Annotated in this window: 45 protein-coding genes and 4 pseudogenes; 29 read left to right on the top strand and 20 right to left on the bottom strand. The window is 58.1% G+C overall.

The genetic code is table 11. From position 1 onward, the window contains the following. Positions 1–18 precede the first annotated feature (18 nt). The 4 genes from AC2YI2_RS33580 to AC2YI2_RS33565 all read left to right on the top strand — a co-directional run bounded on the left by AC2YI2_RS33580 (position 19) and on the right by AC2YI2_RS33565 (position 3473). Positions 19–858 (top strand): CheR family methyltransferase, encoded by an 840-nt coding sequence (locus tag AC2YI2_RS33580; RefSeq protein WP_487390874.1) that lies wholly within the window; start codon positions 19–21, stop codon positions 856–858. Further along, positions 858–1943 (top strand): protein-glutamate methylesterase/protein-glutamine glutaminase, encoded by a 1086-nt coding sequence (locus AC2YI2_RS33575; RefSeq protein WP_487390873.1) that lies wholly within the window; start codon positions 858–860, stop codon positions 1941–1943. Before AC2YI2_RS33580 ends, AC2YI2_RS33575 begins: the two co-directional genes overlap by 1 nt. Positions 1944–1962: 19 nt before the next feature. Continuing rightward, the gene (locus tag AC2YI2_RS33570; RefSeq protein ID WP_487390872.1) at positions 1963–2301 is read left to right on the top strand and encodes a hypothetical protein; all 339 of its coding nucleotides are present in this window, start codon (positions 1963–1965) and stop codon (positions 2299–2301) included. A gap of 863 nt (positions 2302–3164) precedes the next feature. Further along, entirely contained in the window at positions 3165–3473 is a 309-nt protein-coding gene (locus tag AC2YI2_RS33565) for a hypothetical protein (protein ID WP_487390871.1), read from the top strand. A gap of 291 nt (positions 3474–3764) precedes the next feature. On the opposite strand, the gene AC2YI2_RS33560 is transcribed toward AC2YI2_RS33565, so the two are convergent. The 9 genes and pseudogenes from AC2YI2_RS33560 to AC2YI2_RS33520 form a co-directional block, all read right to left on the bottom strand. Then, entirely contained in the window at positions 3765–4244 is a 480-nt protein-coding gene (locus AC2YI2_RS33560) for a hypothetical protein (protein WP_487390870.1), read from the bottom strand. 387 nt (positions 4245–4631) lie between these two features. Further along, positions 4632–5012, bottom strand: a complete 381-nt coding sequence (locus tag AC2YI2_RS33555) for a GFA family protein (protein WP_487390869.1) — start codon at positions 5010–5012, stop codon at positions 4632–4634. Continuing rightward, complete coding sequence (locus tag AC2YI2_RS33550; protein WP_487390877.1) at positions 4898–5158, bottom strand: hypothetical protein; 261 nt, start codon at positions 5156–5158, stop codon at positions 4898–4900. Before AC2YI2_RS33550 ends, AC2YI2_RS33555 begins: the two co-directional genes overlap by 115 nt. A 109-nt stretch (positions 5159–5267) precedes the next feature. After that, positions 5268–5444: pseudogene (locus tag AC2YI2_RS33545) on the bottom strand (IS6 family transposase); the annotation flags it as partial. Continuing rightward, a pseudogene (locus tag AC2YI2_RS33540) lies at positions 5430–6132 on the bottom strand (transposase); the annotation flags it as partial. The pseudogenes AC2YI2_RS33540 and AC2YI2_RS33545, both read right to left, overlap by 15 nt. Next, positions 6099–6383: an IS66 family insertion sequence element accessory protein TnpB gene (gene tnpB / locus AC2YI2_RS33535; RefSeq protein WP_487390868.1), complete on the bottom strand. Its 285-nt coding sequence runs from the start codon at positions 6381–6383 to the stop codon at positions 6099–6101. The pseudogene AC2YI2_RS33540 and the gene tnpB, both read right to left, overlap by 34 nt. A 90-nt stretch (positions 6384–6473) precedes the next feature. Further along, positions 6474–6854: a transposase gene (locus tag AC2YI2_RS33530; RefSeq protein WP_487390867.1), complete on the bottom strand. Its 381-nt coding sequence runs from the start codon at positions 6852–6854 to the stop codon at positions 6474–6476. 395 nt (positions 6855–7249) lie between these two features. After that, a pseudogene (locus tag AC2YI2_RS33525) lies at positions 7250–7894 on the bottom strand (ABC transporter substrate-binding protein); the annotation flags it as partial. Between the two features lie 347 nt (positions 7895–8241). After that, positions 8242–8718, bottom strand: coding sequence for an Lrp/AsnC family transcriptional regulator (locus AC2YI2_RS33520; RefSeq protein ID WP_487390866.1), 477 nt, complete (start codon positions 8716–8718; stop codon positions 8242–8244). A 132-nt stretch (positions 8719–8850) separates the two neighbouring features. Between AC2YI2_RS33520 and AC2YI2_RS33515 the strand changes: the two genes are divergently transcribed. The 11 genes from AC2YI2_RS33515 to AC2YI2_RS33465 all read left to right on the top strand — a co-directional run bounded on the left by AC2YI2_RS33515 (position 8851) and on the right by AC2YI2_RS33465 (position 19062). Further along, positions 8851–9078 carry an aldehyde dehydrogenase family protein gene (locus AC2YI2_RS33515; protein ID WP_487390865.1) on the top strand — a complete coding sequence of 76 codons (228 nt, stop codon included), beginning with the start codon at positions 8851–8853 and terminating at the stop codon, positions 9076–9078. A 10-nt stretch (positions 9079–9088) separates the two neighbouring features. Then, positions 9089–10489: an aminotransferase gene (locus tag AC2YI2_RS33510; RefSeq protein WP_487390864.1), complete on the top strand. Its 1401-nt coding sequence runs from the start codon at positions 9089–9091 to the stop codon at positions 10487–10489. A 29-nt stretch (positions 10490–10518) separates the two neighbouring features. Next, on the top strand, positions 10519–11298 hold the full coding sequence (locus AC2YI2_RS33505; RefSeq protein ID WP_487390863.1) for an amino acid ABC transporter ATP-binding protein: 780 nt from the start codon (positions 10519–10521) through the stop codon (positions 11296–11298). A gap of 42 nt (positions 11299–11340) precedes the next feature. Continuing rightward, positions 11341–12156, top strand: a complete 816-nt coding sequence (locus AC2YI2_RS33500) for a transporter substrate-binding domain-containing protein (protein WP_487390862.1) — start codon at positions 11341–11343, stop codon at positions 12154–12156. Between the two features lie 58 nt (positions 12157–12214). Then, the gene (locus tag AC2YI2_RS33495; protein ID WP_487390861.1) at positions 12215–12928 is read left to right on the top strand and encodes an ABC transporter permease subunit; all 714 of its coding nucleotides are present in this window, start codon (positions 12215–12217) and stop codon (positions 12926–12928) included. Between the two features lies 1 nt (position 12929). Then, complete coding sequence (locus AC2YI2_RS33490; protein ID WP_487390860.1) at positions 12930–13610, top strand: ABC transporter permease; 681 nt, start codon at positions 12930–12932, stop codon at positions 13608–13610. A gap of 22 nt (positions 13611–13632) precedes the next feature. After that, entirely contained in the window at positions 13633–13986 is a 354-nt protein-coding gene (locus tag AC2YI2_RS33485; RefSeq protein WP_487390859.1) for a cupin domain-containing protein, read from the top strand. Between the two features lie 42 nt (positions 13987–14028). After that, positions 14029–15348 carry an NAD(P)/FAD-dependent oxidoreductase gene (locus AC2YI2_RS33480; RefSeq protein WP_487390858.1) on the top strand — a complete coding sequence of 440 codons (1320 nt, stop codon included), beginning with the start codon at positions 14029–14031 and terminating at the stop codon, positions 15346–15348. Positions 15349–15497: 149 nt separating this feature from the next. After that, positions 15498–16481: a hydroxyectoine utilization dehydratase EutB gene (eutB, locus tag AC2YI2_RS33475; RefSeq protein ID WP_487390876.1), complete on the top strand. Its 984-nt coding sequence runs from the start codon at positions 15498–15500 to the stop codon at positions 16479–16481. Continuing rightward, on the top strand, positions 16481–17476 hold the full coding sequence (gene eutC / locus AC2YI2_RS33470) for an ectoine utilization protein EutC (protein ID WP_487390857.1): 996 nt from the start codon (positions 16481–16483) through the stop codon (positions 17474–17476). Before eutB ends, eutC begins: the two co-directional genes overlap by 1 nt. A 158-nt stretch (positions 17477–17634) precedes the next feature. Continuing rightward, a complete protein-coding gene (locus AC2YI2_RS33465) occupies positions 17635–19062 on the top strand; it encodes an aldehyde dehydrogenase family protein (RefSeq protein ID WP_487390856.1) in 1428 nt (475 codons plus the stop codon). Here AC2YI2_RS33465 and AC2YI2_RS33460 read toward each other — a convergent pair. Further along, positions 19056–19985, bottom strand: coding sequence for a LysR family transcriptional regulator (locus AC2YI2_RS33460; RefSeq protein ID WP_487390855.1), 930 nt, complete (start codon positions 19983–19985; stop codon positions 19056–19058). The genes AC2YI2_RS33465 and AC2YI2_RS33460 overlap by 7 nt on opposite strands. 91 nt (positions 19986–20076) lie before the next feature. Between AC2YI2_RS33460 and AC2YI2_RS33455 the strand changes: the two genes are divergently transcribed. The 7 genes from AC2YI2_RS33455 (at position 20077) to AC2YI2_RS33425 (ending at position 25659) form a co-directional block, all read left to right on the top strand. Next, the gene (locus AC2YI2_RS33455) at positions 20077–21255 is read left to right on the top strand and encodes an alanine racemase (RefSeq protein ID WP_487390854.1); all 1179 of its coding nucleotides are present in this window, start codon (positions 20077–20079) and stop codon (positions 21253–21255) included. Next, positions 21255–21665, top strand: a complete 411-nt coding sequence (locus AC2YI2_RS33450) for a RidA family protein (protein ID WP_487390853.1) — start codon at positions 21255–21257, stop codon at positions 21663–21665. Before AC2YI2_RS33455 ends, AC2YI2_RS33450 begins: the two co-directional genes overlap by 1 nt. Positions 21666–21761: 96 nt before the next feature. Next, positions 21762–22886: an acetylornithine deacetylase gene (argE, locus tag AC2YI2_RS33445; RefSeq protein ID WP_487390852.1), complete on the top strand. Its 1125-nt coding sequence runs from the start codon at positions 21762–21764 to the stop codon at positions 22884–22886. A gap of 9 nt (positions 22887–22895) precedes the next feature. After that, on the top strand, positions 22896–23819 hold the full coding sequence (locus AC2YI2_RS33440) for a 2-hydroxyacid dehydrogenase (protein ID WP_487390851.1): 924 nt from the start codon (positions 22896–22898) through the stop codon (positions 23817–23819). Between the two features lie 26 nt (positions 23820–23845). After that, positions 23846–24199, top strand: coding sequence for a cupin domain-containing protein (locus AC2YI2_RS33435; RefSeq protein WP_487390850.1), 354 nt, complete (start codon positions 23846–23848; stop codon positions 24197–24199). A gap of 213 nt (positions 24200–24412) precedes the next feature. Further along, complete coding sequence (locus AC2YI2_RS33430) at positions 24413–25219, top strand: phosphotransferase (protein ID WP_487390849.1); 807 nt, start codon at positions 24413–24415, stop codon at positions 25217–25219. Next, complete coding sequence (locus AC2YI2_RS33425; RefSeq protein WP_487390848.1) at positions 25216–25659, top strand: Lrp/AsnC family transcriptional regulator; 444 nt, start codon at positions 25216–25218, stop codon at positions 25657–25659. Before AC2YI2_RS33430 ends, AC2YI2_RS33425 begins: the two co-directional genes overlap by 4 nt. A gap of 177 nt (positions 25660–25836) precedes the next feature. Here AC2YI2_RS33425 and dapA read toward each other — a convergent pair whose 3' ends face one another. From dapA to AC2YI2_RS33395, 6 genes are all read right to left on the bottom strand, one after another. Further along, complete coding sequence (dapA, locus tag AC2YI2_RS33420; protein ID WP_487390847.1) at positions 25837–26715, bottom strand: 4-hydroxy-tetrahydrodipicolinate synthase; 879 nt, start codon at positions 26713–26715, stop codon at positions 25837–25839. 45 nt (positions 26716–26760) lie between these two features. Then, on the bottom strand, positions 26761–28176 hold the full coding sequence (locus tag AC2YI2_RS33415; protein ID WP_487390846.1) for an aldehyde dehydrogenase family protein: 1416 nt from the start codon (positions 28174–28176) through the stop codon (positions 26761–26763). Beyond that, the gene (locus tag AC2YI2_RS33410) at positions 28176–29237 is read right to left on the bottom strand and encodes a homoserine dehydrogenase (RefSeq protein WP_487390845.1); all 1062 of its coding nucleotides are present in this window, start codon (positions 29235–29237) and stop codon (positions 28176–28178) included. Before AC2YI2_RS33410 ends, AC2YI2_RS33415 begins: the two co-directional genes overlap by 1 nt. 593 nt (positions 29238–29830) lie before the next feature. Next, positions 29831–30997, bottom strand: a complete 1167-nt coding sequence (locus AC2YI2_RS33405) for an NAD(P)/FAD-dependent oxidoreductase (RefSeq protein ID WP_487390844.1) — start codon at positions 30995–30997, stop codon at positions 29831–29833. After that, complete coding sequence (locus AC2YI2_RS33400) at positions 30990–32381, bottom strand: FAD/NAD(P)-dependent oxidoreductase (protein WP_487390843.1); 1392 nt, start codon at positions 32379–32381, stop codon at positions 30990–30992. Before AC2YI2_RS33400 ends, AC2YI2_RS33405 begins: the two co-directional genes overlap by 8 nt. Continuing rightward, positions 32363–32680, bottom strand: a complete 318-nt coding sequence (locus AC2YI2_RS33395; RefSeq protein ID WP_487390842.1) for a (2Fe-2S)-binding protein — start codon at positions 32678–32680, stop codon at positions 32363–32365. The genes AC2YI2_RS33400 and AC2YI2_RS33395 overlap by 19 nt, the downstream gene beginning before the upstream one ends. A 229-nt stretch (positions 32681–32909) precedes the next feature. Here AC2YI2_RS33395 and AC2YI2_RS33390 point away from each other — a divergent pair, with 229 nt between their 5' ends. The 3 genes from AC2YI2_RS33390 to AC2YI2_RS33380 all read left to right on the top strand — a co-directional run bounded on the left by AC2YI2_RS33390 (position 32910) and on the right by AC2YI2_RS33380 (position 35990). Then, positions 32910–34409, top strand: coding sequence for an NAD-dependent succinate-semialdehyde dehydrogenase (locus tag AC2YI2_RS33390; protein WP_487390841.1), 1500 nt, complete (start codon positions 32910–32912; stop codon positions 34407–34409). Positions 34410–34539: 130 nt separating this feature from the next. After that, positions 34540–34893 (top strand): cupin domain-containing protein, encoded by a 354-nt coding sequence (locus AC2YI2_RS33385; RefSeq protein WP_487390840.1) that lies wholly within the window; start codon positions 34540–34542, stop codon positions 34891–34893. A gap of 260 nt (positions 34894–35153) precedes the next feature. After that, entirely contained in the window at positions 35154–35990 is an 837-nt protein-coding gene (locus AC2YI2_RS33380; protein ID WP_487390839.1) for a GNAT family N-acetyltransferase, read from the top strand. A gap of 97 nt (positions 35991–36087) precedes the next feature. Here AC2YI2_RS33380 and AC2YI2_RS33375 read toward each other — a convergent pair whose 3' ends face one another. The 4 genes from AC2YI2_RS33375 to AC2YI2_RS33360 all read right to left on the bottom strand — a co-directional run bounded on the left by AC2YI2_RS33375 (position 36088) and on the right by AC2YI2_RS33360 (position 40666). Then, the gene (locus AC2YI2_RS33375; RefSeq protein ID WP_487390838.1) at positions 36088–37410 is read right to left on the bottom strand and encodes an NAD(P)/FAD-dependent oxidoreductase; all 1323 of its coding nucleotides are present in this window, start codon (positions 37408–37410) and stop codon (positions 36088–36090) included. Positions 37411–37695: 285 nt separating this feature from the next. Then, positions 37696–38448, bottom strand: a complete 753-nt coding sequence (locus AC2YI2_RS33370; RefSeq protein ID WP_487390837.1) for a nitronate monooxygenase family protein — start codon at positions 38446–38448, stop codon at positions 37696–37698. 11 nt (positions 38449–38459) lie between these two features. Beyond that, on the bottom strand, positions 38460–39434 hold the full coding sequence (pdxA, locus tag AC2YI2_RS33365; protein ID WP_487390836.1) for a 4-hydroxythreonine-4-phosphate dehydrogenase PdxA: 975 nt from the start codon (positions 39432–39434) through the stop codon (positions 38460–38462). Further along, on the bottom strand, positions 39431–40666 hold the full coding sequence (locus tag AC2YI2_RS33360) for a four-carbon acid sugar kinase family protein (RefSeq protein WP_487390835.1): 1236 nt from the start codon (positions 40664–40666) through the stop codon (positions 39431–39433). The genes pdxA and AC2YI2_RS33360 overlap by 4 nt, the downstream gene beginning before the upstream one ends. Before the next feature lie 83 nt (positions 40667–40749). On the opposite strand from AC2YI2_RS33360, the gene AC2YI2_RS33355 reads away from it, so the two are divergent. The 4 genes and pseudogenes from AC2YI2_RS33355 to AC2YI2_RS33340 form a co-directional block, all read left to right on the top strand. Next, positions 40750–41619, top strand: a complete 870-nt coding sequence (locus AC2YI2_RS33355; protein ID WP_487390834.1) for a LysR substrate-binding domain-containing protein — start codon at positions 40750–40752, stop codon at positions 41617–41619. A gap of 282 nt (positions 41620–41901) precedes the next feature. Then, the gene (locus AC2YI2_RS33350) at positions 41902–43566 is read left to right on the top strand and encodes an ABC transporter ATP-binding protein (protein ID WP_487390833.1); all 1665 of its coding nucleotides are present in this window, start codon (positions 41902–41904) and stop codon (positions 43564–43566) included. Positions 43567–43604: 38 nt separating this feature from the next. Continuing rightward, positions 43605–45275: a peptide ABC transporter substrate-binding protein gene (locus AC2YI2_RS33345; protein ID WP_487390875.1), complete on the top strand. Its 1671-nt coding sequence runs from the start codon at positions 43605–43607 to the stop codon at positions 45273–45275. Positions 45276–45341: 66 nt separating this feature from the next. Then, a pseudogene (locus AC2YI2_RS33340) lies at positions 45342–45581 on the top strand (diguanylate cyclase); the annotation flags it as partial.

Here is a 45581-nt window from a genome sequence, read left to right as displayed (position 1 = left end):
TAGGCCATGTCGGCAGCCATGAAGGCACCGTCATTCGACGACCGTTTAAGCAAGCGCAACTTCGAGGCCCTGTCGCGCTATATCTATGACTATAGCGGCATCAAGATGCCGATCACCAAGATCACGATGCTGGAAGGCCGCCTGCGACGGCGGCTCCGCGCCACCGGCATCTCAACGCTCGACGCCTATTGCGAGTTTCTGTTCATGCAGAATGGGCTTGCGACCGAGTCGACCTATCTCATCGATGCGGTCACGACCAACAAAACAGACTTCTTCCGCGAGCCCAAGCACTTCGAATATATGGCGCAGGTAGGGTTGCCTGAGATGCTTGCGGCGGGACACAAGCAGCTTCGCCTCTGGAGTTCGGCTTGCTCGACGGGCGCTGAGCCCTATACGATGGCGATGGTTCTACAGGAATTCGCGAGCACCAATCGCGAGGTCGACTACCGAATTCTGGCGACGGACCTCTCGACCGACGTGTTGCAGGCGGCGCAGCGCGGGGTCTATCCGCGCGACATGGTCGCACCCGTGCCGAAGAGCATCCAGCAGAAATATGTGATGGTGGCTCGCGAGAGGGGCCGTACCGATGTTCGCATCAGTGCTCGCCTGCGTGCCAAGGTCGGGTTCGCCCGGCTCAATCTGATGGACGACAGCTATCCGGTTGGCGATCCCATGCACATGATCTTTTGCCGCAATGTGCTGATCTACTTCGACAAGGTGACGCAGGCCAAGGTCCTTACCCGGCTATGCGATTGTCTCATGCCCGGCGGCTATCTCTTCGTCGGCCATTCAGAAAGCGTTACCGGCATACCTCTTCCGGTGAAGCAGGTTGCCAACACCGTGTTCCGGAAGATTTGATGGCTTTGACTCCAAAGAAGATCCGCGTCCTCATCATCGACGACTCGGCGAGCGTCCGGCAGGCACTGACCAAGGTGCTGGAAGAAGATCCCGAGATCGAAGTGATGGGCTCGGCCTCCGACCCGTTCATGGCTGCGCGGAAGATCCAGGAGGACCTTCCCGATGTCATAACGCTCGACGTCGAGATGCCGCGCATGGATGGCATTACCTTCCTGCGCAAGATCATGTCGCAACGGCCGATACCTGTTGTGATGTGCTCGTCGCTCACGGAGGAGGGATCGGCAACCCTGATGCAGGCGCTGGAAGCCGGCGCCGTCGACATCATTCTCAAGCCGAAGATCGGTGCCGCGGACTATCTCGCGGAATCAGGCATGCGCATCCGTGACGCCGTCAAAGGTGCGGCGATCGCACGGATTGGTGCCGGACGGCGCAGCATGGGTTCTGCAACGCAAGCCAAACTCACCGCCGACGCGGTGCTGCCGCCGCCGAGCGGTCGGGCCATGGCCAAGACGACCGAAATGGTGGTCTGTGTCGGCGCCTCGACCGGGGGTACCGAAGCGTTGAGAGAGATGCTCGAGCAACTGCCGGCCAACTCTCCCGGCATCGTCATCGTCCAGCATATGCCGGAGAAGTTCACGGCCGCCTTCGCGCAGCGCCTCAACACGCTGTGCGAGGTGGAGATCAAGGAAGCGGAGAACGGCGATCCCGTGTTGCGCGGCCACGTGCTGATCGCGCCGGGCGACCGCCACACGCTGCTCGAGCGGCAGGGCGCGCGCTATGTCGTCTCCGTCCGGACCGGTCCGCTCGTCTCCCGTCATCGGCCTTCGGTCGACGTGCTCTTCCGTTCGGCGGCGCGTTCCGCCGGCGGTAATGCGATGGGCGTCATCATGACCGGCATGGGCGACGATGGGGCGCGCGGAATGGCCGAAATGCACACGGCCGGCGCCTATACGATCGCGCAGGACGAGGCGAGTTCGGTGGTCTTCGGCATGCCGAAGGAAGCCATCGCGCATGGCGGTGTCGACCGGGTCGTATCCCTTGATCAGATCGCTCGCGAAATCCTCGCGACGGACCGCCGCAGGTGAGAGATGGAGAGGATCCTCTATGATTGACAAGGACAAGGCAGTCGACGCGGCAGAGTGTATCTTACTGGCGTTCGCCAAAGATGCATCTGCTGGACAGGAAGTGTCGTATATCCTGGTCGAGGATTACTTCGTACGCCACAATTGTTCACTGAAGAACACCACCATTGGACTGCGTTACGCACAACAGATGGGCTGGATCAAGGTTAAGTCATTTCGTTCGATAATCCTTCTCGAACCGGGCCTCCTATATCTCACTGAGCTGAGAGCAATAGGCGCTGAGCGTGGACGAAACGACTACATCGGGTTGCGCGCGGGAACTGAAACCAAAATTGCTCGCGCACTGCAAAGCCAACTCTAGCACCGCGCAACAAATTGTGATCAACGGTGCGCGCATGAGGGTGAGGTACTCTTTCGCCGGGCGTCGGCGGCTGCCCAGGCCCGAAAAGGCGATCCGCTCCGGTTGAGAGGCGTCGTCCCTGTTCAGTCCTGCACCCCGGGCTGAGGCGATTTCGTCCCAGGCACGAAAAAGCCGACCGTCCAGACAGGATCGGCCGGCGAAAAGTCCGCGGCGTGGCCCAGGGAACGAGCGTCGCGCGCAAGCGGACAACCAACCATCGTCGAGTTTGCTGTGCGAAGTCAAGCCTGAACAGAATTCTAAGAGTCGAGCCAGCGACCCCTCTCTGCTCGTGCCTCCATAAAGCGAAGGATCGGACACCGCCATTGCCAAGGCAAAGCAGGCGGCACCTGCGGCAGTTCCCACGAAAGATGGAAGCGGCACTCGCGAGGCGATTTTCGACAGTGAACATCTGATCGGCGTTGATGCACGGACCAAATTTGAACAGTTCCCGGTTATGTAGCTGCGATTGAAAACAGTTCGATTGATCGCCCATTCTGCCCTTCAGCTCTCCAACCCACGCTCTGGAGCATCGAACGATACCTCGCTCGATGGGCCTCGGGAAAGTACAAGTCCCTGCGTGGGCACAAGCGGCGATCCCGGCATTGGCTCTTGCGCATCGCGCAGCGCCAACCTCGGTTGGTCGCCCATTGGCCTCTGCTTCATGGATACGGTCGAACAATGGGAGCCGGATGATGCGAGAGTATCGCGTCCGGTTCTGAGAGAGCGTGGGGGAGAAACTCCCCCACGCCACTCGCCTGGGTCTGTTGGCCGCTGCTCAATGCCATTCGAACGTTGTCGATACAACACCATTCGAGGAGATCACGATGGCGGACAACAGCACCACCACCATTCGCGCCACATTCGAAACGCGGGAGGCAGCCGATCTAGCCGTCGAGTACCTCGTTCAGCAACATGGCGTTTCCAGGCCGGATATATTCATCCAAGCTGCAGGCAACGACAACACCACGGGCTCGGAGCCATCGGGCGGAGACGCATCTCACGAATTAGGATCGCGCAGAGACGCGCCGCTCAATGGCGAGATCGAGGTTTCTGCTGACATTCCGTTGAGTCAAATTGCGGCCGTCCAGCGCAGCTTCGGAGATGCGGGGGCGACATGGGTCTCAGGAAAATAGGTTCGCCTCGATTAAGCCGACGATTGGCAGGGTGATAGTTCGACACGTCCGACATGCCGTGAGTATGGAGCGCGTCACCTGGTCAGAACCGTGATGATCTGAGCGCGATCGTCGATCAGAAGATTGCGTCGCTGATTTCTGAGTTTGAGGACGCGGATTAGCGAGACCACGACACTAGCAATTGGTCGCACTTGGCACGTCGCCTGCCGATTGCGGCGCGTCTGGCATGGGGGCGAGAAATGTGTCCACAAGCCTTTTCGTCAACTGAGAAGCGTCGGACAGAGCATCCGCCTATTGGCCGAAGTCCAACGCCGTCTTTGCGGGGTCGATTGGATAGATGCCGGCGTCCATCAACGGCGCAATCACGTTCTCCGCGAAGTCTCGCTGATAAAACGGTTCAAGATTAGTGAGTGTCTTGCAAAACTCTGCATCCGAAACGTCCTGCCGCTGAAATCTCAGGTATTCGATGCACCTTGTGATATGCGGCGCAGTGGTGTCGGCAAATACGATTTTTCCTCCGTTCAATCTGAATGGGCAGTCGACCTCGACAGCGCGTCCGTCATTGCCCGCGAACATTATGGCTACGGTTGCTCCTGTCATCGACCAAGCCTGTCGCGAGAATCCAATCTCCGCTGCAGTTCGGCCGTCGAAGCGACTGCGTTCGCAGACCTCGACCGCCGGGTCCTCCGGGTTTGCCTGTTGCGCATGGGAGCCAGAGGGGAGAAGCGTGGTGCTAATGATTAGCAAAGAGAGAAGACGAGACATGATCATGAGTTTACCTTCTTGTGTTCAGGTCGCCTACCTAGGGCGACATCGCCCCTCAGTTCCCTCAGGCACAGGGGGACACATTTGAAACCTCTTCGCTGGGGGCGGCATTTGCTTGAAACGTTAGTCAAATTCGTAAAGCGGAAACCGCTGAAACAGGATCTAAAGTGCAGATTATCATTCGATCGCTCCTTATCGCTTCCATGCTTGTAACCACGACCCAGCAAGCTCTTGCGGGATGGTATCGCGTCGACATTTACAGAGGCCACTTCCGGAAGGCGCGCCCATTCCTGCCGTTCAAGCATGCCGGGGGAGTTCCTAAGAGCTGCCGTTCCACCAGATTGGTCGTCAAGAATCACGAGCATCAGCAAAACAACCGTCTGAAGGTGCGTTTCAGGTTTTGTCTTCCATGAACTGCGGGATATCGAGTTGATGGAGCCAAGGTTCCCGGCGCTTCACCCAAATTTCCGCAGCGGGCCCGATAGCGTTGGGTGCATCATCCAAGGTGCCGAGATAGATTTCGACCTGATGAGGCGAGACGTTGAAGACACGCGATCCACAGACCGGGCAGAAAGAGCGCCCGTCATAAGTCCGAACCTCGCCCGAGCTCTCAAATTGGTCCGGGCGCCAGTCGGCAAAGGACAAGAAAGATGTTCCGGTCACTTTTCGACAGTCGCCGCAATGGCAGAGACCAGACTGGAAGGGTTCATCTCTGACGGTGTAGCGAATAGCGCCGCAAAGGCAGCCACCACGACGAATGATCGTTTCTGGCAAGGTCCAACTCCATAATGGGTGATCGCAAGATAGCGCACGTTGCCGTCGCTGTCATTGTGGACGATCGGCACGCTCTGTGTCGGCGCGATGTTATAGCGCGGCAGCATGTCGTTACGGACTTCCGTCGTGATCCGATTGCCCCACATGATCGCGTGGCCATTCTCTTCTGCCCATGCCGCGATCGGGCCATCGATATAGTCGGGCGTGTCGCAAAGCGGTCGGCCAAACGCGTTGAGCCGAAATACGCCCTGCTCTTCATGCCTTGTTAACCTTTTGAAGTCCGAAGAGACGCGCGAGCAAGTCGTTCTGATCGTTGACGGTCCAATCGCCAGTGAAGCCGAAGCCCTTCTTCAGCCAGAGCATCGCTTCGAAACCCGCAATCGTTCGGCGCGCGGTTTTGAAGGATTGGAATCCGCCGATCTTCGGCAAATGCAGCTCGCTCGCTCGGATCACCCAGTTTGCGATCGCACCGCGGCTGACGGACACATTGGCGTGGTCGAGCGCCTGCGACAGACGATAGAGCGGAGTGCAATCGACATATTTGTTGGCCAGCACCAGCGCCAAGTGTCGCCGGCGTCGCCACGCTGCCCGGCAAAGGCTGGGCCGGCATGGGGGCGAGCACCATCGGCGTCTTGATGCCGGTGCGGTCGCAATGCCTGCAGGCGTATTCGAACCGGACATTCTGCAGCACTTTCGCCTTGATCTCGATATGCAGCTGTTCGCTCATCGCCTCACCCATCCGGTGAAGCGGGTTTTTGCAGCAAGGGCAGAGCTTCTGGTCCTCAGGCAGGTCGTATTCCACGCGCTCACGCGGCAGATCGGCCGGCAGGGGCTTGCGGCCCTCGGGTGTTCCCAGCTGGGGTAAACCTGTGTCGGGAAGATCGACGGTGTCGAGGCCCGCAATGTCGGCGTCAAGGTCACCATCAACATCAGCGGCGGAGCCGGCATCCTGTTCGGCCTCGTTGAACAGGCGGTCCATATGCTTTTCGCTTCTGGGCGCAAAGCGGTGCGCGCGCGCCAGCCGCAACTCTTCCTCCAGCGCGCTGACTCGCGCAGACAAGGCCTCCTTATCGGCCTTCAACGCGGCTATTTCGGCCGCGTTTGCCGCAAGCTGCGCCACCGCTTCCCGGCGGTTTGGCCAGCAAACCGGTCTTCCTCAAGGCGCTTCAAAATTAATACGAAGCCTGACCGATCAAAAAATAAAAGCTTCACCCGATCCTTGCGACGGTTGCAGAACCCAAATACAGCCCGCGCAAAAGGATCAAGTGACATCGATTGTTCAACCAGAATGGCGAGGCTGTCGATGCCGGCGCGGAAGTCGACCGGATCCTGGTGCAGATAGACCTCAACATCAGCTGACAGACGGAACATTGCCCAAAGCTCCGATCATGGCGGCTATCATCGACGCGTCGTCCAGTTCCACCGAAAGCGTGACGCCGTTCGGCAAAGATACCTGCGCTCTCAGCCCTGATGTCCACCTTCACCGCTCGCAAGAACCGATCGCTCACGCCGTTCCACTGATCGTCCCATCAATCCGCCCTGTCTGCGATCGCCATCGGCTGCGCGTTCAGCCCGAGCCTCTACGACCGGAAGGAACATCGACGCCTCCACTCGTGGCGAAAGCGTCTGCAGGCCCGGCGTTTTCGACTTGCGCTGCTTGCGGATCCAGGTCCGTAGCAGGTTCGCATTAATACCATTCTCAAGCGCGAGTTTCGATATCGAAACCCCGGGCGTCAGGCACGCTTCCACCAATCTGGCTTTTGAGGCCACGTCAAACGCCCGTTTCCCACCGCGACCAGCATGCAATACTTGCAAGAGCCGCGTCTCGTTCACATCATCCATCGCATTGTGTCCGCTACGTTGCTTGTGGACACAACCTGCCTAAACACCATCCCGATTCATAGGTGACCCAAAAATCGCGGTTACCGCGCTTTGGCATGCTATTTCTGAATGATGGCTGCGAGGCTGGAAACCAAGTCGTTCCGAGGTCATGGGTCAAAGAGGCCATCACGGCATATTCGCGAACCGACCGCGGGCAACTGGGATATGGTTATCTTTGGTGGACTGCACCACCCGGCAGTCGGTTCGGCGCGGGTGCTTACTTCGCACTAGGGGCAGGAGGCCAAGGGTTGGGCGAGTTCTAGGAGCTTGGACGAAAGTCGTTGGGCAGTTCTCAAACATCACTGACAAATTTGGACACTCCGACCAACCATGATGATCGACTTCTGCGTCGGTGAGGAGAGCTTTTTGCCATCCTCGGGCGCGTCGGCGCGAAGAGCAGCCTCACGCTTCTTCAGGTCCTGGATCAACGCTTGTCCGCGGTCGCTCACGTTAAAGATCTGCGAAAGCTCTTCGATCTCCTGGTAAAGTGTCGCCATATTCCAAAGCTGGTTCCGGTTGCCATAACCAAACTTATCCTTGGCAACACCTTCCGCAACGCAAGCGCTCGGCGACAGATAGGCTGGAATGCCAAGGTTTTCGAAATCTTCCCGTTTGGCGACCTTGCTTGACGGCCCCATCAGGCTCGGGAGGGCTGCTGCCACGAAGTCGGGCTGCTGGGAGAGGACGGACTCGAAGGTCGGAAACTCGATGGATAGAAGCTTGACCTGGGCATACGCCTCCGCGAGTTGGGGCAGGGGTTTGTTCGGCCAGAAGGCGGTTCCCACCATCTTGTCTTCCAGGCCGAGCATCAGCATGATCTCAGCGCTGCCCTGGCCAAGGCCAACAGCGCGCTCCGGCGCCTTTGCAAACGTCACCTTTACGCCGCAGTTTTCGACAATCAGCGGATAGGAAGTGGACGCTGCGGATGCGGAGTTGGTTGTTAAGCCGAGCAAAGTGCATAGACCCGCGATTGCCAGTAGTGTTTTCATTGCTGTTGCCATCTTTTTTGTCAAAGCTGACTGTTGAGCGCGTATTCTGTCCGTTGTCGTCTAACTTTGTTCAGGTCCTAAAACAAGAGGCGCGTTCTCATGTTTGTGGGTACAAAAAAAGCGATCGGATTGCACGGCACGATACGGGAATGCGGATCGGAGGGGCGATCCGGCTCAAACGTTCGGATGTAGATCTTCAAGAAAGGCCTCCGCCAGGCAGCCGCCTTTCAAGCTGCGCCAGCTTACTAGACCGCCTTCGAAGGCATCCCACACGCGTCTTGGGGACGACAAGCAGCACATTGCGAAACGCGACCGATTTCCGAAGGCGACTTATCAAAGCTGAATTCCGTCATGCGGCCTTAGGAAAAGTCATCGAAGTTGATGGGAACGGAGAAGCCGGCTTTCACTCTGTCCATTATGACCATTGTCTTGAAGCCTTTGATGTCGGGATTTTCATAGAAGAACTTCCGTGTAAAACCTTCGTAATCCTCCATGCTTTGCGCGGTCACGATGAGTACAAAATCTGACTCTCCCGTGACATAGTACCCGTTCATCACCTCCGGCGTGTGGCGGATCGACTGTTTGAAGCGGTCGACAATGTCGGCCCTTTCGCGCTCAAGCGACACGAGAACCAGCATTGCGATGGGCCGTCCGACGGCTTTCGGTGTCACGATCGACACATCTGCTTCTATTACTCCCTTTTCGCGCATTCGCTTGAGGCGACGCTGGACTGCAGTGGCCGATAGACCAACCATCGCACCGAGCTCTTCGCTGCCGTGGCGGTTGTGGCTTTGCATAATGCTGAGCAGGCGAGCATCAATGCGATCTAGGTTCATCGGAAAATCCGCACAATTTCTTCGTCTGGGACGGATAGAAAGCAGGTTTTCTGCGGCTCTGCAACAAATCAAACGAAATACTGCGGCGATATGAACTAAGCTTTGCCTAACAAACGCGGAGCACGAACAGACATGCTTGAGATATCGATGATGGCGGGCCGCGCGCTCGGACATCTCAACGATCCGGACCTGCTGCATTCTCAGCCGTTTATTGATGGCCAGGGGCAACACTCCAGCAGTGGAACCCAGGTTACTGACCCGGCCAGAGGTGATGAAATCGCCAGGGTTGGCGATTGCAATGTGGCGATGATTGATCAGGCGATCAACGCGGCCGACAGTGCTTTCAAGGTCTGGCGATAAGGAAATGACGATGACGAGTATTGCTGAAATCGCAGAGATGGACCGCAGAACGGTTCTCCATCCTTTCACTTACCTGAAGGACTATGCGTCCGGCGACACCGATCCGACCATCATGGAAACAGGCAAGGGCGTTCGTATCAAGGACGCGACCGGCAGGGAGTATCTTGACGGGTTCGCGGGTCTCTATTGTGTGAACATCGGCTACGGTCGCACCGAAGTCGCCGAAGCGATCGCGCGGCAGGCTTACAAGCTTGCCTACTACCATTCCTATGCCGCTCACACGACCGAAGAATTGGCGCGTCTGTCTGATCGGCTCGTCAGAATGGCGCCGGGAAATATGTCGAAAGTCTTCTACGGCCTGTCAGGCTCCGACGCGAACGAGACCCAGGCAAAAATCGTTTGGTACTACAATAATCTTCGCGGAATGCCGCAGAAGAAGAAGATCGTCGCGCGTGAGCGCGGATATCACGGGTGCTCCGTTGTCGCCGGCTCCATGACCGGGCTCAGTTTTTACCACGACCATATGGATCTGCCGGTTTCAGGTATCCTCCGGACCGGCGTTCCGCATTTCTACCGTGGTGGACTGCCCGGAGAGACAGAAGAAGCGTTTTCTCAGCGCCGCGCCGACGAACTGGAGGCACTTATTATCGCTGAAGGTCCGGAAACCGTTGGCGCGTTCATTGCCGAGCCGGTGCTTGGAACCGGCGGCATCACGCCACCGCCGGCCGGATACTGGCGCAAGATACAGGCCGTTCTCCAGAGATATGACGTGCTGCTAATCGCCGACGAAGTTATCTGCGGGTTCGGTCGCACCGGCGCCATGTTCGGCTCGGATCTTTATGGGATGAAGCCGGATCTCGTGACGGTCGCCAAGGGTCTGACCTCCGGCTATGTGCCCCTGTCGGCCTCGATTGTGTCGCAGAAGGTTTACGACGTCATGGCGGAAGCGACGCCACGTGTGGGGTCTTTCTCCCATGGATACACCTATTCGGGCCATCCCATCGGCGCTGCGGCGGCAAACGCAGTGCTCGATATCGTCGAGCGGGAGGATCTGGCGGGCCAGTCCGCGACGAAAGGCGCATACCTGTTGAAGCGCCTAAAGGCCGAGTTCGAGCAAAACCCGATCGTCGGCGAAGTTCGCGGTGTCGGGATGCTGGCAGCAGTCGAGTTTGTGTCCAACCGAGGCACCAAGGCTTCGTTCGATCCGGGTCTGAAGGTTGGAGCGCGTATTTCCCAAGCGGCCCGCAATCGCAATCTGATTGCCCGAGCGATGCCACACGGAGACATCCTGGGTTTCGCTCCGCCGCTGGTCATGACGGAATCGGAAATCGACGAAATGATCGCGATCGCGAAAGCCGCGGTCGACGAGGTGCTCAAGGAACTGGACGCTGAAGCCGCTGTGACCGGCTAAAGGATGTCAATCATGAAGAGGTGTCATGCATGAGCGAGATCCTAAAAGTCCACGAACTGACCAAGGCGTTCGGCGCCACGAAGGTACTGAACGGGGTCAGCTTCCGCATGAGCGAAGGTGAGGTCATTTCTCTGATCGGATCGTCTGGATGCGGAAAGAGCACCGCCCTTCGCTGCATCAATTTCCTGGAGACGCCGACGTCCGGAGAGATCGAGTTCATGGGTCGGGCGGTCTCTGTCAATTGCAACACGAGGGGCGAGAGCAAGATCGCCAACCCTTCCCATATCACAGCGTTTCGTCAGCGGATCGGCATGGTATTTCAGAACTTCAACCTCTGGCCTCATCGCACCGTCCTGGGCAACGTGACAGAGGCCTTGGTCTACGTGCTGAGCATGAGCAAAAAGGACGCCGAAGAGGTTGCGCTGTCTGCCTTGTCGAAAGTGGGCATGGCGAACTTCCGCGACCGCTATCCGCATCAACTATCGGGCGGTCAACAGCAACGGGTCGCCTTCGCACGCGTGCTGGCAATGCGACCAAAGTTAATGTTGTGCGACGAACCGACATCGGCACTCGACCCGGAACTTGTCGGAGAGGTGCTGAAGGTTATCCGCACGCTGGCTGAAGAGGGCGCCACGATCCTCCTCGTCACGCATGAAATGCGGTTCGCACGCGATGTGTCGAACCGGATGATATTTCTGCAAGAGGGCCGCCTTGAGCAGGATGACACGCCGACAGAATTGCTTCGAAATCCCGCGACAGAAGGGGTGAAGAAATTTCTGTCAGGCGTAATGCCGGCCTGCGCAGCCTAGAGCGCGCCAGGCCACAACAACAACCATAAGAGGGTAACAGACATGATCACCAACATCATCAAGTCAGCATTGGCAACCAGCCTGCTCGTCGCCATTTTGGCCACTGCGGCGTCGGCCAAGGACGGAGTGCTGCGCATCGGCACGGAAGGCGATGCGCCGAAATTCAGCATGGCCGATCCAAGCGGTAATGTGACCGGTTTTGACGCCGATATCGCAAATGGCATCTGCGCCGAACTCAAGTTGAAATGCGAGTTCGTGGTGCAGACATTCAGTTCGCTGGTACCGTCCATGGATAGCGATCGGTTCGACGTCATCATATCCGGCCTTGGCATCACTGCCGAGCGCCAGAAAAAGATCGACTATTCAATCCCTTATGCAACTACACCGCTCTACTTCGCGGTCGCCAAGGACTCGCCGCTGGCAGGGCTCAAGAGCGTCGACGAGATCAAGAAGGCGATTGTCGGCAAGACTGTCGGCGTCGTCACGGGTACCACATACGCACGATTCATCGAAAAAGAGATGACGGGTGCGGATCTGAAGACCTACGACGCTGTCACTCAGCTAACCGCCGATCTCGCCAACGGCCGCATCGATGCCGCCTTCGACGGTTCACCGACCTGGGTGGACTTTTTGGCGACACCGGACGGCGCCAATTTCACGAAGATCGACGTCAAGATCATGGCCATGGATGCTCCGGATGTCCTGGGGCATGGCATGGGCGTCGGAATACGGAAGGGCAACACCGAGCTCAAGGCCAAACTCGACGCTGCGCTTTGCAAGATGGTCAATGATGGCAAAGTGAAGGAAGCCTCGATGCACTGGTTCCAGGACGACTATACCATTTCCTGCAACAAGTGATCTTTGAAGATGGGACCTGTCTTGGCTTGGTCCAAGGCAGGTCCTTGGGATGGTGGCAATGCTGGCTGATTTCTGGAAATTGATGGTGGAGCAAGGCTGGGCGCTTGCTCTGCTGCGGGGAAGTGCCGTCACGATCGCGATCGGCCTGCTCGGCATGTTTTTGGGTTTTGTTGTTGCAACCCCGTTAGCTGTATTGCGCTGGCAGAAAGTTGCCGTGGTTTCGCAATTGGTCGACGCGTATAGCGTCATCGTGCGTGGTGTTCCAGGGTTGCTGGTAATCTACCTGCTGTTTTTTGGGTCTCTCGATATGGTCAAAGCCGTCGCGATCACGTTCGGCTACCAGGACTCCGTTGACAGTGCCTACCCGTATATTGTCGGCGTGATCGCCATAGCTGCAATCTCGTGCGCCTATTCCATTGAGGTCATCCGCGGCGCACTTGAGGCGGTGCCATTCGGCCTGCTTGAAGCTGCGAAGTCGCTCGCCTTGCCTACTCGGATCACGTTCTCCCGCATCACCTTGCCACTGGCATTGCGGCTGGCGCTTGGGGGGATCAACAACGTGTGGCAGATGACGATTAAAGACACATCGCTCATTTCGGTGGTCGGACTTCAAGAGCTAATGAGAACCGCTGCCATCGGAGCGGGAATTACCCGATCTTCTCTGCTGTTTTATTGCATCGCTGCGGCCTTGTTCTTCTGCATGACGGCGGTCAGTCAAACCCTGTTTTCCAGAGCCGAGCGTGTGCTGAACCGCGGTTTCGGAGGGCAATGACATGGATCTTGATATCATAGCGTATGCCATCCCTTTCCTGCTTGTTGGCGCGAAGACGACCCTGCTGATTGCGCTGTGTGGAATTGTCCTTGGGTTCCCGTTCGGCATCGTTGTGGCTCTGGGGCGCGGCTCAAGGAATGGGATTCTGCGCAACATCTGCGATACCTACTGCGCAATATTCCGTGGGACGCCGATGCTCGTGCAGATATTCGTCATCTATTACGGGTTAGCACAAATTAGCTTCATTCGCCATAACCCAGTGCTTTGGTGGATGATTGGCGACGCGTTACACGCGGCCATCCTTGCCGTGTTGCTGAATACCGGCGCTTATACGGCTGAAATTTTCCGAACGGCTTTCCTTTCTCTGCCCAAGGGTCTTATCGAAGCGGCCGAAGCCTGCGGAATGTCTCCCTGGCACGTATTTACCCGGGTGAAGTTTCCGCTGGCATTGCGGCAGGCTCTGCCGGCATACAGCAGCGAAGCGGCCATTATCGTCAAGGAATCAAGCCTTGCATCGACCATCACCGTGCTGGAAATCACGGGCTATGCGAAGAGGTTGATGAGCGAGACCTTCGCGATCATGGACATCTTCATTATCACTGCCGCTTTCTATCTCGCCATCAACGTCGTTGTTCTAACGGCATTGAAAATTCTCGAACGACGCTTGTCGCTCGTCCGATAACCCTCCCCAGAAAGGACAAATCATGACCAAGCTCACTTTCGTAGATCAGAACAACCTTCCCGAACCGCGCAAGGGTCAGCCCGCGCCTGACAGGCTCATCGAAGGCAACCCGCAGTTCCTGTCCTGGGACATCGCCCAAACTGCTGACGGCGTGGTCCGTTCGGGCGTATGGGAAGCGACGCCTGGTGCCTACCGCTCGATCAAGGGCGAAACCTTCGAAGTCTGCGTCATCCTCTCAGGTGTCTCGGAACTAACTGAGGACGGCTGCGAACCACGCCGGATCGCGGCGGGCGACAGCTTTGTCATGCATCCCGGTTTCGTGGGTACCTGGAAGGTCATCGAGACCACGCGCAAGCTCTGGGTGTCCCGCGACTAATCATCGACGGCACGGTTCATCATATCCACTACGGCACCGCTCATGACCCAAACTCTTCAGCATTCGGTTAAATCAACGCCATACTGGTGGGATGACTGCGTCTTCCCGTCATTACCGGATCGAGAGGTGGACAAGACCTGTGACGTGGTTATTGTCGGAGGAGGGTATACAGGCCTGTCGGCGGCAATCGTCCTGGCGCAAGCTGGCAAGCATGTCCAACTCTTCGACCGCCAGTCGTTGGGTCAGGCAGCATCCGGCCGTAACGGTGGCATGGCCAGCGGAAGCATCCGACCTGGGCGCAAGGAGCTCATCAAGCGGTTCGGGCAGGTGAGGGCAAATGGTATTCTCCAGGAAGGCAAGACCGCCCGAGAGGATCTCGGGCGTTACCTGAAGGAGGAGAACATCGAATGCGACTTCTCCTTGTCGGGTGTTTTCGACGGAGCGATAACGGCTGACGAGGCCGATGACCTTCGCCGCCACGCCGATTTCCTTCACCACAGCCTCGGTATCGAGGCATTTCAGGTCGGACGGCAGGAGGTTAGAGAGTACATCGGGACCGATTTCTATGTTGGCGGCCTGGTGCGCAGGGACATTGGCGGCCTGCATCCCGCAAAGCTGCTTGCGGGTATGATCCGCATAGCGAGTTTGTCGAATGTTCTCATCCACGAGAACACCGCTGTTCTGGGTTCGGTCAACGAAGCCGGTGGCGTACGCGTGCGAACGCAGCGCGGGGATGTGCTCGCCAAAAAGCTGCTTGTCTGCACCGATGGATACACTGATGGTTTTGATCCGTGGCTGCGTCGTCGCCTGGTCCCGGTCCGTAGTAGGATCATAGCGACAGAGCCATTGGGCAAAGAGATTATGGACCGTCTGATGCCGGCGCGCATGATGTACGGCGACATGCGAAAGCTGAGCTACTATTATCGCCCTTCACCGGATGGCACTCGGATTTTGTTCGGTGGACGAGACGGGACGACTGAAGGCGACCCTATCGCTCCGACCATGCATCTAAAGACCGAACTGGCGAGGCTCTTCCCGGAACTCGCCGATGTCGGCCTTACGCATAGTTGGTTCGGCTACGTTGCCATGAACCGCGATATGATTCCGCGTATTTTTTCATCCGGCAACACTGTCTATGCAACCGGCTTTTGTGGCTCCGGTATTGTATGGGGGCGCTGGCTGGGCAAGAAGGCGGCATTCAAGGTCCTCGGCGACGAGGAGCAATCCCGGTCCGCCTTCGATTTCGATCCAGCTCCCAAGGCGGTGCCGTTTTATTCGGGCAAACCTTGGTTCATCCCGATCGTCTATTCGATGTATGAGCGGCAGGACAGGAAGACACTTCGCCGTCGCGAGAACAGCTGAAGCAACAAGTGGTGCTTATCTGCCTGAATGGCGCTGTTCGAAGGGCGGTCTGCGCTAAAGCATTAAGCCAATACTGCGCGGATCAATGAGGGAAGCCGGGCCCGATGACGCTCCGTCGGACGTAACGGCTTCGGGAGAAAGTGAACACTATGATTAGCCAAGATTTGATCGAGCAGGCAGGTGAGCGCATCGCCAGTCATGTCCTCCGTACCCCTCTAGCGACATCGCCGTCGCTATCGGAACGGATCGGAGCCCAAGTCAGCTTGAAGCTCGAGAATCGCCAATTGACCGGTAGCTTCAAGCTCCGGGGTGCAACAAACGCAGTTCTTCAACTCAGCCAATTGGAGCGCGATCGCGGCGTCATCGCAGCCTCAACCGGCAATCACGGAAGAGCACTTTCCTATGCTGCGCGTGCAGTTGGCTCGCACGCGACCATTTGCATGTCGCGTCTGGTGCCGGAAAACAAAGTCGCCGAAATCCGACGGCTGGGCGCGACAGTGCACATAGTGGGTTCGTCGCAGGACGATGCACAAAAGGAAGTCGAGCGGCTGGTTGCTGAAGATGGTCTCACTATGATCCCGCCGTTTGATCATCCCCACGTCATCGCCGGCCAGGGAACGATCGGGCTAGAAATCGCCGAGGCGATCCCCGAGGTCGCCGCGGTTCTCGTTCCTCTTTCCGGAGGTGGCTTGGCAGCAGGCGTTGCTGCAGCCGTAAAGGCCATGCGGCCGGCGACTAAGGTCATCGGTGTCACCATGGACCGCGGAGCAGCCATGAAGGCTAGCATCGACGCGGGCCACCCAGTGCAAGTGATGGAATATCGCAGTTTGGCCGACTCGCTGGGAGGGGGCATCGATTTGGACAACGATTGGACTTTCCCGATGTGCAAAGCCCTTCTCGACGATGTTGTCCTCGTCACCGAACGCGAAATAGCGAGCGGTATCCGGCACGCCTATGAGTGTGAGCGTGAAATAGTCGAAGGCGCTGGCGCCGTTGGTATCGCGGCGCTGCTTTCCGGCAAGTTGGCCTATCTCAAAGGTCCAGTAGCAATAATCCTCACAGGCCAAAATATCGACATGACACTGCATCGAAAAGTCATCAACGGATTTAACTTAGCGACTGAGGTGGATTGATGTCGACTATGAAAATACTCACTGAGCTTGAGCTCAAACACATCGTCCCGCTGGATCTCGATGCAGTCAAATGTGTGGAAGGTGCTTTTCGAGCCCTAGCCGTCGAAGGTGGCGTGAATATGCCGCCTATTTTACGTCTGGATGTGCCTGAGAGCAGAGGCGAAGTCGATGTCAAAACCGCGTATATTCCAGGGCTGAGCGGTTTCGCGATCAAAATTAGCTCCGGCTTCTTTGACAATCCGAAGATCGGTCTTCCGAGCACAAGCGGAATGATGATTTTGCTCTCAAGCAAAACCGGAATGATTCAGGCCCTTCTCCTAGACAATGGCTATCTGACCGATGTCAGGACGGCGGCTGCCGGCGCTGTCGCCGCAAAACATCTGTCGCGGGAAGATGCCTCGATCGCAACCATCTTCGGTGCCGGAGTCCAGGCAAGACTGCAACTCCAAGCGCTCACTCTGGTGAGGGCAATCCGAGAGGTGCGTATATGGGCACGTGATCGGCACAAAGCCGAGGCGCTGGCCGAACAGTTGAAGCGCGAGCACCGCCTGCCGGTCACTGCATTCGCCGATGCGCAGGAAGCAGTATTGGGTTCCCATATCATTGTGACAACGACACCTGCGGACCGGCCGATTCTTCATGCCTCTTGGCTTGAACCTGGGCAGCACGTTACAGCCATGGGCTCTGATGCTGAACATAAAAACGAGATCGATCCGGGCGCGATTGCGCGTGCAGAGATTTACGTGGCGGACAGCCTGAAACAGACACGAAGGCTGGGTGAACTCCATCATGCTATCGAGGCTGGGCTCATTTCGAGCGACGCAGATTTTCCGGAACTGGGTCAAATTATTGCAGGCCGGAAAATCGGACGTACTCGCAATGAAGACATCACGATCGCCGATCTGACCGGTACAGGAGTTCAAGATACGGCGATCGCCACGTTGGCCTTTCAGCGCGCTGAAGAGCTTGACGCCGGCTTGGTAAGCAGCTTTTGAATGGACATCCATGCGGGTAGGCCGGCCACTGACGTTAGGCGGCTTCTTTGTTAATACTCTTCTAAATCCACCATTCAGACGACATAAACTGTCATGTTCTAGTCGTTTCGGGCATCTTCATCAGGCAGCTCGAAAGGCCGCGTGACACGAGGTAAGACATGTTGACCGAACGCGAAAACCAGTTCTACATTGGTGGGGAATGGCGGGAATTTGCGGATGTAACCCGTCTGCCTGTCGTGGATCCGGCCTCTGAACAGGTAATTGGGCATATTGCTGCGGGCGGTGCAAATCACGTCGATCTTGCGGTTGCAGCGGCGCGCAAAGCCTTCCCCGCCTACTCTCGATCGTCCGTGTCCGAAAGACTGGGTCTGCTCGGCAGGATGCATTCGCTCCTGAAGGAAAGAGCTGAGACATTCGCGCAAGCCCTCGTTATGGAAATGGGAGCAGCGATCAGCTTCGCGCGGGCTTCCCAGGTTCCATTCGCCGCCGAGCACATACGCGTCCAGATGGACGTTCTGGAAAAGTATCAGTTTGTGACGGTCAATGAGCGCACCGCGACCGCCAAGGAGGCGATTGGCGTTTGCGCTTTGATTACTCCCTGGAACTGGCCGCTCTACCAGATCACCGCCAAGGTCGCCCCCGCGATCGCGGCAGGCTGCACGATCGTCCTCAAGCCCAGCGAACTGTCACCCTATAGTGCTCTGCTCTTTGCCCAATTGATGCATGATGCCGGAACGCCGCCGGGCGTATTCAATCTGGTCAATGGTTCTGGCGAGAGCGTCGGCGCAGCGCTCGCCAGCCATGCGGATGTTGACATGATTTCGATCACGGGCTCGACGCGCGCTGGCGTGCTCGTCGCGCAGGCGGCCGCGCCGACGGTGAAGCGGGTTGTCCAGGAGCTCGGCGGCAAGTCGCCCAACCTTTTCCTCAATGACGCCGACTTCAGTGAGGCTGTGCCGAAGGGGGTCCTCGCCGGCATGCGCAATGTCGGCCAGTCGTGCAGCGCCCCGACGCGCATGCTTGTCCCCGCGCATCGGCTCGCCGAAGTCGAGGAACTGGCAAGCACAACTGCGTGCGCCGTCATTGTTGGCGCCCCACTTGATCCGGCGACGACCATGGGTCCTATAGCAAATCGTGCCCAGTTTGAGCGGGTGCAAACCATGATTCAGGCGGGTATCGACGACGGCGCTAAACTGCTTTGCGGCGGACTGGGCCGGCCGGAGGGCCTCGATAGCGGCTTCTTCGTACAGCCGACGATCTTTTCCGAAGTGACGTCCGACATGCGCATCGCTCGTGAGGAGATCTTCGGCCCCGTGCTTTCGATCATGCCGTACAAGAACGAGGAAGAGGCAATCGCGATTGCCAACGACACCGTTTATGGATTAGGCGCCCATGTCCAGTCTTCGGATCCGGATCGGGCACGACAGGTCGCAGCGTGTATCCGTGCTGGCCAGGTTCATATCAACTATCCGGTGTGGGACGGAGCGGCCGCGTTCGGTGGCTACAAGCGCTCGGGCAACGGACGCGAGTATGGCGTTCACGGACTCGAAGAGTACCTCGAGACGAAGTCCATTCTCGGTTATTGACGCGGCGGCGTCGCAGGGTCTGCTCGCCAGGGCAGCGGCTTCAGCGACTGACGAAGCATTGTCAAGAAAGCGGTGGTCCGCGCACTTCGCCCGTGCCGCGACCCGAGCATGGCGACGATATCGGCCGGTGGAAGTTTCCAGTCCGGAAGTACGTGCTGCAGACGTCCCTCGGCGAGATCTTCTGCCACGTTCCACTGGGAACGGATCATTATGCCTTGATGTGCGAGTGCCCATTCGCGGATGACGGCGCCGTCGTTACTCGACATGACGGGATCTACACGCACCGTCGCATTCTCCTGTCGCGGCCCCGTGAAACGCCACAGCGTCACGTCCTCTTCATTCTCCCGAATAGCAAGACAGCGATGTTTAGCAAGGTCAGCGGGCGAAGAAATGGGCGGAGCCGAGCTAAGGTATTTCGTAGTTGCGCAGAGAACCCGCGGATTCGGCGCCAATGTCGTGACGACCTGGTCCAGATGTCCCGGCGCCCCGATATGGACAACGACATCATAGCTGTCAACGCGCAGGGCAATTGGATGATCCGACAGCTGCAAGGTCGCGGTCGCGCCGTCGTGCTCGCGCGCGAATGCTTCCACGACCGGCGCCACATAGAGACGTCCGAACCCGTGTGGCGCCGCGACCCTCAGGTGTCCGCGAACCGCACCCTTGCGATCAGCTAATGCCTCTGCCAGCGAGTCGATGGCGTCACTGACGATAACACTGTGAGACGCGACCAAAGAGCCCTCTTCGGTCAGGAGCAGGTGGCGCCCGGAGCGGTCGATCAGACGTACCCCGACTTTCTCTTCAAGCGCGCGCAAACGCTGGGTCACAGCCGGAGGCGTCACGTTCAGTTTTCTCGCGCTTTCGGCGAGAGATTTCGAGCCTGTGAGGACCGAAAAAAAAGCGAGCTCCTCGGAGGTCAGCATTAATTCGCACCTGAAGTGAACATTCACTGACCATTAATTGCCATCTTTATGGTTTCGCGACAAGCTTGAATCGGAAATGGAGATCGGATTCATGGATCTAGCGACGATCAAGGCCACCATCCATTCGGCCGCAACGACCAGTATTGAAGCGCTGGAAACGCCCTGTCTGGTTCTGGATGTGGACCGGATGGATCGGAATGTCTCGCGGCTCAGGTGCCGGCTTGATGGCTTCGGCGTGTCACTGCGGCCGCATCTGAAGACGGCGAAGTCGATTGAAGCGGCCCGGCGGTTCATGAGCACACCCGAGGGCCCCGCGACTGTCTCCACCTTGAAAGAAGCCGAGCAGTTCGCCGCCGCAGGTGTTCGCGACATGATCTACGCGGTCGGCATCGCCCCGGCGAAGCTCGTGCGTGTCGCCGAGTTACGCGCCAAGGGCGTTGATCTCGTGGTCATTCTGGACACCGTCGAGCAAGCACGGGTGGTGGCCGACGCATCCCGCAATACAGGAACGCGCATCCCGGCCATGATCGAGATTGATTGTGACGGTCACCGCTCGGGTGTTGTGCCCGCCAATCACGCCCTGTTGCTGGAGATTGGGCAGACTCTGGCGGCAGGTGCCGAGCTGCGTGGTGTGCTGACCCATGCCGGCGATAGCTACAAAGGTGGGGGCGTCGAGGCCCAACAGCGTTATGCGGAAGCGGAGCGATTGGCCGTTGTGGAAGCCGCGCAGGTACTTCGCAGGGCGGGCCTGCAGTGCCCGATCGTCAGCGTCGGCTCGACGCCGACGGCCCATCACGCGAAGGATCTCGCCGGAGTGACCGAAGTCCGCGCCGGCGTGTTCGTGTTCTTCGATCTGGTGATGGCAGGAATCGGGGTCTGCCAAGTCGATGACGTTGCGCTCAGCGTTCTTGCGACGGTTATCGGACACCAGCGTGAGAAGGGCTGGATCATAACCGATGGCGGATGGATGTCGCTGTCGCGGGACCGTGGCACCAGCAAGCAGGCTATCGATCAAGGCTACGGGCTCGTCTGTGACATCGACGGCGATGCCTATCGTGACATTATCGTTATCGACGCGAACCAGGAGCATGGAATCATCGCGGTACGGCCCGGGTCGGACGCACACCTGCCCGATCTGGCGGTCGGAGATCGGGTACGGATACTGCCAAACCACGCGTGCGCGACTGCTGCGCAGCACGCAGCCTATCATGTGGTGCGCGGCCGCTCGCATGTCGTCGAGGCCTGCTGGCCACGTTTCGGAGGCTGGTGATGTCCCAATCCATAACAGTAAGTACCGATCGTGCACCCCGTCCCGCGGGTCATTACGTCCAGGCGAAACTGGCGGGTCAGCATCTCTATATTTCCGGGCAGCTCCCAATTCGCCCGGATGGGCAGTCGCTTGTCGACGACAGTTTTGAAATGCAGGCGGCGCTGGCCGTCGACAACATGCTGGCGGTTCTAGAAGCCGCAGGCGGAACTCCGGCTGATCTCGTCAGGGTAACTGCCTACATCGTCGGTGTGGGCAATTGGCCCCGCTTCAACCAGGTTTATGCTGCAAGGCTGGGGGATGCCTGCCCAGCGCGCACCGTCGTCCCAGTACCTGAACTCCATTACGGCTATCTCGTCGAAGTCGATGCGATCGCAGTGTTCGACCAAAATCCTCCCCCCAACCCGGCATAAAACAGCCCAGAATACCCAAGGTGGGGCAGCTCAAGGGCTGAGAGCGATAGAGGCAAGGACGGCGAACGGGAAGTGTCTCCGGAAGGAAAGTCTGAGATGAATGCTAAGGACATATTGGACCGGCTGGTCGGCTTCCCCTCCGTTGTAGGCACTCCGAACGGTGAGATTGTCGCATGGGTCAGGGATTTTTTCGAGAGTTACGGTGCCTTCGCGACTGTCTTGCCGGGACCGGAAGGTGATCGCGCCAATCTCTTCGCCTCCATTGGGCCGAGAGACAAGCCCGGCTACATTCTTTCAGGACATATGGACGTCGTTCCCGCGTCTGAGCCGAGCTGGACATCCGATCCCTTTCGCCTGCGGGCGGAGGGCAATCAGCTCTTCGGCAGAGGGGCGTGCGACATGAAAGGTTTTCTCGCCGCGGCTCTTTCTGCGCTTCCCGCTATGACAAAGATGCCATTAAGCAGCCCGATCCACTTCGCCTTTTCGTATGATGAGGAAGCCGGGTGCCGGGGCGTGCCACATATGATCCGACAGATTGAGGATCTGTGCGCACCGCCGTTGGGCGCAATTATCGGTGAGCCGAGCGGCATGGTTGCGGTCCGGGGACACAAGGGAAAGGCAGCCGCTCGAATCGAAATCCATGGCGCGACCGGCCATTCGTCGCGCCCCGATAAGGGCCTCAACGCCATTCACGCTATGACCGCGGTGATGAATGCGGCGATGAAGACGATCAATACTATTCGGAACGGGCCCTTCGATCAGAATTTCGAGCCCCCTTATTCTACCCTGCAGATCGGCACAATTGTGGGTGGCCGCAGCGTCAATATTATCCCCGATCTGTGCGCTCTTGAACTGGAAGCCCGAGCCGTTGTCGGTGTGTCCCCAACGGTCCTGCTGGAACCCATCAAGGCCGCCGCGGAAGCGCTAGCGAAGGGCGGCTATCAGATGATATGGGAGATCTGCAGCAACTATCCAGCGCTCTCGCTTGATGCCGAAGCGCCGCTCGCCCAGCTGATGCAGGAACTGACCGGCATGCCGACCTTGGCGGCCGTCAGCTATGGCACCGAAGCCGGACTCTATCAGGCTGCCGGGATCGACGCGATCATCTGCGGCCCGGGCGACATCGCGCGCGCTCATCGCGCCGACGAATTCATTCGCATCGACGAGCTGGCTGCCTGCGAGGAAATGATCCTGCGGCTAGCCAAAACCTTGCAACACTGAGAGGGCTCTATGGTTTTCTGGTTCAATTCGGATCGAGAAAGAGGCCGCGTCTTCGCCGAAGTTTTTGCACGCGAGCTGCCCGATCTGCCTTTCGTCATGGATATCTCAGAGCGCGCACCGGAAGAGATCCGCTACATTCTCACCTGGACGGCGCCCCCCGATCTTCATCGCTTCAGGAACCTGGAAATTGTCTTCTCCATCGGCGCCGGCGTCGACCAGTTCGATACGGAGACGCTTCCTTCGAACGTCATGCTCGTCCGCATGGTCGAGGACGGTATCGTGCGCATGATGCAGGAATATGTGACACTTGCCGTGCTCGCCCTGCACCGCAACCTGAAAGCCTATATCGGCCAGCAGGCTGCCGCCACGTGGCGCTCCCTTCCTGTGCGCCAGGCAGCTCAGCGGCGGATTGGCATCCTTGGCCTTGGCATGCTCGCCCACTCCGTCATCGAGCGCCTGAAACCATTCGGATTTCCACTCGCCGCCTGGAGCCGCTCGGAACGACGCCTGGATGGTGTCGAGTGCTATCACGGCCCGGATGGGCTTACTCCGTTTCTGTCGCAGACAGACATCCTTATCTGTCTCCTGCCGCTGACGCAGGATACACACGGACTGCTCGACGGCGGGTTGTTCGCGGCCCTTCCTCCGGGTGCGGCGCTCGTCCATGTCGGACGCGGCGCGCAACTCGATCACGACGCACTCATTGCGGCTCTCGATGACGAGCATCTATCGGGCGCCGTCATCGATGTGACCGAACCGGAGCCGTTGCCTCCCGAACATACGTTCTGGCGGCATCCAAAAATCATGCTGACACCGCACGTTGCAAGCGTCACGCAGCCGGAGACGGCAGCCCGTGCCGTCATCGACAATATCAAACGCCATCGCGACGGCCTCGATCCGATCGGCCTCGTCGATCGTGCCCGCGGCTATTGAGCACAACCAGGGAGCAAGGAGAAAACATGTCCCACCTCAAGACCATCGTACCAAACAGCACCGATACTCCGCGTGAATCCAAGCCCGGCCCGGATCGCCTTATATCCGGCGACCCCTCGTTCAAGAGCTGGGCCCAAGACGTGGCTCGAGGTGAAATGATCCATACCGGCGTCTGGGAAGCAACTCCGGGACTGACACACTCCATCAAAGGCGAGACCTTCGAGTTTTGCCACATCCTGCAAGGCGTCGTGGAGATCACTCCAGTTGGCGGTGAACCGGTCACGTATAGGGCAGGCGACAATTTCGTGATGAAACCTGGTTTTGTTGGCACCTGGCGCACTGTGGAGACTGTGAGGAAGATCTACGTGACGGTCATGTAGCAGGCCGGTGGCCGTGCTGGGGTTTGCGCGAAGAACAGTTCCTCTACGCTGCGGCGGAAAAAGAAGACTTTCCGCCGCGCAAAGTTCCGGGGAACGCGGTAAATATCGCGCGCATAGAAGCGGACAAAACTTGGTATTAAGATGAGGATCTCTGCCATGACAGGTAGGGTTTGAAATTCCGGTGTTTGGCCTCGGGATTTACAGGGGGTGACGATGGCTGTTTTTACGGAGCTTTCTGACGAAGATCGCCAAGCGATTACTGCTGCTTATGGCTTTACTTCGCTCTCGTCAGTCGTCGGGATCGCTGATGGCGACACCGATACAACGTACCTATTTCGCGCCGCGGAAGGCGAGTTCATAGTAACGCTTTTTGAGAACGGAGCCCAGCCTCTGGATCTGGAAAGAGCTTTTGAAACCATGGAAGCGCTCTCTCAGAAGGGCGTCCCATGCCCCGCGCCGCTGCGGACGCTCGAAGGCAACGCCACGTGTCGGGCTGCAAACCGGTTGGTTGCCACTGTCAGCTTTGTACAGGGCTCCTCGTCCACCGTTGCAGGTCCCGCAAAATGCCGAAGCTTGGGGCGCACGATGGCTCAAATCCATACTGTTTTTGAACGGAAGGCAAAGCCAATTTCGCCCGGTCTTCCAACAGGGACCGTTCACGGTGCATTGGTCCAACCGAATGTCTTTTTTCTTGGAGACGAAGTTGGAGGGATCATTAACTTCAGGATGCGCCACGACGATGCACTCGTGTCGGAGATTGCCGATGTGCTGGTCGGCTGGGCGGGAGAAGCCAACGGAGACCTGAACAAAGATCGCGCGCGTGCGCTGCTGAAGGGTTATGAAGAGGTCCGACAATTGATCGGTGGAGAAAGGAAAGCGCTGCCCGGCTTCATTATGGCTTCCACGGCGAGGCGATTTGCGAGCCAGACGGAAAGAACCTTCCTTCCGGAAATTGCCGTGACAGCTTATCGTTCAGCAACTTCGGACATTCTAGGTTATTTGCCGGCTCCGACCCCATGAAATATCTTCTTGATCGAACCGACGAACAGATAATGGCCGCTCTGAAGGCCAACGCTCGAACCTCCCACGCGGAGTTGTCCGCGAAGGTGAACCTGTCGCGCAACGCTGTTCGTGTGCGGATCGAGCGACTTGAGCGAGAGGGCTTTATCAAAGGGTATACGATCATCACCGGTGGTGGAGAAACCAGCCAACACCTCACGACCGCTCTGATCTTCGTCTATCGGCACGATCGCATGAGGGGCGGGGACGTTATTCAGGCGCTTCAAAAGATTCCGGAAGTGGTAACTTGCGATGTGATGACGGGTGATTTCGATCTCCTGGTCAGGGTCGAGTCTCCCGACGCGGACCGCATAGCGAAGATTTGGAACGTGATAGCTGAGATGCCAAGCGTGCGCGACACGTTGACTTCTTTTGCGCTCTCCTCCGTCATCCGAAAATAGCGCGCCGCGCTTGGGTCGATCAATGGAACCACCGCTTTTTTCGTCCGTCGAGGATCGGCCCTGCGTTTGACCCGAGGGCTGTACGGTTACTGTCAGGCGTCGCGCTAATGCAGGCCTTCGCCGGGGACGCCAGGAAGGATCGATAGTATCCCCTCGAATACCTCACCTTTGTCTCCACTACTGTAAAATGCCGGCGTGGCGCATCGCATCGGCGATGGCTTGCTGTATGGGAGTGCTGACCTCCACGAGGGGAAGACGCAGCTCGTCGCGGATCTTAGAAAGTCGCGCCAACGCGAATTTCACACCGGCTGGGCTGGCTTCGAGGAACAGTGCGCGGTGAAGGGGCATCAGTCGATCTTGAAGAGCCAGTGCCGAGGTGAAATCGCCCTTCAAGCACGCCTTCTGCAAGTCTGCACACAGTCGGGGAGTAACATTCGCGGTGACCGAGATGCAGCCGTGACCCCCATGGGCCATGTAACCGAGCGCCGTGCCGTCTTCGCCAGTCAGCAGATTAAACTCCTTGCCGCAAGCCATCCGCTCAAGCGAGGGGCGTAAAAGATTGCCCGTTGCATCCTTGACGCCCTTGACGTTCGAGCAATCGTTATAAATGCGAGCAAGCGTTTCGACCTGAATATCAATCACACTCCGACCCGGAATATTGTAGACGATTATCGGAACCGTAGCTTCGGCATCGATGGCCTTGAAGTGCCGATAAATCCCCTCCTGCGTGGGCTTATTGTAGTACGGAGCGACGATTAGCAGACCGTCCGCGCCAGCCTCCTGGGCGTGCCGCACGAAGCCTATTGCTTCCTCGGTGCTGTTGGAGCCCGCACCGGCAATGACCGGAACGCGACCCTTGGCAGTCTCGATCGTAATTTCAACGACGCGTTTATGCTCGTTATGGCTGAGAGTTGGGCTTTCCCCTGTGGTTCCGCAGGGGACAAGCCCTGCCGTGCCCTCGGCGATCTGCCATTCGATGAGGCTGCGAAATGCAACCTCATCGACTTTTCCATCGGCGAACGGGGTGACAAGTGCGGTGATAGATCCTTTGAACATCTTAACTTCCAGGCAACGAGGGACTTGAAAAGACTGCAGCGCCGATTAGCGCTGCAGCGTAGTGATGCAAACAACCTTCGGTTGCGTCATGTCTTCGTAGGCAAAACGGACGCCTTCGCGTCCCATGCTACCGTATTTGAACCCGCCAAAGGGCATGGCGTCGAACCGATAGTCGGATGATTGGTTGATCATGATACCGCCGGCATCGATGCGCTTGGCAGCATCGAGGGCCGTGGCAAGATCGTTGGTAAAAATCCCTGCATGGAGGCTGTATTCCGGTTGGTTTGCCAGCTGTATTGCCTCATCCAGTCCCTCGAACGGCTGCAAGATCACAACCGGTGCAAAGACTTCTTCATTCAATACGTCGCAGGTCGCCGGCACGTTCTCGAGTACGGTCGGAGGATAGAGCGTGCCTGAGGGAACGTGGCCGCAAAGCAGCGTCGCCCCGGCAACGATTGCGCTCTCGACCATGGCAGTGGTTCGTTTGACCGCCTTCTCGGAAATCATCGGGCCCACATCGGTGTCCGATTCCATCGGGTTGCCGGTCTTCAGTTTGACGGTCTGGGCCAAGAACTCGGTCTTGAACCGTTCATAGATCGGACGCTGGATCAAAATCCGCTGCGTTCCGATGCAGTTCTGGCCCGCCGCCCAGAAGGCACCCGACACGCAATCTTCAACAGCGGCGTCAACTTCGCTGTTTTCCATCACGATCACTGGTGCATTGCCACCAAGATCCATCGCGAGCTTCTTGATGCCAGCAGTTTTTGCGATGGCCTCACCGCTTGCAAACCCGCCTGTGAAGGAGATCATTCGAACGTCCTTGGCTGCCACGAGCGCCTTGCCCAGATCCGCGCCGCCGACAGCGACGGTGATAACTTCCTCCGGCAGACCGCTTTCGACCAACACGTCTACCAGCTTAATCGCCGAGAGAGGCGTAAGCTCGGAGGGTTTCAGGATAATTGCATTGCCGCCGGCGAGCGCCGGGCCGAGTTTGTGCGCCACGAGGTTCAGCGGGTCGTTGTAAGGTGTGATCGCCGTAATGATGCCCAGCGGCTCACGGGTGTACCAGCCTTGACGGGACTCCGATCCGGCATAGGCATCGAAAGGGATGACTTCTCCGGCGTTCCGCTTAGCTTCCTCCGCCGAGAGCTTCAAGGTGTTGACGCAGCGCGTCGTCTCCTTGCGGGCCTGCGTGATTGTCTTCCCGGCTTCCCGCACGATCAGGAGCGCGAATTCCTCTTTGCGGGCTTCGACTGTTGCTGCAGCAATTTCCAGAATTGTGGAACGCTGGTGACGGGGGAGCGACCGCGCAGTTTGCGCGCCACGTTTGGCACGCTCCAGCAGCAGGTTCACAGCGTCCGCACTGGTCTCGGGGACCGCTCCTACGAAGCTGCCGTCGAAGGGGTTCCTGACGATAATCTCGTCTGAAGAGGTCTTTTTGTTCACGGCAAAGCTCGGCATCACGCAACCTCCTGCGCGAGCTTGGCCGACTGGGCTTTGTGGATGGCAACTATGTCTGACAGCAGGGCATAGGCGGTCTCGACCCGACCGGCGCCCGGGCCGGTGACGGTGACAGAGCCGAGCAGCTCGGTATTAAGCGACACTGCATTGGTGGCGCCGTTCACGCCGGCGAGCGGATGCTCGAGGGGTAGCTGCCTGGGAGCAACGCTGCCGGTTATTGTCCCGTCGGCATCGCGCACCGCCGATCCGATTAGCTTCCAACGGCTGTTCGCCCTTGCCGCTGTTTCTATGTCGAACGCCGAAAGCTCGGAAATGCCCTTGCAGGAGACTTCCTCCGGCTTAAGGTTTGCCCCTAGCAGCTCGTTTGCCAGGATCACGACTTTGAGGCGAACGTCGAAACCTTCGACGTCGGCGGTCGGATCGGCTTCGGCATATCCGAGGGCCTGGGCTTCTGCGACGGCGCTGGCGAAATCGAGACCACTCTCCATTCGGCCGAGAACGAAGTTGGATGTGCCGTTCAAGATTCCCTCAAACCCATTCAGCTCCGCGCCGGCGAGAGTCTTTGCTACCATGCGGATGACCGGGGTGCCGCTCATAACGGAACCCTCATACTCGAAATGAACGCAGTTCGCCTTGGCAAGAGCCTTGAGCTCCCGGGCCGCGATTGCCACCGGCCCCTTGTTCGTGGTGACGACGTGCTTGCCGGACTGAAGCGCCCAGCGGCAATGCGAAACAGCCGGCTCGCCGTCCTTGGGGTTTGTGAATGTTGCTTCCACGATGATATCAGCGGGCGCCGTATTGATGACCGTCTCGTTGTCCGCTTGCACGGTCCCGCCGGAGAGGCCGCCAAAGCCGCCTTTTGCGAATTTCGCTTCAACCAGCGTCTTCGCGTCAAGGCCGTTTGCCGAAATGACCGAGCCGAGATAGAGGTCACTGACGGCGACGATGTTCAGGCGGAACCCGAGATCTCGCTCCCACAGTGAGTTTTTCGTCGCAATGAGCTCGGCCAACGCGCGGTTGACGCCACCAAATCCGATCAGAGCAATATTGTAGATTTTCATGTGGTTCCCTCCAGTGAAGCGAATTTATGCCCACATCATCTGGGGTGAAACATCCAGTGGGAACGGCACAAACAGACCAATCTGCCGCGCATATTGCTCAAACTAGTGCCGTCTTGCTCTGTGACGGTTCTTGGCCAGCGTTAAGATCTCGAACTATCAAATGATCAGGCTGAGGGAAGCCGACGCGCTTCGAGTCCAGTTCGTCGATATGGCAATCGCTCCGCGAAGCGAGGCGTCTGAGCCGGATCTTGGTGGGAACAAAAGGGCCTGGAAACGGTGATCGTAGGCAATCGGAACTGAAACGGCGGTCTCGGCCCTGTGCATTACCACCATTGGCTTGAAACGTTTGATATAGAGCCATTCAGGGAAGAACTTCCGGGGTGACGACCTCGTAGTCCTCCATGCTTTGAGCGGAGACAATCAAGGCGAAGTCCGCATCTCCCCGCGTCTCTTTGTCGGCTGGGATTTCGATCTCTGGCGATTGCACAAGGCCTTTGTGCGGCCTCCAGGGAGCATCCTTTGCTCCCAGATTGAATAGTTCTCCAGAACCGGCACCTTGGCTTGCGCGCCATTCAACTGGCTGTTTTGCGAGCTTACGATCCGAATCTCGCCGTGGCTTGCTCCGGCGACTGAGACAGAAAGCGCTTGATCGAATAATGGTCGATCGCGATGGATGTCTCGCGCGTAGCGATCAATTCTGCCATCACATCTCCAACACCTGGCCCGGTTTGAAAGCCGTGCCCGCTGAAGCCGAAAGCGTAGAAAAGGCCGCCATGGCAGGAGCTTGGACCCATGACAGGTAGATCGTCTGGAAAATAGCTCTCGATACCGGACCAGGTCCGGATGATGTTCGCGTGTTGCAGGGCCGGGACGAGGCGAATAAGCTGCTTGAACTGCGCAGTAAGGACGTCCGGCTGATACTTGGCCCAGTCTTCACCAAAATTTATAGAGGCACGTCGAAGCCCCCCGAATATAACATTTCCCCGCGGGATCTGACGGAGATACAACTCTTCCTCGGATTTCCGTGTGGATACACCGACAACTGGCCGTATGAAGTAGGGCAATGGCTCTGTGACCGCCATCTGTGGCCCGGCGGGCAACAACGGTACCGGTTCTCCGAGCTCTGCCGAAAGCCTGCTTGCCCAGGCACCGCCGCTCACGAGAAGTTGCGTTGAGGTAAATCTGCCGAGCGACGTTTCAACGGTGAAGCCTGAATCTCTGGGATGGATATGCTCGACCCTGCAATGTTCGAGCACGGTTGCGCCATATCGTTTGGCGGCCCGCGCGAAGGCAGGTGCGGCGAGCCTGGGGTTCGCATGCCCGTCCTCAGCGGAATAGGATGCGGCGACAGCTTCTGGCCCGATGAATGGAAATCTGTCGCTGAGCGCGTTTTTGCCGATGATTTCGAGCTTCAGGCCATATTCCAGAGCCCCGCGAGCATAGGATTCGATGGCTTCGAGTTCGGACTCCTCCCAGATAAAGCGGACATGGCCGACTCCCATGAACTCGACGTCCGACCCCGTAAGCTCCGGGATCCTGCCCCAGATTTCACGCGATCTGTTCGCTAACGGAAGCTGGGGCAGGAAACGGCCCTGCCGGCGCACATTGCCGAAATTCACGCCGCTGGCCTGTTGTCCAACCGTGAATTGTTCAAGCAGAATAACCGACAGGCCACGCTGGCGTAAAAAAAATGCAGTCGCGGACCCGACTATGCCGCCGCCGACGATAATGACGTCTACTTTTTGATGAGCGTTAGTCATCGCGTGCTCCGATGAGCATCGAAACTGGTAGCGGCTTTACGGGAGCCTGACTCCTCAATCGCCCCGCGCTTTCGAGAGGCATTTTCCTTTGAGCAGAGACGATTTCCTGACTGGCCGCGCCGCAGAACCGGCCCTGGCATCGGCCCATACCTGCGCGTGTGAAGGCTTTGGCACGGTTCACTTCTTCGGCACCCAGCGCCGTGGCGGCCGCTCTGACTTCTCCAACCGTGATCTCTTCGCATCGACACACGATCGTGTCGTCAGATATTTCGGCGATATTCTGTGACGGCAAAGGAAACGCGCGTGCGATGCCACGTGCAAACCTTCGATTTCGTTGCAGAAGACGAATTTGTTGCGAGGTTTCGGATGATGGCGCGCGCTGCATCAAGTCGCTGATCACCGCTTTTGCAGCGAGTGCCCCGGCAACTTCAGCGCCGTCGGCGCCAAGCAATCTGGTGCAATCGCCAGCGAGGTAGACACCGCTGACAGTGCTGCGACCAAAGTCGTCTGTTTGGGGTAGCCACTGGCGCATGAAGGGGTCGAACGAGAATTCGCAGCCCGCCAGATCTGCAAGCTGGCTTTCGGCTCGAATGTGGTAACCCATGGCGACGGCGTCGCACTCGATTGTATGTTCCTTGCCGTTTGCAGCGGTGAACCGGACTCCGGAAACAGCCGTCTCAGGTCCAAGAATCTCCCTCGGCACAATCCCTCGATGAATGGCTACCTTGGCGCGTTTCAGGTCCTGCACGAGACGCATACCCTTGCATAAGGCGAGGGGGCGAGCCGCAAGCCAGGGAAGAGCGAGCAGCTGTAGTCGGAAAGGGCTTGTGTCGAGGATAGCGACCGGAGGATGTCCCGCGTTGAGATATTGCCACGCGAGAAGGTAAAGAAGCGGCCCTGTTCCAAGCAGAACAACGCGTTGGCCGATGGCGCAGCCTTGTACCTTTAGGGCGATCTGCGTGCCGCCCAAAGTGTAGCAGCCGGGCTTGGTCCAGCCTTTGACCGGCAGGATCCTATCAGTCGCACCGGATGCGATCACGATGCCGTCGAACGACACAATATCGCCGACCTTCTCGTCATCCACAGTCTTGATCGTGTGCAGTGTGTTCTTTGCTATCGCCCAAGCAAGGGTTGACGGCCGGTAGTCGATCTGAGGTGTGATCTCGTCGAACGCGGTGTGCAGACGGACGGCCTTGTCAGCCTCCGTGCCATAAAGTTCCGCAGGCGGGCGTGAAAAATTCGAGGGCTGCCGCCGATAGATCTGGCCGCCGCTGGCCGATCCTTCGTCCACAATGATTGGACGCAACCCCGCATTAACCAATTCCAAGGTCGCCCTGATACCCGCCGGCCCGGCTCCTACAACAACTACTTGAGGGGTGGCCATGTTGTCTCCGGTGCTCTGGTTAGTACGCTCATGCCTTCAGTGACCTGCGCGGTGCACGCTCGGATCCTGTTTCCACCTGGCGTCCAAGACCAACAGTCCTGACAGGCTCCCATCATGCAGAAGCCGGCGCGGGGGCTGCTGCTGAACTCGGAGATTCTGGCGTGTCCGCGATGAAGCATGAGTGCCGTCAGCAGAAAGTCACCGTCGAATGTTTCGACAATCTCGCCGTCGATGGAGATCTTTACCGTGCGTCGCTGTTTCTCTTTGATTCTGACAAATCGAGGAGATGAGACATCCATTTTTACTCGGTCCCCACGTGGTAACCTGCTGAAATCGGAGATCCTGCAGTCATTTGTTGCCCGCACCAATCTGCCGGAGAGCACCATTCCGCACCGTCTGTCGTTCATTATCTTTCATGCGGGATAAGGAGGCAATTAACGTTTCCTTCACCTAGCATTAATGAGGGCCTTTATTGACTCCAATCGCAAATCCCACCCTTCATTAGGTTATGATGATTAGTAGCGAAGGGTGCTGAACGTGAATAAAAATCACACATATGAAACGACCCGCGTTGCTTCGAAGGCTGTCGTAGGGTGCGATACTCCCCGTCAACTACTCATTGGCGGCGAATGGATTTCGGCGAGAGGGAACGGGACCTTCGACGTGATCGATCCGTCGACCGCAAATGTAGTTGCCACGGTCTGCGACGGCGACGTCCCAGATGCCAGAGCTGCCGTTGACGCAGCAGAAATGGCGGCTGCGGCCTGGAAGGCAACCTCGCCGAGGCGGCGTTCAGACATTCTTATGAAGTGCTTTCACCTTATGCTCGATCAAGCAGAACGGCTGGCACAAATGATAACCGTGGAAAACGGCAAGGCCCTTCCCGACGCAAGGTCCGAAGTGAGTTATGCGGCCGAGTTTTTCCGCTGGTATGCGGAAGAGGCTGTAAGGGCACCCGGTGAACTCGGGTCAGCACCTTCAGGCTTGAATCGGATCATGGTGACCCATGAGCCGATCGGTATCGCTGTACTGGTAACACCTTGGAACTTCCCGGCGGCAATGGCGACGCGGAAGATCGCTCCCGCGTTGGCAGCAGGCTGCACCTGCATCCTGAAACCCGCAGCGGAAACCCCTCTGACGGCGCTGGCTGTTGGCGAGATCATGCGGCAGGCGGGCGTGCCGGCAGGGGTGGTCAATATTTTGACAACCACGAAAGCCGGCCCCGTCGTAAGCGCGATGCTGCATGACAAGCGGGTGCGCAAGCTATCGTTTACCGGCTCGACAAACATCGGCCGGATACTGTTACGTGAAGCTGCAGACCAGGTCATTAGTTGCTCGATGGAACTTGGTGGCAATGCGCCCTTCGTCGTATTTGACGATGCCGATCTAGAGACGGCTGTCGAAGGTGCAATGGTAGCCAAGATGCGCAATGGCGGTGAGGCATGCACTGCCGCGAACCGTTTCTATGTCCAGAAAGGGATTCTGGCGGATTTCACACGGCGGTTTGCGGAAGAAATGGCCGCGCTTCAGGTCGGATCGGGATTGGACCCACACACGCAGCTCGGGCCTCTGATCACAGAAGTCGCGGTCGCCAAAGTGGAGCGTCTGGTGGCCGACGCTGTTGCCAAAGGAGCCCGCGTTGTTACAGGTGGCACCAAATTCGGTGGCGTGGGCTTCTACTACCCGCCGACCGTACTGGCCGACGTCTCTCCCGATGCCGAGATGCTTCGCGAAGAGATCTTTGGGCCCGTTGCGCCGATCATCGCATTTGAGACTGAAGACGAGGTGGTCCAGATGGCCAACGACACCGAATACGGATTGGTATCCTATGTATTCAGTGGGGACCTCAAGCGCGCGCTTGCGGTGGCTGGGCGGCTGGAAAGTGGCATGGTTGGAATTAACCGAGGCGTCGTCTCGGATGCTGCCGCACCGTTCGGCGGTATGAAACAGAGCGGCCTCGGCCGCGAAGGAAGCCACCACGGCATGCTTGAGTTTCTTGAAACGAAATACATCGCCGCGAATTGGTAGGCTCCCAGCGATTTAGACCGCTCCTCTCGTCGTGCTACGGCAATCTCGTAGCGATGCCGAAGTCGGTTTGATTCCGCCTTTCCTCGCGAAGACGCGGATTTTGCTTTCCCTGAGAAAAATGGAGAACCAGATGTCACTACTCAAAACTATCGACCCGAATCCTTCGTTCGAACCGGAGCACGCGACCCCCGTGCCGGACCGCCTGATCGCGGGTGCCCCCGCCTTCAAAAAATGGGCGCAGGACAGCGCCAAAGAGGGCAGGGTGAATACCGGTGTCTTCGAAGCCACTCCTGGGGAGACGCACTCGATCAAGGGCGAGACTTTTGAGTTCTGCCATCTCCTGCAAGGAGTGATTGAGCTGAAGGAGAAGGGTCAGGAGCCGGTCATCTATCGGGCGGGCGATAATTTCGTGATGAAACCCGGCTATGTCGGTGTGTGGAAAACGATCGAAACAGTTAGAAAAATCTACGTAACCGTCACTTGATCGTTGCACCCAGAGACCGTTCCAAAAGACGGGAATGGAGCGACTGGCAGAGCGGTCTTTAATCCCCGAAAATGGCGGGGGATTATCCCAAGCGGCTCCTTGAGCTAGCGGGTGCTTCCCGCGTGATGCCGCTCACGAAGAGCTTGCGCGTCGCCGTCTCGCGGCACAGCCTGACATCTCATTTCTTGACAGCGGGGTTGGGTAAAACCTGGCGCTGTTGTTTCGGAGGTGAGCGAAGATACCAACGAACGGGTTAACCCATGGAAACGGATACGATCGCCCTCTCGCCCTTCGAGGCTTACCATCTGGATGGTGCCCTTGCGCTGTCACGCGCAGCGGGCTGGCCGCACAGGAGAGAAGATTGGGAAATGATAAGGTCGCTGAGCGAGGGACGGGTTGCGCTTGTGCGTGACCATGTGGTGGGCACGGCACTCATGACTCCCTTTGGCGACGCTTGCTCTGCCGTCAACATGATTATTGTCGATGAAAGCCAGCGCGGTCGTGGATTGGGCAGACGATTGACCAGCGCCGTCTTGGAACTGGCAGGGGATCGGGAATGCCGTTTGACTGCCACAAGTGATGGCTTACCTCTGTACGAAAAGTTGGGTTTCGTTGCGACGCATCAAATCGTTCGGCACCAGGGAGTGGTCGGCCTGGTTGATACTCCTGAGAATGTTGAGTGGACGGGGTATCATGCCCTGGCGGCAATCAAAGCGCTCGATAATATGGCTTTCGGCGGCGACCGCAACGCACTCCACAATGCATTGGCGAAGGTGGGGAGGTTTGCCGTCATCCGGAACGGCGACGATATCGTTGCCTTCGCGGCTACACGGCCGTTCGGGAAGGGCGAAGTGGTCGGGCCGGTCGTAGCAGCGAACGCCGAACAGGCGAGAGATCTGATTGGTTTCATCTTGGCGGGTAAGCAAGGGCGCTTCGTACGCATTGATGTCCCTTCGCAGGGCGGCCTTTCATCGTCCCTCGAAGGCTGGGGACTGGCCCATGAGGGCGGAGTTGTTGCGATGGTAAGAGGTGCATCAAGGGAGACACAAACTCCCGGTGTTCGAACTTTCGTCCTCGCCAGCCAAGCTCTCGGCTGAGTAGCCAGTCTATTGCGAGGCCTCGCATGCTCGACATTCTGTCCCGCCGACCTCACGCGCGCTGTCGGCGGTGATCTCACGGCCTTTTCCGGCTCTATCAGAGCCCGCCCACCTCGAGCCTGGAACCGTCAAAGAAGCGGGACAGGCGGAAGGGCGCGGGATCAACGCATGGCTCATCGTTAGCCACCAGGTCAGCCGCTAGGCGGCCGATGCCAGGGCCAATGCCGAAACCATGACCTGAGCCGCCCGCGGCCAGATAAAGGCCTTTCACGTGATCGGACGCCGAGATGACCGGTACCGCGTCCGGCGTGCAATCCACATAAGCGCCCCAACTATCGGCGACTTCGATGCCCGCTAGCGCAGGGAACTGCTCCGTGACACCTTTCAGAATAGCCGCGATCGTACGGCGGCTGGGCGTCGGGTCGAGAACACGGATCCGCTCGAAAGGCGATTGCGTCTCCATGTTCCAGCGCGCGAGCGCTTCCGGTCCATGGATCATTGATTTGCCGACGCCGATCTGAACCGCTTTTAGTCGCTTCAGAAACATGGGCATGAACCAGCGCGCATAGCGCAGGCCTTGCGGGGTGATATCCAGCGTTGCCCTGCCGCTTATGGCAAGCGTGTAGCTACCATCCAACCTGCGGGTCAACGAGCACTCTGGCGTATAGATGGCCTCACCGAGATTGACTGTGGGCCGCGTACGAATTGCGGTCTGGCGCACGCTGGCCTGCGGGAATTCAACACCGTACTGGCGGCAGAACAAGGAAGTCCACGCACCGCCGGCGCTCAGCACGGCCTGCGTCCTGATACGCCCTTTTTCGGTGACAACACCCTCAACCGCACCATTGACGATATCAAGTCCTCGCGCAGCGCATTCCTGGTGGACAGTCGCGCCATACTTGCGAGCACCGTTCGCGATCGTCGGCGCGGCAATGGCCGGCTCGCCTTTGCCATCATCAACTGAATGGACCCCGCCGAGCCATTGGCGACCGTGGGCCGGAATCTTGTCATAAGCTTCTCTGGCGGTAAGCATCTTCGTATTGACGTCGAACTGCCGGGCAATGTTTAGCCATTGTTCCCATTCCGCCAGTTGCTGGGCATTATCCGTCGCATAGAACAGGCCGCATCGGCGGAAGCCGACGTCGTCGTCGATCTTGGCTGAAAACTCGTCCCACAACTGCAGGGAGACACCAGAAAGCGGCAGTTCGCGCTCATCGCGGTTCTGCCGGCGACACCAGCCCCAATTGCGGCTCGACTGTTCGCCACCGACATAGCCCTTTTCCACCAGGGCAACGGAAAGCCCCCGTTCCGCGAGAGAAAATGCCGCCGACGCGCCGACAATGCCGCCGCCGATGACGACGACATCAGCCTTCGCGGGAAGCTCTTGATCGCTCTGTAAACGTTTGAGGAGTGGTGACATCGGGTCTGACCTGATTAGTTGATTGAAAATGTATCCTGCCTGCGGGAAAGGCGTCTTGAGCGAGTATGGCAATCATGGTCAACGAGTTGGCCGCAGTGGAGTTCGGGAAATCGAAACGCGAGACATCCCAGGCCCTTCGATCTGCATCCAGAACAGACACCGCGTTTCCAGCGCCTCCCGACTGGTCGTCGCGACCGAATGAACTGGCAGGTCAATCATCGATGGATCCATGGACGCGGTCTCCAATTCGATTTTCATCTTGTCGCGAAACCATAAAGACAGCAATTAATGGTCCGCGAATGTTCGCTTCAGATCCGGGTTAATGCTGACGAGGCCAACATCGCCGCGGTCGGCCTGGATCCGTTCGAGCACGTCGATCTCAGTCTCGATCTCCAATTGGAGGGTGGCACTGCCGGAAAAGGCGCCGTTGAAAGCTGCCGTTCCAATGGTAAACCCTGCCGCACCAGACCGCACTACGGCTGCCAGCCTTTCCGGGCTATCGATCGACCCGGCAATCACCACAGGCTTTTCGACGGCCTCGCATACGCGCGTCATCAGTGCTTCGACATCGCCGTCAAAGCGATAGGCGAGCAAATCGAGACCGCTGACGCCGTCGATCGCGGTCAATTGACGCGCACTTTCAACGATCGTCTCGATCGTCCCTTCGAGCTTGCTCGGATGCCCGACGATCTTACCGGGGAACGGATAATAGCCGATGTTCCTGCTGGCGATAAGCGGCAGAACGACATTCGGTCGGGTCCCACCCATCAGGATATCGACGCCTAGGTCGACCGCGGCCTGCGCGGATCGTTGCTCGCTCGCCTCGTCGAGGCTGACCACCTCTAGGTAAAGCGTCGCACCCGCCGCCTTGATTGCTGAGGCAAGGCCCAAGAGTTCATCGAACGGCAGGCCGATATCTTTGAAGCCGACATGCGTGATGCCGGCGGCAAGCACATCCTTGAGGCGTTCAGCCGCGTCGGCAACAGTCCGGTCCTGGTTGGTCAGCATGAAAATGAAGTCGGGAGAGGTCTGGGGCATCGAAAACGCTCCTAGATTGCGTTGAGAAGCAGCGCCTGATCGAAGGCGTAGCGAAGAGAGGAATGGTCGGCCGTACCTTGGCCCGCGATGTCGAACGCGGTGCCGTGATCGACGCTGGTACGAATGAAGGGCAGACCGACGGTGACGTTGACGCCATTGTCGATGCCAAGATACTTGACGGGGATAAGGCCCTGGTCATGATATTGAGCGACGACGATATCGAACTCGCCCTTGCGGGCGCGCATGAAAATCGTATCTCCGGGCCAGGGACCCGATGCGTTTATTCCGGACTCCTGAGCTCGGCCGATCGCCGGCGCAATAATGTCGAGATCTTCGCGTCCGAACATGCCGTTTTCACCGGCATGGGGGTTGAGGCCGGCGACGGCAACGCGTGGCGAAGCAATGCCATAAGCCTTGCCTGCCCTGTGCGCCAGTTCGATCGTTCTGAGCACGGAATCCTGTGTCATGAGCTCGATGGCATCGCGCAACGAAACATGGATCGTGACCAGGATGACACGCAGTTCGTCGTTTGCCAGCATCATCGCGAACTTATCGGTCCCCGACCGTTCTGCGAGAATTTCAGTATGCCCGGGATAATTGAGCCCGCCCTTCTTCATCGCTTCCTTGTTTATCGGGGCGGTAACAATTGCTGCGATGTTGCCCGCCAGGGCTTCGTCGATCGCTCTCACCACATAGTCGTAGCTGGCACGGCCAGCACGAGCGTCCACCTGACCAATCGGCAGATCGTCCGGCAAATTGGAGACGTTGAGAACGGTGATAAGCTTGCTGTCTAGGACAGCGTCATTGACTGACGTGATGGTCTGCACCTGGAGAGGGAGGTCGAGGGCTCGGACCGCACGCTCCATCATCCTGGCGTCACCAATCACCACCGCGTGCTCCGGCAGGCCGTCCGCGAACAAGCGTGCGATAATTTCCGGACCGATCCCACAGGGATCGCCCATCGTGATTCCAATAGGCTTCTTCATTTCTTGTCTCCAAGCCAGAGGCCTCGAAGCACCTCAGCTGATTTCAGCAGGATATTTGGCGAACCGAAGCCGCCCGCCTTTGTGATAATGTAAATGGGATGCGGTCCGGCCGTCCGGCCGATTGGAATTCCGGGCTCGATCTCGCCCAGAAGATCCAGTGAACCAATCTCGAGTTCGCTCAACACGGATTCGGCAGTGTCGCCGCCAGTCAGGAAGAGCCCCGTCACGGGTTGACGCTCCGTAATCGCGCGTACCACCTGGCCAAGCGCGACCGCGATGGCCCGAGGATTGGCCGACGTGCCGCTCTCAGACGTCGTGAGAATGACATCTCCACCAGATCCATATTGGCTGTGTTGCGCAACGGCGTTTTGAGCTGCGAGAATGGGAGAGCGAGACGCCTCCTCGGCGTCGACCACGATCTGCCGGACATTGCTGGTGCTTGTCAGTCTTGAACATTGCTCACGGCTCAGCGGATTGACACTGCCGATGACGAAGAGATTTTGTGATGCCGCGGCGGACGACGTTGTCATGTCGTCCGCCCAACCTACGTAGTCCGCCAACGCGGTCGCCAGACCGGGAGAACCGCACCAAAGGATGGACTTCGGATCCGCCGCCGATTTCACCAACAGGGCCAGATCTTCCTGCAGGGCCGCATCGGCAATCAGCAATTTCCGGCCATCCGCGACAAGTTCGCCAGACCTCAATGCTCGAATTTCCGAGAGCCCAAGAACACGAACTTCCGCATCCGGGATATCTGGAAACAAAGCCCGAAGATGCGAGTCTGTTATCGGGTGCAGCGGGTCCCTTGCAAATTCTGTGTACTCCAACGGCACGCCACGAAGAAGCTGACGCCCGCCTTCAGTGGTCCGGCCACATCCGGGGAAAGCCGGCGCAACAATTGCCATAGACCGACCGGAGGCCGCGAGAGCAGCCGCTATTTCAGCTCCAAGGTGGCCGCGAATGGTGGAATCGATGGTGTTGTAAAGAATATCCGCGGCCACTAGATTTCTTGCGGCCCGCGTCGCCCGATCAACAGCGTCTTCAACGGATGCTGTGCGGCTTGCCTTGTTCACCGAGACAATCGCGGCATCATTTGGGGGCGATCGCCGGTGATCGGTAAAGACGACGCATCTGTGTCCCATACTCACGAATGGTGCGGCGCCATCCGTTGCACTGGTCAGATCATCGGCTAGAATTCCTACCTTCAAAATCGTTGTTCCGTCGGTTTCCATGTGACGACAAGGATATTAGCGCTATTGCTTCTGACGGAAAAACGATGAATTGTGACAGAAATTGATAACTTAAAGTCACAGATATGGCCTCCCGAGTCCCGTCACTATCCGCATTGAGAGCCTTTGAATCGGCTGCACGTCATTTGAATTTCGGGCGGGCTGGCGATGAATTGTTTGTTACGCATAGCGCGGTCAGCAAGCAGATCCGCTTGCTTGAGGAGGATCTGGGAGTAATGCTTTTCGAACGACGGAACAGGGCCGTCTTCCTCACCGCAGCGGGGCGACGCCTGCTTGTTACGATGAGCGACGTGCTCCGTCAGATCGGCGATTGTTGCGATGAAATCAGAGGCGGGGGTTCGGCACCGCTGGTGGTCTCATGCGAACCGACATTCACGCAGCGCTGGCTAATCCCTCGCCTCCCACAATTCAATGCACTTCATCCAGATGTCGAGGTTCTCGTATTGGCCGCGGGCGGTCCGGTGAACTTCGACAGAAGCCATATCGATCTGGCACTAAGGAGAAGCGATTTTTCCTGGTCGCCGGAGCTCTTTATGGAAACGGTGGTCGAGGAGCGTGTCGGCCCCGTATGTGCGCCACGCCTGTTGGTTTCGGACAGCGATGATATCCTTTCCTTGCCTCGCATTCATTCGGCCACGCGTCGAGATGCATGGTCGCGATACATGGCGGATAACCAAATCGGCGGTCCAAATCCACCCGGCGGCCAAGTGTTCGAACACTTCTATCTGAGCATTGAGGCGGCAATCGCTGGGCTGGGCGCCGCAATCGGCCCAGAGCCGTTGGTAGCCGACGCGGTGGGAAGCGGGCAACTGGTGGCGCCACGGGGATTCTCGAGCAATGGCTATAGCTACATCCTCTTGAGCCGCCTTCCCTTCGAAGGTGATGCCAGACGACGAAACTTCCTCTCCTGGCTTCGATGGCAGTTTGGACTCTGAACGGTTGCAAACTTTCGGATTCCGCGTCGATTGGCAGCCTGGGAGATCCACGTTTTGAACGGTTTCTGGCTGGCCGGGGAAGATTGATCCCAGCGGCATTAATCTCAGCCTGAAGCAAACATTCACTCTTCATTAATTGTCATTTTAATGGTTTCGCGAGAAGGTTAAGTCCGAATTGGAGATCCGATACAAGTTATGCGCTGCCTGAAAAAGGGGAGCAGCGCCAATAGAGCAGCCATAAAAGTCGCAAAGTGACAGCTGCGTTCAAAAAGGAGGAATTCGATGGCCGCTAGCATTCAGGCTATTGCCGTGGACGTGCCCGCGCTTTCGGTGCGTGACCTGACCATCGACCTGCCGAAAGGCATGGAGCGAGCTCGTGCCGTCGAGAACATCTCGTTTGATCTCAAGCGAGGTCAGATCCTATGCATTATCGGTGAGTCCGGGTCCGGCAAGTCGGTAACCGCGAATACGATCATGGGACTCTTGCCGAAGATAATCCGTGTCTCGTCTGGTTCCATTCATATTGACGGCACGGCCATGATCGGCGCGTCACCGAAAGAACTACGAGATATGCGCGGTCGCGTCGTCTCGATGATCTTTCAGGATCCGCTGTCAGCGCTCAATCCGCTGATGACCGTCGGCGAACAGATTATGGAGGCGATGGCCGCACATGGTGTTGGCACGAAGGCATCGCGGCGCAGCCGGGCCGTCGAGTTGCTGACTGAAGTGCGCCTGCCTGATCCGGAGCTCATGTTTTTCCAATACCCGTTCCGGCTCTCAGGCGGTCAACGCCAGCGAGTGATGATCGCCATGGCTCTGGCGCTAGAGCCGAGCGTCCTGATCGCCGACGAACCGACGACAGCCCTCGACGTTACCACTCAGGCGCAGATTCTCGAGTTGATCCGGGACATTCAACGTCGCAAAGGCATGAGTGTGATGTTCATCACCCATGACTTCGGCGTCGTGGCTGAGATCGCGGACAGTGTCGTGGTCATGGAGAAAGGACGCATCGTCGAGCAGGGTACTGCCGAGCAAGTCCTGGAATCACCCACCCATCCCTACACAAAGCGGCTGATCGCAGCCGTCCCGCACCTGACCGGCGTGGATCGCTTTGCCGAGGAGACCGACAGTGAGAAGCCGATCCTGAAGGTCGAGGCACTGGCCAAGATCTATCGAAGCGGCAGCGCACTATTCGGCAGCCAGCGCGTCGTGCCTGCGGTGACCGATGTTTCGTTCGATTTGGCGTCCGGTCGTACCTTGGGCATCGTCGGTGAAAGCGGCTCAGGAAAGTCATCGCTCGGGCGGCTGCTGATCAAGCTCCAAGACAGTGACGGCGGGCGGATTCTGTTTGAGGGCCACGACATCGCCAAGCTTTCGGAATCCGACTTCCGTCCGCTTCGACCGCGGATCCAGATGATCTTCCAGGATCCATTCGCGTCCCTGAATCCTCGTTCGACGATTGGGCAGATTCTTACCGTTGGACCCGTGGCCCACGGTATGCCTTATGCCCAGGCCCGGGAGGAGGCGAAGGCGCTGCTGTCCCATGTGGGACTCGATGCAGGTGCCTTCGGTCGCTATCCGCACGAATTTTCCGGCGGCCAACGCCAGCGTATCGGGATCGCCCGGGCATTGATGTTCAAGCCGACGCTTCTCATTGCGGATGAGGCAGTCTCTGCCCTCGACGTTTCGATCCAGGCCCAGATCTTGAAACTTCTCGACCAGATCCAGCGCGAAACCGGCGTATCGATGATCTTCATCACTCATGATCTGCGGGTCGCCAGCCAGATCTGCGACGAAATCGCTGTGATGCAAAAGGGCCGGATCGTTGAACACGGTCCGCCATCTCAAATCTTCCTGGACCCACAATCTGCCTACACGCGCGAGCTGGTGGCAGCCATCCCCGGAGAGCGGCCGAGGAGCACCCGGCCGATTGCTGCAAATATTTGATAGCCACGGCGGACATCGCCACTCAAGGAGCAGAAATCATGACAAAGGATCTTATCACCACATCGACCTATTCGAGACGTGATGCTCTACGCCTAATGGCGGCAGGCGGCGTTGCGTGCTTTGTCGCACCCAACCTGCTCGGCAAACCCGCGCTTGCGGCGAACCTTCCGACAACGCCGACCGGCCGCGTGGTCGTCGGGCTCTCGCAAGAACCCACCGTCTTCAATCCGCTGATGGCACATATCGAGGTCGACGACGCGGTACATTTCTCCCTATTCGACGCGCTCTTTCGGATGGACCCCGAGGGCGTTCTTCAGCCCAATCTTGCCGCCGAAGTGCCGACCCAAAAGAATGGCGGGATTTCGGAGGACGGCCTGCAGTGGCGCGTTCGTCTGCGTGACGACGTCCGCTGGCACGACGGCGAGCCCTTCACGGCCGAGGATGTGAAGTTCACTCTCGAACTCATCACCAACCCCAATTTCCGCGCTTGGCGTACGGGCGGCCATTCGCTGGTGCGCGATATCAAGGTGGTCTCCCCAACCGAGATCACCTGGCGGATGGAGAGCGTTTTTGCCCCCTACCTGTCGTTTCTCGCCGAAACCTTCATTGTGCCCAAGCACATTCTCGGGAAAGAGGCCGACCCCAATGCGGCCGCCTTCAATCAAGCGCCTGTCGGCACTGGCGCATTCAAATGGGCGCAGCGTATCGCAGGCGACCATATCGAACTCGTCGCCAACCCGAATTACTTCGGGGACGGCCCGTATATCGAGCGGCTCGTCTTTAAATACATTCCTGACATGACGGTGCTCTACACCCAGTTCAAGAGCGGCGACATTGATCTTACAGACCAATCATACATTACAGCCGACCACTATGAGGAAGCGAAAACATTACCGGGCCGCGTGGTGACTCTACTCCCAGGAGGATCAGTCGAGTCGGTCTATCTCAATCTGGAGAAACCGCAGTTCAAGGACCCGGCCGTGCGTCAGGCGCTTTACGCCGCCATGGACAGAAAAGCGATTATCGACACGATCTACTTCGGGGTTGTCACGCCGACAGAGACGTTCATGCCGCGGGAGTCTTACTACTACAATCCAAATCTCCCGCCGCAGGAGTACAACCTTGATCTCGCGCGCAAGATCCTTGACGAAGCCGGCTGGGTGCCGGGATCGGACGGCATCCGCGCCAAGAACGGCGTTCGGTTGTCGTTCGCCAACTCTACGACGGCCGGCAACAATCTGCGTGAGCAGGTGCAGCAGTTCCTGCAACAGACGTTTGCCGAAATTGGCGTCGAAATGACTATATCGAACCTGCCTGCAGCCGTTATGTTTGGTGAATTTTGGCTTAAGTCGCAGTTCGACTCGGCCATCGCGGGTGTCACCCATCTCATTGCGGCGGATCCGGATGCCACCAACCGGCTCGCAACAAGTGCAATTGCAGCAAAGGGCGGAAAAGGCTCCAACGTCGGCCAATACTCGAACCCCGAGGTCGATGCGCTGCTCAAGAAAGGTGCTCAAACCTTCGATCCGGAAGCACGCCGCGTGATCTACACCCGTATGCAGGAAATCGTCCGTCAGGACCTGCCCTTCTTGCCGTTGTTCGCCGCCACTTATGTCGTCGGCAGGAAGGAAGGCTTCGAAGGCTGGGAGCCGAATACAAACACCCGTACTGCATCCTGGCATGCCGCTGGATGGCATTGGAAGAGCTGACCTACGCCGCCGCCGCCGCGTATTGCGGCGGCGGCCATCCATTGACGCTGTCATGAGGATAGACGAATGCGCGGCTTCCTACTCAACCGGTTATTCCAGAGCCTCATCCTGCTCGTGATTGTTTCGGTCATCGGGTTCGTCATCCTGAACCTGATCCCGGGCGGCCCGTTGGCGCAATTTGGGCTCGATCCCAGCATGACGCAGGACGATCTGGATCGGCTTAAAGAACAACTGGGGCTCAATCGGCCGCTTTGGATGCAGTATTTCGACTGGGCCTGGCGCCTTCTGCAGGGCGATTGGGGCCAT

This window comes from Rhizobium sp. SRI_017 (genome assembly GCF_057586295.1).
This window is presented reverse-complemented; position numbering and strand designations above follow the sequence as displayed.

Excerpts from the sequence above, each read along its gene's own strand:
- AC2YI2_RS33450 (WP_487390853.1), top strand. The coding sequence starts at position 21,255 with ATGTCCCAATCCATAACAGTAAGTACCGATCGTGCACCCCGTCCCGCG.
- AC2YI2_RS33575 (WP_487390873.1), top strand. The coding sequence starts at position 858 with ATGGCTTTGACTCCAAAGAAGATCCGCGTCCTCATCATCGACGACTCG.
- AC2YI2_RS33440 (WP_487390851.1), top strand. The coding sequence starts at position 22,896 with ATGGTTTTCTGGTTCAATTCGGATCGAGAAAGAGGCCGCGTCTTCGCC.
- AC2YI2_RS33345 (WP_487390875.1), top strand. The coding sequence starts at position 43,605 with ATGACAAAGGATCTTATCACCACATCGACCTATTCGAGACGTGATGCT.
- eutB (WP_487390876.1), top strand. The coding sequence starts at position 15,498 with ATGATTAGCCAAGATTTGATCGAGCAGGCAGGTGAGCGCATCGCCAGT.
- AC2YI2_RS33490 (WP_487390860.1), top strand. The coding sequence starts at position 12,930 with ATGGATCTTGATATCATAGCGTATGCCATCCCTTTCCTGCTTGTTGGC.
- tnpB (WP_487390868.1), bottom strand. The coding sequence starts at position 6,383 with ATGTTCCGTCTGTCAGCTGATGTTGAGGTCTATCTGCACCAGGATCCG.
- AC2YI2_RS33530 (WP_487390867.1), bottom strand. The coding sequence starts at position 6,854 with ATGGATGATGTGAACGAGACGCGGCTCTTGCAAGTATTGCATGCTGGT.
- AC2YI2_RS33425 (WP_487390848.1), top strand. The coding sequence starts at position 25,216 with ATGAAATATCTTCTTGATCGAACCGACGAACAGATAATGGCCGCTCTG.
- eutC (WP_487390857.1), top strand. The coding sequence starts at position 16,481 with ATGTCGACTATGAAAATACTCACTGAGCTTGAGCTCAAACACATCGTC.
- AC2YI2_RS33400 (WP_487390843.1), bottom strand. The coding sequence starts at position 32,381 with ATGGCCACCCCTCAAGTAGTTGTTGTAGGAGCCGGGCCGGCGGGTATC.
- AC2YI2_RS33460 (WP_487390855.1), bottom strand. The coding sequence starts at position 19,985 with ATGCTGACCTCCGAGGAGCTCGCTTTTTTTTCGGTCCTCACAGGCTCG.
- AC2YI2_RS33385 (WP_487390840.1), top strand. The coding sequence starts at position 34,540 with ATGTCACTACTCAAAACTATCGACCCGAATCCTTCGTTCGAACCGGAG.
- AC2YI2_RS33405 (WP_487390844.1), bottom strand. The coding sequence starts at position 30,997 with ATGACTAACGCTCATCAAAAAGTAGACGTCATTATCGTCGGCGGCGGC.
- AC2YI2_RS33560 (WP_487390870.1), bottom strand. The coding sequence starts at position 4,244 with ATGATCATGTCTCGTCTTCTCTCTTTGCTAATCATTAGCACCACGCTT.
- AC2YI2_RS33380 (WP_487390839.1), top strand. The coding sequence starts at position 35,154 with ATGGAAACGGATACGATCGCCCTCTCGCCCTTCGAGGCTTACCATCTG.
- AC2YI2_RS33510 (WP_487390864.1), top strand. The coding sequence starts at position 9,089 with ATGACGAGTATTGCTGAAATCGCAGAGATGGACCGCAGAACGGTTCTC.
- AC2YI2_RS33395 (WP_487390842.1), bottom strand. The coding sequence starts at position 32,680 with ATGGATGTCTCATCTCCTCGATTTGTCAGAATCAAAGAGAAACAGCGA.
- AC2YI2_RS33465 (WP_487390856.1), top strand. The coding sequence starts at position 17,635 with ATGTTGACCGAACGCGAAAACCAGTTCTACATTGGTGGGGAATGGCGG.
- AC2YI2_RS33580 (WP_487390874.1), top strand. The coding sequence starts at position 19 with ATGAAGGCACCGTCATTCGACGACCGTTTAAGCAAGCGCAACTTCGAG.
- AC2YI2_RS33410 (WP_487390845.1), bottom strand. The coding sequence starts at position 29,237 with ATGAAAATCTACAATATTGCTCTGATCGGATTTGGTGGCGTCAACCGC.
- AC2YI2_RS33515 (WP_487390865.1), top strand. The coding sequence starts at position 8,851 with ATGCTTGAGATATCGATGATGGCGGGCCGCGCGCTCGGACATCTCAAC.
- AC2YI2_RS33480 (WP_487390858.1), top strand. The coding sequence starts at position 14,029 with ATGACCCAAACTCTTCAGCATTCGGTTAAATCAACGCCATACTGGTGG.
- AC2YI2_RS33495 (WP_487390861.1), top strand. The coding sequence starts at position 12,215 with ATGCTGGCTGATTTCTGGAAATTGATGGTGGAGCAAGGCTGGGCGCTT.
- AC2YI2_RS33350 (WP_487390833.1), top strand. The coding sequence starts at position 41,902 with ATGGCCGCTAGCATTCAGGCTATTGCCGTGGACGTGCCCGCGCTTTCG.
- dapA (WP_487390847.1), bottom strand. The coding sequence starts at position 26,715 with ATGTTCAAAGGATCTATCACCGCACTTGTCACCCCGTTCGCCGATGGA.
- AC2YI2_RS33375 (WP_487390838.1), bottom strand. The coding sequence starts at position 37,410 with ATGTCACCACTCCTCAAACGTTTACAGAGCGATCAAGAGCTTCCCGCG.
- AC2YI2_RS33455 (WP_487390854.1), top strand. The coding sequence starts at position 20,077 with ATGGATCTAGCGACGATCAAGGCCACCATCCATTCGGCCGCAACGACC.
- AC2YI2_RS33485 (WP_487390859.1), top strand. The coding sequence starts at position 13,633 with ATGACCAAGCTCACTTTCGTAGATCAGAACAACCTTCCCGAACCGCGC.
- AC2YI2_RS33360 (WP_487390835.1), bottom strand. The coding sequence starts at position 40,666 with ATGGAAACCGACGGAACAACGATTTTGAAGGTAGGAATTCTAGCCGAT.
- AC2YI2_RS33430 (WP_487390849.1), top strand. The coding sequence starts at position 24,413 with ATGGCTGTTTTTACGGAGCTTTCTGACGAAGATCGCCAAGCGATTACT.
- AC2YI2_RS33565 (WP_487390871.1), top strand. The coding sequence starts at position 3,165 with ATGGCGGACAACAGCACCACCACCATTCGCGCCACATTCGAAACGCGG.
- pdxA (WP_487390836.1), bottom strand. The coding sequence starts at position 39,434 with ATGAAGAAGCCTATTGGAATCACGATGGGCGATCCCTGTGGGATCGGT.
- AC2YI2_RS33520 (WP_487390866.1), bottom strand. The coding sequence starts at position 8,718 with ATGAACCTAGATCGCATTGATGCTCGCCTGCTCAGCATTATGCAAAGC.
- argE (WP_487390852.1), top strand. The coding sequence starts at position 21,762 with ATGAATGCTAAGGACATATTGGACCGGCTGGTCGGCTTCCCCTCCGTT.
- AC2YI2_RS33415 (WP_487390846.1), bottom strand. The coding sequence starts at position 28,176 with ATGCCGAGCTTTGCCGTGAACAAAAAGACCTCTTCAGACGAGATTATC.
- AC2YI2_RS33550 (WP_487390877.1), bottom strand. The coding sequence starts at position 5,158 with ATGTGGGGCAATCGGATCACGACGGAAGTCCGTAACGACATGCTGCCG.
- AC2YI2_RS33570 (WP_487390872.1), top strand. The coding sequence starts at position 1,963 with ATGATTGACAAGGACAAGGCAGTCGACGCGGCAGAGTGTATCTTACTG.
- AC2YI2_RS33355 (WP_487390834.1), top strand. The coding sequence starts at position 40,750 with ATGGCCTCCCGAGTCCCGTCACTATCCGCATTGAGAGCCTTTGAATCG.
- AC2YI2_RS33370 (WP_487390837.1), bottom strand. The coding sequence starts at position 38,448 with ATGCCCCAGACCTCTCCCGACTTCATTTTCATGCTGACCAACCAGGAC.
- AC2YI2_RS33500 (WP_487390862.1), top strand. The coding sequence starts at position 11,341 with ATGATCACCAACATCATCAAGTCAGCATTGGCAACCAGCCTGCTCGTC.
- AC2YI2_RS33505 (WP_487390863.1), top strand. The coding sequence starts at position 10,519 with ATGAGCGAGATCCTAAAAGTCCACGAACTGACCAAGGCGTTCGGCGCC.
- AC2YI2_RS33435 (WP_487390850.1), top strand. The coding sequence starts at position 23,846 with ATGTCCCACCTCAAGACCATCGTACCAAACAGCACCGATACTCCGCGT.